Origin of the sequence: Caballeronia sp. GACF4 (genome assembly GCF_023631025.1) — a bacterium.
In the GTDB taxonomy this organism is placed as follows: domain Bacteria; phylum Pseudomonadota; class Gammaproteobacteria; order Burkholderiales; family Burkholderiaceae; genus Caballeronia.
The window spans coordinates 573103-628406 of sequence record NZ_JALQDW010000002.1; the positions used below are offsets into that span (position 1 = coordinate 573103).

Below are 55304 nucleotides of genomic sequence, written 5' to 3' on the forward strand. Positions count from 1 at the left end.
ACAAAAACGAATCGCAACCCGGTTGCGACTTGCCCGGAAAATCGTCAAAAAAAACGGGTTGCAATGCTGGAAAACCCCGCCACACAAGAATATTGCTTGTCTCATATTTAGCGTTACAATGCGCCCGTCTTGGGCTCGGAGGGGTCTCTCGGCAACGGTTTTGAAAGGCGCAGGAGACCTATTTGATGCGATTCAAGTTTGCTTACGCCGTGTCCATCGCGGCTGCGGTTGCAATGGCAACCGCATGCGGCAAAAAGGGCGAGGGCGAAGCGAGCGCACCGGCATCGGCGGCAAGCGCGGTGTCCGCACCTGCCGCAGCGTCGGCCGCGGCAGCCCCCGCCGCGAGCGAAGCAATGGTCGTCAAAATTGGTCACGCCGCGCCGCTTACCGGATTGCAGGCACATCTCGGCCGGGACAATGAAAATGGCGCGCGACTCGCACTCGAAGAGATCAGCGCGCAGGGTTTGACGATCGACGGGCGCTCCATTCGCCTCGAACTCGACAGCCAGGACGATGCAGCCGATCCGCGCGTGGGCACCGAAGCCGCGCAGCGTCTAGTCGACGACCATGTGGTCGCGGTGATCGGCCACATGAACTCCGGCGTGTCGATTCCGGCTTCGAAGATTTACAGCGATGCGGGCATCGCGCAAATTTCGCCGTCGACGACCAATCCCGAATACACGAAGCAAGGCTACAAGACGACGTTTCGCGTCGTGGCGACCGACGCGCTGCAAGGCCCCGTGCTGGCCAATTACGCGATCAAGACGCTGCACGCGAAGAGAATCGTGGTGGTCGACGACGCCAGCGCCTACGGCCGCGGCCTTGCCGATGAATTCTCGAAGACGGCGCAGGCCGGCGGCGCGAAGCTTGCCGCCCGGGAAGCCACGAGCGAAAAGGCGCGCAACTTCAAGGCGATCCTCACGAAAATCAAACGCATCCAGCCGGATGTCGTGATGTACGGCGGCATGGACGTAACGGGCGGGCCATTCGCGAAGGAAGCGGCGGCGCTCGGCATCAAGGCGAAGATTCTGGCGGGCGACGGACTCTGCACCAGCAAGCTCGTGGAACTTGCGGGCGACGCCGTACAGAACATCGTCTGCTCGGAAGCGGGGCTCGCGCTTTCGAAGATGGATAAGGGCGCCGACTTCGCGCAGAAGTACGAAGCGCGCTTTCATGCGCCGGTCCAGATTTATGCGCCGTTCACGTACGACGCGATGTACGTGATCATCGATGCCATGAAGCGCGCCAATTCAATCGAAGCGCCCAAGGTGCTCGCGGCGATCGCCACGACGGACTTCAACGGTCTGACCGGGCATATCGCATTCGACGACAAGGGCGACCTCAAGGCGGGCGCCATCACGCTCTACGAGTTCAAGGACAAAAGGAAGGACGTGCTGGACGTAGTCAAGCAGTAAGCGAGATGTGTGAAAGCGGCGTCGCGCGTTGAGCGCCGTTCTCATGGCTTCGTGGCAGTGGATGGGAGTAAGACTTCCGTGAAAACCGTTCGGAGACGTTTGCAGCCAGATCCGGCAGCAGGCGGGACCCGGGCGATTAACCTTACCGGTTTTTTTAATCAGTACGCGCAGTGCTGCTCCAGATTTCGCTTCACATCGGTTTATCGGCCGGTGATAAAGACGTAATCCGGTCGCACGGGGCTAAGGAGCGTTATATGGATATTTTCATCCAGCAGGTCCTCAACGGTCTGGTGCTTGGCAGCATTTACGCCATCATCGCACTGGGCTATACGATGGTGTACGGGATTCTCGGCATCATCAACTTCGCGCACGGCGACGTGCTGATGGTGGGTGCCATGGTCGCGCTGTCGGCCATCGGCGTGATGCAGAATCACGCTCCGGGCATTCCCGGGCCGATCATGCTGACCATCGCGCTTGTCATTGCCGCCGTGGTCTGCGCGGTGGTGGGCTACACGATCGAAAAGGTCGCGTACCGTCCGCTTCGTAAAGCGCCACGTCTTGCGCCGCTGATCACCGCGATCGGCGTGTCCATTCTCTTGCAGACGCTCGCGATGATGATCTGGGGCCGCAATCCCCTCGCGTTTCCGCAGTTGCTGCCGACCGATCCGATCAACGTCATCGCCGCCGACGAAACCCGTCCGGGCGCGGTGATCTCGATGACCGAAATCGTCATCATCGTGGTCGCGTTCCTCGTGATGGGCGGCTTGCTCCTTCTCGTGCACAAGACCAAGCTCGGCCGCGCCATGCGCGCAATCGCCGAGAACCCAGGCGTTGCATCGCTGATGGGCGTGAACCCGAACTTCGTGATTTCCGCGACCTTCATGATCGGCTCGGCGCTTGCCGCACTCGCCGGCGTGATGATCGCCTCCGAATACGGCAACGCGCACTTCTACATGGGCTTCATCCCCGGTCTCAAGGCGTTCACGGCGGCGGTGCTGGGCGGCATCGGCAACCTGGGCGGCGCGATGGTCGGGGGCGTGTTGCTGGGTCTCATCGAACAGTTGGGCGCCGGTTATATCGGCAACCTGACAGGCGGCGTCTTCGGCAGTAACTATCAAGACGTGTTCGCCTTCATCGTGCTGATCATCGTGCTCGTGTTCCGTCCGTCGGGTCTGCTCGGCGAACGTGTCGCGGATCGCGCTTAACCCTCGCGTGAGGAGCTAAAAAATATGACTTCGATTCAACCGATTGAGCCGTCCACGACGCTCATTCCCGAGAAAAACGCGACCCGCAAGCTGGTGGTCGGCGTCATCACCACGGTGCTCGTGATCGCGGCGCCGATGATCATCGGCGCGGCAGGCGGCAACTACTGGGTGCGCGTGCTCGACTTCGCGATGCTCTACGTGATGCTCGCGCTGGGCCTGAACGTAGTGGTCGGTTTCGCCGGCCTGCTCGATTTGGGCTACATCGCGTTCTACGCGGTCGGCGCTTACGTCGCAGCGCTGCTGTCGTCGCCGCAACTGACCTCGCAGTTCGAGTGGATCGCGCATCTCGCGCCGGGCGGTCTGCACGTGCCGTTCCTCATCATCGCGCCGTGCGCGATGGCGCTGGCCGCGACCTTCGGTGTGCTGCTCGGTGCGCCGACGCTTCGTCTGCGCGGCGACTACCTCGCCATCGTGACCTTGGGCTTCGGGGAGATCATCCGGATCTTCATGAACAACCTCGATCGTCCGATCAACATCACGAACGGGCCGAAGGGCATCACCGGTATCGACCCCGTGACCGTCGCGGGCTTCAACCTCTCGCAGACGCACACGTTCTTCGGCATGAAGTTTCCGTCCGTGTACATGTATTACTACCTCTTCGTGCTCGGCGCGTTGCTGGTGATCTGGGTGTGTACGCGCTTGCAGCACTCGCGTATCGGCCGCGCGTGGGCCGCTATCCGCGAAGACGAAATCGCCGCCAAGGCAATGGGCATCAACACGCGTAACGTAAAGCTGCTGGCCTTCGCGATGGGCGCGTCCTTCGGCGGTCTGTCGGGCTCGATGTTCGGCGCGTTCCAGGGCTTCGTGTCGCCAGAATCGTTCACGTTCTGGGAATCGATCGTCGTGCTGGCGTGCGTGGTGCTCGGCGGCATGGGCCATATCCCGGGCGTGATTCTCGGCGCGGTGCTGCTTGCCGTGTTCCCCGAATTCCTGCGCTCGACCATGGGTCCGCTGCAGAACGCGATCTTCGGTCATCAGATCGTCGATACCGAAGTCATCCGCCAGTTGCTCTACGGTCTCGCGATGGTGCTGATCATGCTGTATCGCTCGGAAGGCCTGTGGCCGGCCCCGAAACACGAAGACAAGATCGCGAAGATCGCGAAGCGCGGCAGCAAGAAGCCAGTGCGCGCCTAAACGGGGAACTCAAAGATGAGCGAAAAGCAAACGCGACTGTCCGTGAAGGGCGTCAACAAGCGCTTCGGCGGGCTGCAGGCTTTGTCGGATGTCGGCCTCGAAATCAAGGCGGGCGAAATCTACGGTCTGATCGGTCCGAACGGCGCGGGCAAGACCACGTTCTTCAACGTGATCACGGGTCTTTACACGCCGGATTCGGGCGTGTTCAAGCTCGATGGCGAAGCCTATACGCCGACGGCGGTGTATCAGGTGGCGAAGGCTGGCATTGCGCGCACGTTCCAGAACATCCGGCTCTTCGGCGGCATGACCGCGCTCGAAAACGTGATGGTCGGACGCCATGTGCGCACGAAGCACGGTCTCATCGGCGCGGTGTTTCAGACGCCGTCCGAGCGGCGCGAAGAGCGCGAGATCAAGGAGCGCGCGCTCGAGCTGCTCGAATACGTGGGCGTGCTGCAATACGCCGATTACACGTCGCGCAATCTGTCGTACGGCCACCAGCGGCGTCTGGAAATCGCGCGCGCACTGGCGACCGATCCGAAGCTGCTTGCGCTCGACGAACCGGCCGCCGGCATGAACGCGACGGAGAAAGTGGAGCTTACGCGTCTGCTCGACAAGATCCGTAGCGACGGCAAGACGATTCTGTTGATCGAACACGACGTGAAACTCGTGATGGGATTGTGCAACCGCATGACGGTGCTCGATTACGGCAAGGTGATCGCCGAGGGTCTGCCGCAGGACGTGCAGAAGGACCCGAAGGTGATCGAGGCATATCTGGGTGCGGGGGTGCATTAATGGCGACGCCAAGCGCAATGTTGAAGGTCAAGGGTTTGCAGGTGAACTACGGCGGCATCCAGGCGGTTAAGGGTGTCGATCTGGAAGTCGGACAGGGCGAACTCGTCACGCTGATCGGCGCGAACGGCGCCGGCAAGACCACGACGATGAAGGCCATCACCGGTCTCAAGCCGTATTCGGGCGGCGACATCGAATACATGGGTCAGTCGATCCGTGGCGTGCCGACGCACGAGTTGCTCAAGCGCGGTCTTGCCATGGTGCCGGAAGGCCGCGGCATCTTCGCGCGCATGTCGATTCTGGAAAACATGCAGATGGGCGCCTATCTGCGCAACGACGCCGACCAGATTCAGAAGGACACCGACCGCATGTTCGGCTTCTTCCCGCGTCTGAAGGAGCGCGCATCGCAATATGCGGGCACGCTGTCGGGCGGCGAACAGCAGATGCTCGCCATGGCGCGCGCGTTGTTGTCGCGTCCGAAACTGCTTCTGCTCGATGAGCCGTCGATGGGTCTTTCACCCATCATGGTCGAGAAGATTTTCGAGGTGGTGCGCGAGATTTCGTCGGAAGGGCTGACGGTGTTGCTCGTCGAACAAAACGCGCGTTTGGCGTTGCAGGCGGCGAATCGCGGCTACGTGATGGACTCGGGCGTGGTCACCATGTCCGGCGACGCCAAGATCATGCTCGACGATCCGAAGGTGCGTGCCGCGTATCTCGGCGAGTGAATAGTGCTTGAGTCGTTCGAAAGCCCTTCCACGGAAGGGCTTTTTTTATAGTCGCGTTATAGAGACGTTTAAAGCCGCTTGCCGAGGCTCACGACTTCATCCATCCGATACCCGAGCTTTTCATAGAAGCCGCGCAGTTCGGTTTTGACCGCGAGTATCTGCAGATTCACTTTCGGGCATCCGCGTGCCGCGAGCGCTTCTTCGGCATGGCGCATGAGCGTTGCGCCATAGCCGCGCCGGCGTAACGCGGGCGCCACGGCCAGCGAATAAACCCAGCCGCGATGACCGTCATAGCCGGACATCACCGTGCCGACCACGCGGTCCTCGACCGTTCCGACGAAGAACAACTCCGGCTGCGTGCTCATCTTGTTGGCGATCGACAATGCCGGATCGCGCTGCGGCCGCGATGCATCCGCGTATTCGGGGAAGACATCGCGCCACAGGGCGATCACGGCTTCGCGATCGCTTGCATCGAACGTACGGATGATCACAGCGCATCCAGCACGGTGCGCAGCATTTTCAGCATTTGGTCGATCTCGTCCTTCGTCACGTTCAGCGCGGGCATGAAGCGCAACAGATTCGGACGCGCGGCGTTGAGCAGCAGGCCGTCGGGTTGCAACAGACGCGCCTTTTCGACGATCTGCGGACCCTTGTCGCTATCGAGCAGAAGCGCGCGCAACAAACCTTCGCCGCGCTCGCCCTTGAAGCCGCGCTCGGCGGACAGCTTCAACAACTCGGACTTCAGATATTCGCCACGCTCGCGCACGCCTTCGAGAAAGCCGGGCGCGACGAGTTGCGAGATCACCGAGTAACCCACTGCCGTCATCAACGGATTGCCGTTGTAGGTGCCACCCTGATCGCCCGGTTCGAAACATTCGATTGCCGCCGTCGAAAGGAGCGCTGCCAGCGGCACGCCACCGCCAATACCCTTGCCGAGCGTCATGATGTCCGGCTCGATGCCCGACAGTTCGTAGGCGAAGAGCGTTCCCGCGCGGCCGCATCCGCTTTGCACTTCATCGACGATCAAGAGCAGGTTGTGTTGCTTCGTCAGATCGCGCAATTGCTGCATGAATTCGCGCGTGGCCGGAATCACGCCGCCTTCGCCCTGAATCGGTTCGAGCATCACGGCGACGGTCTTTTCCGTGATGAGCTTTTCCACCGATGCGATGTCGTTCAGATCGGCCTTCGGAAAGCCCGGCACTTGCGGTGCGTAGATGGTGTCCCAGCCCGGCTTGCCGCTTGCCGACATGGTCGCGAGCGTGCGGCCATGGAAACTGTGGTCGAACGTGATGATTTCATACGCGCCGTTTTTGAACTTGCGTCCCCACTTGCGCGCGAGCTTGATCGCGCCTTCGTTGGCTTCCGCGCCGCTGTTGGCGAAGAACACCTTGTCGAAGCAACTGTTGGCGGTGAGCAGACCCGCGAGCTGCGCCATAGGCGCGTTGTAGAACGCGGGCGACGGGTTGATGAGCGTGCGCGCCTGCTTTTCCAGTGCTTCGATCATGCCTTCGTTGCAATGGCCGAGCGAATTGACAGCCCAGCCCTGAATGAAGTCGAGATATCGCTTGCCGGTGTTGTCGTAAATCCAGGAGCCTTTGCCGTGCGTGAACACGATCTCGGGGCGGTTCGTGATGTACATCAGCGAATCGACGGGGTACTCATTGAAATTCATGACAGCAGGCTCCACGAAAGCAGTGACGAAGGAAAGGAAGCGAGAAGAACGGCGAGCCGAAAAAAACAAAAGCCACGGATATCCGTGGCTTCATTTCTTGCGCGTTGAACAAACCGAACCTTTGCGCGCAAATGCGTGACGAGCCAGCGGCATCCCTAGGGAAGCGGCGAGCGGCGACGTCGAAGTGCGCGAAGGTGAATCAGGATCGAGTTCATTCGCGAAGGATACGTTATCAAGTTCCCGCCTGTAAACCGTGCGCGCGAATTTTTATCCGCGCGCAGGTTCGCAGGCTGGCACCTTTGGCGATTCAGACCGGATGCGCGAGATCCGCCGCGCTCGTGAACGAATCCGCATAGAACTCGTCTTCCGGCAAGCGATGATGCAACGTGAAGTCGCGCTGCGCCGATTCCACCATCACCGGCGCGCCGCACGCGTACACCTGATGAGCGCTCAAGTCTGGCAGATCTTCGATGACAGCACGATGAACGAAGCCCGTGCGGCCGGTCCATGCGTCGTCGGCGTCGGGTTCGGAGAGCACCGGCACGAACTTGAAGTTCGGCACTTCGCGCGCCCATTGCTCGGCAAGCGCCATCATGTAGAGGTCTTTCTTGCGACGGCCGCCCCAGTAGAGCGTCATCGGGCGATTGAGGTTCTTGAACACCGCATGCTCGATGATCGCCTTGATCGGCGCGAAGCCCGTGCCCGACGCGAGCAGCACGATGGGCTTGTCGGATTCGTCGCGCAGAAAGAACGTGCCGAGCGGACCTTCGAAGCGCAGGATGTCGCGTTCCTTCATCGCGCCGAAGACGTGGTCCGTGAACGTGCCGCCGGGCATGTGACGCACGTGCAGTTCGAGCGGGCCTTCGTGATGCGGCGGGCTCGCCATCGAATAGCTGCGACGTTTGCCGTCCTTCAGAATGAATTCGATGTACTGCCCCGCGAGATATTGCAGACGTTCGTTGGCGGGCAGTTGCAGCTTCAGTTCGATGACGTCGTCGGCCTTGCGTTCGAGCGCGTTCACGCGGCAGGGCAGCTTCTTCACCTGCACGTCGCCGACACCCGCGACTTCGCGCACGTCGATGGTGAGATCGGTCTGCGCGGTCGCGCAGCAGAAGAGCGCCATGCCGCGCGTTTTTTCGTCGTTCGAGAGCGCGGACGAGGAATGCGGCGCCTGCTCGATTTCGCCCTGGACCACGGACCCCTTGCAGGAGCCGCACGCGCCGTTCTTGCACCCGTAAGGCAGACCGATACCCTGGCGCAAAGCGGCCGTCAGGACCGGTTCATCGGGTTCCACCTGAAACTGCCGGCCGCTTTGCCGGAGCGTTACATTGAAAGCCATAGATCGAATTCTTGCTGTCTCGTGAAGGAGTGTTCCGTGCGATGCCGCGAGCCATGAAGCCGTCGACAATGACTGCCGCGGATACAATGCTCGGCATGATCGCCACTCGAACTTTGCGCCGCTCGCGCGTGCTTGTCGTCGGATGCGGCGATGTCGGCATGCGCGCGTTGCCGCTTCTGCAAAACCGCGCCGCCGCGCCGCGCGTGATCGCGCTTACGCATCATCCTGAACGCGCGGGCGAGTTGCGTGCCGCGGGCGCGCTGCCCATTGGCGGCGACCTCGACGCGCGCCGGTCGCTGCGGCGCCTGGCCGGTATTGCGAAGACCGTCTTGCATCTCGCGCCGCCGCAACGCGATGGCGCCGCCGATACCCGCACGCGTGCGCTCATCGCCGCGTTGCGCGCACCGCGCCGCTCCGTCGCGCGTGGCCCTATGCAACCGGGTTCGCGCATTGTCCGAAGGTCGTTCATTGTACCCGACGCCCCTTTCGCGACGGGCACGCGCTTCGTGTACGCAAGCACGACGGGCGTCTACGGCGATTGCGCCGGCGCGCACATCGATGAAACACGGCCCGCGCGTCCGGAGAACGAGCGCGCCCGGCGCCGCGTATCGGCGGAACGGCAACTGCGGCGTGCAGGCGCGACGAGCGGCTGGCACGTGTCGATCGTGCGGATTCCGGGAATTTATGCGGCGAATCGTTTGCCCGTGGCGCGCATCGAGAAGCGCATGCCGGCGCTTCTGGCGAGCGAGGACGTCTACACGAATCACATTCACGCCGACGATCTCGCGGCCATCCTCGTGCGCGCGCTCGAACGCATGCGGCCGCAAAGAGTCATCAACGCATCCGACGATACGGACCTGCGCATGGCCGACTATTTCGATCTCGTCGCCGATGCCTACGGACTGCCGCGCGTGCCGCGCATCTCGCGCGAGGAAGCCGCGACGCAGCTCGAACCGGTCACGCTTTCGTTCATGCGCGAATCGCGACGACTCGCCAACGCGCGCCTGAAGCGCGAGCTCGGTTACGCGCTGCGTTATCCGACCGTGGCCGACTTCCTGCGCGCGACGGCAAGCGAGCGCGCGGCCCGCTAGATAAGCGCGGGCAAGGTTTCGAGCAGGATGAAGCACATCAGCGCGCCGATCAACGCGCCGATCAGATTCGGCGAATACTTGTGCCGCATGTGCATGGCGACGGCCAATGCCCCGATAAGAACAACGCTCAGTGCGGCGAACGCGATCAGCGCAACGGTGGTGTGGGCGAACATGATGCCCTCCTGCTTTTTTGATAGTCATTCTGGTGTCCGTGCTTTGAGTATATGAATACGGACGCCGGAAAGCATGCTGCGGTGCAACGCCTCGCGTTCAGGGCTTACACCGATTTGCAGGATCAATGCGCGCCGATAAACGCGGCGACATCGGCCAGAACCGGGGAATTTGCGTGTGCCGACGCGGTGAAGGCATCGACGATGCGCCCGTGGTCGTAGCCCGGATAGCGCTTGAGCTCGACGCTATCGTCGTGTGCGCGCAACGCCGCGGCGAAGCGCTCGCTGTTGCGCGGATCGACGACGTTATCGGCGGTGCCGGTGGCGAGAAGCATCGGCGGCTCGTTGCCGGAAATGAAGTCGATCGGCAGCGTTTCGGCGCGCTCCGCTGCCGGAAAGATGTCGCCCATGTGCGGCTCGGACGGAATGGCGACATACGGCCCGGCGAGCCCGATCATGCCGCGCAACGATTCCTTCGCCATGCCTTGCGCTTGCAGATAGCGGCCGTCGGTGGCGAGCATCGCCGCGATATGCGCGCCCGCCGAATGTCCCATCACGAAGATGCGCTCCGGGTCGCCGCCGAACTCATGCGCGTGATCGCGCGCCCAGCGCACCGAAGCGGCGGCATCGGCAAGGAAGCCAGGGAAGACGGTTTCCGGATACACGCGGTAATCCGGCGTCACCGCGACGAAGCCGCGTTGCGCGAGCGCGTCCGCCACGCCGCGCGAATCGGCGCGCTGGCCGGCTTGCCAGCTTCCACCGTAAAAATACACGATCACCGGACGCGCATGTTGCGAGGCCTCTTCGGGCGCGTAGACGTCGAGCCGTTGCCGCGAAGTCGGGCCGTAGGGCAGGCCGTCGGCGAGTTCTTCGTCATCGGACGCGGCCGTGACTGCCGTTGCCCACGCGCGCGACGGACCGAAGCCCGCAGCGCACGCCGCCAGTGCCAGAGTGATGAAGCGCCGTCTCGCCGCGAGTTGCATGATGTCGTCGACCCTGAAAGTGATCGGCGCGCAGCCGATGCTATGACGTGCGTGAGTCCCGCAGCGCGGCGAGATCGGTCTCGTCGAGCCAGCGCCACGCGCCTTCGGCCAGGGACTCAGGCAAAGCATAACCGCCCACGCGCTCGCGATGCAGTTTCTCCACCCGGTTGCCGGCCGCCGCGACCATGCGCTTCACCTGATGGTATTTGCCTTCCTGCACGGTGAGTTCGAGCAGATGTTCGTCGCGTCGCGTGGCCGCGAGCGCGGCGCTCGGCTTCGTCTCGCCGTGCAACAGGACGCCTTCGACGAGGCGCGCGAGTTGTGCATCGTCGATGGGGTGACGCGTCGTCGCCAGATACAGCTTCGGCACCTTGCGCTTGGGCGACGTGAAGGCATGCACGAAGGCGCCGTCATCGGAGAGCAGAAGCAGGCCGGTGGTGTCCTGATCGAGCCTGCCGACGGGCTGCACGCCGCGCTCGATCAACTGCGGCGGCAACAGGTGAAAGATGCTCAGGTGATGTTGCGGATCGCGCGAACATTCGTAGCCGGGCGGCTTGTTCAGCGCGATGTAGGCTTTCTCGCGATACGTCCAGGCGTGCCCGTCCACTTCGAATTCGGGCGATGGCGTGAGGGAAATGCTCGCGTGGGGATCGGCGCAAACATCGCCACCGATACATACGCGGCCTTCGGCGACGAGTCCGCGGCATTGGCGGCGCGACCCGAAGCCTTGGGAGAAGAGGAGGGTTTCGAGGTCCATCGGATAGGCGGAGTTGAAGCGGCGATTCTAGCAAGCGGCGGGGGCTTGCGAGCGATTGTCTCCGCCGTTGCTCAATGCGCGTCGCCGCGACCCTTCGCCACCGTCGGCACGCCCCAGCCGAAGAGCGTCGCGTTGGAACGGTCTTCCGCGAGGCTCGTCACGGGCGCGTGGTGCGATCCCACGCTCCAGCGGCCATCGAAGGTCATCGCGGGCACCGCGGGCGCCGGGATGGCCGCGCCTTGACTGAAGTAGGCGATGTTCGCTTCGTATTGCGCGGCCGTCGCGTGGCGCAGGACTGCTTGCGTTTGCGCGTTGCGCGGATCGAGCGCCACGGCGCGCCGGGCATTGCGGACCGCGCAGGACGGGTCCTTGTTCAACGGGCACGAGCGGGCGCTTGCCACGGCGCTGTCGCGGGCGCGTTCCTGGCGGGCGACATCGGCTGCGAGTTGTTGAACTTCCGGGTTGCGCGATTGGCTCGAAGCGAGGACGCGCAGGTTGCGGCGGGCGGCAGCCAGGTCGCGATTGGCGAGCGCCTGCTGGACGGCGGCGATGTTGCGGGCCACGGCGGGTGATTCTTGCGGCGGATGGGTATCGGCGGGTTTGGCGGCGATCGATGCTGTCTTCGGTGATGGAGCGGCGGATGCGTTCGCGGCCGACGTGGTCGCGTGGTTGCGGGAAGCGTCCTGCGCGATGACGGTCGCGGCAACTTGTGTCGATGCGAGAGGGGTCGGGGCGGGATGCGCTGCGTTTCCGGCTGCCGGGCTGTGTTGGGAGGCTTCGGGCGCGTTGGCGACTGCGATCTGCACAGCCGGCTTCGCGCTTGGCGATGCGGTCTTTGAAGCTGCCAATGTCGTCGCGTTGCTTCGCGACGTATCGGGCGTGTTGGCGCTAGCGGCCGCGGTCTGCATCACCGGCTTTGCAGTCGTCGATGCAATGCCGTTCGATGCCGCCGCGTTGCCCCGCGAAGCATCCGCCGAGGTGGCGCCGCCCGCTACGGTCTGCGTCGCCGGTTTCGATGACGTCGAGCCATTCTCAGGCTTCGAGTTCGCCGCCGTCTGCGTCGCAGGCGACGCGACCGTTCCAGGCGCGCTGTGAGCGGCGAGCGAAGGCGCTGCCGGTTGTGCTGCGTTCACATTCTTCTTGCCATCGGTACCGGCCGCGACTGCTTCCCGTGTGCCGATCGCATTGTTCGCGGGGGCCTTGTTCGATGAGCCGCTCGCCATCGTGGCATTGCCGGGCGATGCCGGTTTCACCGTCGATGCACCGGCGTCACCAGCACCAGCCGCATTCGACGCCAAAGCCTTGTTCTGCGATGCGCCAAGCGCGGAAGCTGCCGGCGTTTGCGCAGAAACAGTGCCGCCACCCGCCGACGGCTTGCTTTGCGATACCACTGGGCCCGTCGACACACCCGCATCGGCGATCGATGCGGTTTTCACCACCGGCGTAGTCGCGGACTGCGGAGCCTGACTCGTCGACGCCAGGGCCAGAGCAGCGGATTTCGGCTCCGTTCCCATTGCGGGCTTCGCAACCGTCGAATTCCCAAGCCCGGCGTTCGTCGCACGATGATCGGCCATTGCGGTCGCCGTAGGCCGATTGCCCGACGGTGTCGCCGACGCTCTCGCTGTCACGCCGGCAATCGCCACGGAACCGCCCGCAGAGGATGCATCGGGTGCCCGACGCGAACTCGCATCGGCCGGATTCGCGCGACTAGCAAGCCTTTGCGCGTCATCTGCACGAACACGTTTCGCATCGTCGTCAGCCGATGCCAGCGTGCGCGCCTGTTCCGCGACCGCTCTCGATTGGTCGAGTCCGGCACGCTTCTCGTCGCCCACGCCGCGCGCCGCCGACGCACCATTTCCAATCGATCCAGCCGCGCTGATCACCGGCCGGTTCGCCGTGACGACGCCTCCGTCCGATTGCACGTAAAGGTATCCGCCCGCGGCGAGTCCCGCGACCACGCCGCCAATGAGCACCGCCAGTCCCTTCCTCGCCGGTTTGCGCTCGGCCTCGGGCGGCAGGTCGCCCGGCTCGGCAAGACTCGGGTAGGACGTCACCATCCTGCGACGAACGAGACGCGTCAGCCAGCCCGTATCGCGCAGATCGGTGATGTCGAGTTGCCCCGGCATCGGCGCGGCGGCAGCGGCGGCCGCGGGCGCCGCGGATGCAATGGGCGCGACAGGATCGGATCGCGTCGTGAAGATCGCGCCCTGCCGATCGGACCCGCAAGAAGGGCACGTTTCTTCCTCTGCGCGCGAAACGGCGTTACAGCGGCGGCAAATCACCGAATCGAGCGTGAGCGAATATTCTGGTCGGTTCATGTCGCACCCTATTGGAGTTGTGGCCCGACACATGGCGCGGGCGGGTCACGACATCGGAACTCCTAAGGAAGCCGAAAGCGGTCGCCTGCGCAGGCACGCATCCTCGCGATGCACCCTGCGCCGGAGTCCTGAATGCCGAGCGGGAGCCTATTTTTGCGACTCCTGGTGAAACGCGTCTACGCGATTGCGCACATAGGCGTAATGATCGTGTAGGGGAAAACGCGGAGTTTGAAGGCTGAATATGTGCGTTGCGCCGCATAAAACAGGTAATTAGCGATCTTGTCCTGGCCGATTGGCCGACTACCCGATGCACGCGGCATCGGCGAAATTGGCGGTCAATGCAAACGAGCGGGCACGACGATGAAATCCAGCGGTTTCGAATCGACGACGCGGCAGTTGGTTATTCTTCTGCCGATCTTCATGGGCGTGATCGAATACTTGTTACGTGTCGCGATGAGGCAGTCGGATCAGAGCGAGTTCTTTCCAATCTCGCTTGTCGCGTCGGGGATCAGTTTGAATCTTGCGGTGACTGCGTTGCCACACGACTTGCTTGAAGTGACTGCGGGACGGCAGCTATATAGGCATTTTCGGCAGGCGATATTTATTGCGAATCTGGGAATTTTCGCCTCGCTAGGCGGGGTTCTTCTGTGGATATACTTGCTACTGGCTTCATTCAGTGAGGATGTCAAAGGGTTGATCGTGCTTCATCCTTTGCTGGACGCTTTGTCCTACTACCTAATTTCAATGTCTTTGACATATCACAAGGCAGAGGTGGAAAAATGCTGGACCTCGTAATTGGATTCTTCAAGGAGTACGGAATCGTAGTCGTGATGTGCGGCGGCGCGTATTTCGCCTTGCCGCAATATCTCAAATGGCTCAACCGGAGGCTAATGGCAGAACGCGCGCAAGCGAAACTCGAGGACAGTCTCAGGCTGTAGACGCTATGCCTCGGTCGCCTCAAACGCAAAAAAGCCGCTCTAAAAAGAGCGGCTTTTTCATGAATTTCTGGTGCCCAGGGCCGGAATCGAACCGGCACGCCTTGCGGCGGGGGATTTTGAGTCCCCTGCGTCTACCAATTTCACCACCTGGGCCTTCGAAATTGCCACTCGCGAGGAGCAGCAAATCGAGTCCGCGATTATGGCGCAAAAATCCGCCGTGGGCAAGCCGGTTCGACAAGCCGCCCGCAAGCACGCCTTCACTGACTCAAATAAGTGAACTGTCCGTCCTTGATCACGCCCATCACGCTTGCGCGCTGATCCAGCCCGACGTGATCCGTCGCGCTCGTGTTCACGACGCCATTCGGCACGACGAGCTCATGCGCGTGCTCCAGTTCCGACCGCAAAGCCACGCGGAATTCTTTCGTACCCGGTTTCGCGGTCTTGAGCGCGCGCGCCACGGCATCCTGCAAACGCGGGTACACGCCCGCCGCATCGCCGGCAAATTGCGTCACGGTGCCCTTGCCGTACTTTTCCTCATAAGCGCTCACGAACGCCAGCGCCGCTTTCTTCGAAGGATGATCGGCCGGCAGCGTGCGCGCGACGACCACGGGCTGCGTCGGGAAGAGCGTGCCTTCCACATCCTTGCCGCCCAGCTTGATGAACTCCGGCGTCGCAATGCCGTGCGTCTGATAGATCGCGCCCTTGTAGCCGCGCTCGACCAGCGTGCGCTGCGGCAAAACGGTCGGTGTGCCCGCGCCCGCGATCAGCACCGCATCGGGCTTCGCGGACATCAGCTTGAGAATTTGCCCCGTCACGCTCGCGTCGGTCCGGTTGAAGCGCTCGCTCGCGACGATCTTGATGTGACGCAACTCCGCGAACTTGTTGAACTCGTTGAACCAGCTGTCGCCGTAGCTATCCGCGAAGCCGATGAAACCGACCGTCTTCACGCCATGATTCGCCATGTAGCGCGTCATCACGTCGGCCATGGCGCGGTCGGTCTGCGCCATCTTGAAGGCCCAGACCTTCTTGCCTTCCTGCGGCTCGACCACCGAAGCCGAACCGATCAGCGTGATCATCGGTGTCTGGTATTCCGCCACGGGATCGAGCGCCGCGAGCGCGGCCGGCGTGATGTTCGGGCCGACGATCACATCGACACGATCCTCGGTGATGAGCTTGCGGATGTTGCGCACGGCCACGCCCGGGTCCGAACCGTCATCGAGGATGATGTACTCCGCGTTCTGCCCGGCGATGATTTTCGGCCACATCAACATCGCGTTCTTGCTGGTGATGCCGATGGTCGCGGCGGGGCCCGTGCTCGACAGGTCCACGCCTACTTTCAGTTGCGCGTGCGCGGCAGCGGCCAGCGCGGACAAGGCAACGCCGGCCATGAGCCGGCGCGTGAACATCGACAACTTCATCGAAAAGCTCTCCAGGAGGGTGATGGGTTCTTCTGCGTCTCTATTACTCAAGACTAGTGGCGATCAGAGTTCGTAGCTTTCGTGGTCGCCCGAAAGCGCCTGCTCGATCAGCTTGCGATTCATCGACGGCGACAGCAGTTCGACGAGCGTATAAACATAGCTGCGCAAGTACGCGCCCTGTTTGAGCGCAAGCCGCGTCACGTTCGTGCCGAACAAGTGGCCAACCGGCATCGCGCGCAAATGCTTGTCGCGCTCCGGATTGAACGCGATGTCCGCCATGATTCCCACGCCGAGCCCGAGTTCGACATAAGTCTTGATGACATCGGCGTCGATGGCTTCGAGCACAATATCCGGCGTGAGATTGCGCAACGCAAACGCCTGATTGATCTTGCTGCGGCCGGCAAACGCCGCTTCATAAGTGATGAGCGGGTACTGCACCAGATCGTCGAGCGTGAGAAGCTTGCGTTCCAGCAGCGGATGATCGGCCGGCATGACGGCCAGATGCTGCCACTGGAAGCAGGGCAGCGAAATCAGTTCTTTATAGTTGGCGATGGCTTCCGTCGCGATAGCCACATCCGCCTGATCGTGGATGACCATTTCCGCGACTTGCGTCGGGCTGCCTTGCAGAATCGAAAGATGCACCTTGGGAAAGCGCTTCTTGAATTCCGCGATAGCCGAGGGCAGCGAGTAGCGCGCCTGAGTGTGCGTGGCGGCAATGACGAGATTGCCTTGATCCTGCGCCGCGTAGTCCTTGCCGACGCGTTTCAGGCTTTCCACTTCCTGCAGAATCTTTTCGACCGATGCGAGAATGATGCGCCCCGGCTCGGTCAGCGATCTGACACGCTTTCCGTGGCGTGTGAAAATCTCGACGCCGAGTTCATCCTCGAGCTCGATGATCGCTTTCGACACGCCCGGCTGCGAGGTAAATAAAGCCTTTGCGGCCTCGGTCAGGTTGAAGTTCTGCCGCACGGCCTCGCGGACGAAGCGGAACTGGTGCAGATTCATGTGGTGCCTTCGTTTTTTGCCCTTTCGTTATTACCTGAGGGCATATCAAAGTAAGTTTTAAGTCGTTTGCAATATATAGCAGGTTTATTACTATCAGTCCAATTTTTCCAATATCCATATCTGTTTTTGTCATTAGCTAATGAATTAAGCGTCGGAACGGCGCTTGCGGTGACGAATCAATATGGAATGGCTGAATTCTCAACGCGCCGCGTAACCTAGGACGCAGGCGTTCGAACTAAAACTTGGGGCCCCGAATGTACCAATACGATCAGATCGACAAGCGCATCGTCGACGAACGTGTCGCGCAATACGCCGACCAGGTTCGCCGTCGCTTGTCGGGCGAGTTGAGCGAAGAGGAATTCCGTCCGCTGCGTCTGCAGAACGGCCTGTACATGCAGCGTCACGCCTACATGCACCGCATCGCGATTCCGTACGGCAATCTGCGCAGCGACCAGATGCGCATGCTCGCCACCATCGCGCGCGAGCACGATCGTGGGTACGGCCACTTTTCCACGCGCACCAACATCCAGTTCAACTGGGTCGAGCTGGAAGAGACGCCCGAGATTCTGCGCAAGCTGGCATCGGTGCAAATGCACGCCATTCAGACGTCGGGTAATTGCATCCGCAACATCACGGCGGATCAGTTTGCGGGCGTGGCGCCGGATGAACTCGTCGATCCGCGTCCGTGGGCCGAGATTCTGCGTCAATGGTCGACGTTCCACCCCGAGTTCGCATGGCTGCCGCGCAAGTTCAAGATCGCGGTGTGCGGCTCGGAAGAAGATCGCGCGGCCACGCAGGTGCACGATCTGGGCGTCTATCTGAAGAAGAACGAAGCGGGCGAAGTCGTCGCGAGCATTCTCGCGGGCGGCGGGCTCGGCCGCACGCCGATCGTCGGAGCGGTCATCAAGGAAGACTTGCCCTGGCAGCATCTCATTACGTATTGCGAAGCCGTGCTGCGCGTGTACAACCGCTATGGCCGCCGCGACAATATGTATAAGGCGCGTATCAAGATTCTCGTGAAGGCGCTGTCGCCGGAGAAGTTCGCGAAGCAGGTCGAGGAAGAGTGGCAGCATCTGAAGGACGGCCCTTCGACCATCACGGCGGAAGAAGTCGCACGCGTATCGCAGTACTTCGCGCCGCCTGCCTACGAAAAGCTGCCGGATACCGACGCCTCGTATGAAAAGCATCTGATCGACAGCAAGCCGTTCGCGCGCTGGGTCGAGCGCAATGTGCGTCCGCATAAGGTGTCGGGCTACGCGTCCGTCACGCTGTCGCTCAAGCCCACCGGCATTGCGCCGGGCGACGCCACCGACCAGCAGATGGACGATGTCGCCGCTATAGCCGATGAATTCTCCTTCGGTGAGATTCGCGTATCGCACGAGCAAAATCTCATTCTCGCCAACGTCAGGAAGCACGATCTGTACGCCGTGTGGGAACGCGCCAAGGCGGTGGGTTTCGCGACCTCGAACGTCGGTTTGCTGACCGATATCATCGCGTGCCCGGGCGGCGATTTCTGCTCGCTCGCGAATGCGAAGTCCATTCCCATCGCGCAAGCCATTCAAGAGCGCTTCAGCAACGCCGACTACGTGTACGACCTGGGCGACCTGTCGCTCAACATCTCGGGCTGCATCAACGCGTGCGGTCACCACCACGTCGGCAACATCGGCGTGCTGGGCGTCGATAAGGACGGCTCGGAGTGGTATCAGGTGACGCTCGGCGGCGAGCAAAGCTCGGGCGCGACCGGCGCGCATCTCGGCAAGGTCATCGGCCCGTCTTTCTCGGCGCATGAAATGCCGGATGTCGTGTCGAGCGTGATCGACACCTTCGTCGACAACCGCATGGAAGGCGAGCGTTTCATCGAGACGTATAACCGCATCGGCATGACGCCGTTCAAGGAGCGCGTGTACGCATCGCGCCAGGCGCACGCTTAAACGTCGACGAGACCGAGGACTTTGCAGATGGCTTTGATTATCAAGAACCGCTCCGTCGTCAATGACGATTTCACCGTGGTCCGTGCCGCCGAAGACGGCGCGCTGCCCGCAGTCGATGCGCTGCCCGCCGGCAAGTTGCTCGTGCCGTTCGCGTTGTGGAAGGAGCATCGTGCGGCGCTCGTTGCGGCGCATTCGAAGGACGAACTCGGCGTGTGGCTCGCGCCCGACGACGAACCCGCCGATCTCGTCGCCGATTTCGGCGACATCGCCGTGATCGCCGTCGATTTTCCCGTGTTCCGCGATGGCCGCGGCTTCTCCATCGGCCGCTTGCTGCGCGAGCGCTATCAGTGGACGGGTGAGTTGCGCGCAATTGGCGACGTGCTGCGCGATCAGTTGCTGTTCCACGCGCGCTGCGGCTTCGACGCATTCGCTGTGCGCGAAGACAAGGACATCAACGACGCGCTCAACGCGTTCAACGAGTTCACGGAGCGCTATCAAGGCGCGACCGACGATCTCGAACCGCTGTTTCGCCGTCGCAGCGCGGTTCTCGCGACGCTTGGAGCCTGAGGCATGACTCCCGAATTGCAAGCCAAGGTTGAACGCCTCGACGCGCTGCTCGATTCGATCGCAGCGCGCCATGAGCGCGTCAAGCTAGCCAGCAGCCTCGCCGCCGAAGACATGGTGCTCACGCACGCCATTCTGTCGCGCGGGGTGAATATCGGCATCTTCTCGCTGAACACGGGCCGTCTGCACGAGGAAACGCTCGGCATGCTGGACACGGTCAAGGCGCGTTATGGCTACGACATCGAGCAGTTTCATCCTCGCCAAGATGCCGTCGATGCCTACGTCCGCGATCACGGCCTCAACGCGTTCTACGAGAGCATTGATTTACGCAAGAGCTGCTGCCATATCCGCAAGGTGGAGCCGCTCAATCGCGCGCTTTCGGATGTGTCGGCGTGGGTAACGGGGCAGCGCCGCGAGCAGTCGGTGACGCGCACCGAACTCCACGAGGAAGAGCACGACGCGCCGCGCGGCATCGCCAAGTTCAACCCGCTCGCGGACTGGACCGAAAGCGATGTCTGGGACTACTTGAAGGCCTTCGACGTGCCGGTGAATCCGCTGCATGCGCGCGGTTATCCGAGCATAGGCTGCGAGCCATGCACGCGCGCCGTGCGCCCCGGCGAAGATAGCCGCGCCGGCCGCTGGTGGTGGGAATCGCGCGATACGAAAGAATGCGGCCTGCACATCACGAACATCAAGATCGTCGAAGAAGCACCGAGTTCGGCTATCTGAATCATCGAGGTGCTCAAAGAGAAGCGCCCGGTACGAACACTGTCACTGAACGCGGCGTCAAAGCGCCACAAACGCATGACGCAGCCAATAAAAGGATCGACGCATATGAGCACCACGCTCGACTCTACCGTCACCGCCCCGATTACCAATCAGGCGACCCGGATGGACCATCTCGACTGGCTCGAAGCCGAGTCGATCCACATCCTGCGCGAACTCGTCGCGGAGTGCAGCAAGCCCGCGCTTCTGTTCTCGGGCGGCAAGGACTCGGTCGTCGTGCTGCATCTGGCGCTGAAGGCATTCGGTCTCGGCGCGGGCCGCAAGACCGTGCTGCCGTTTCCGCTCGTCCATATCGACACCGGCCATAACTTCGGCGAAGTGATCGAGTTTCGCGACCGGCGCGCGGCTGAAATCGGCGCGGAACTGGTCGTCGGCCACGTCGAGGATTCGATCAAGAAGGGCACCGTGCGTCTGCGTCGCGAAACCGATTCGCGCAACGCCGCGCAAGCGGTGACACTGCTCGAAACCATCGAGCAATACGGCTATACGGCGCTGATCGGCGGCGCGCGCCGCGACGAAGAGAAGGCGCGTGCGAAGGAACGTATTTTTTCGTTCCGCGACGAATTCGGCCAGTGGGACCCGAAGGCGCAGCGTCCGGAACTCTGGAGCATCTATAACGCGCGTCTGCATCCGGGCGAACACTTGCGCGTGTTCCCCATCTCCAACTGGACCGAACTCGACGTGTGGCAATACATTGCGCGCGAGAAACTCGATCTGCCGTCCATCTATTACGCGCATGAGCGCGAGATCGTGCGCCGCAACGGCCTGCTCGTGCCCGTGACGCCGCTCACTCCGGTGCGCGACGGCGAAACCGCCGAGATGGCGCAAGTGCGCTTTCGGACGGTCGGCGACATCAGCTGCACGTGCCCGGTTTCGAGCGATGCCGACGACGTCGAAAAGATCATCGCCGAAACGGCCGTGACGGAAATCACCGAACGCGGCGCCACGCGCATGGACGATCAGGCTTCCGAAGCCGCGATGGAACAGCGCAAGAAGCAAGGTTATTTCTGAAGCCACGCCCCCAAGGAACGAACGAAATGAGCATCTATCAAGCTGAAGACCTGGGCGTGTTGCGCTTCATCACGGCGGGCAGTGTCGACGACGGCAAGAGCACGCTGATCGGCCGCCTGCTGTACGACAGCAAAGCCGTGCTGTCGGACCAGTTGTCCGCCATCTCGCGCGCCAAGAACAAGCGCACCGTGGGCGATGAGATCGACTTGTCGCTGCTGACCGACGGCCTCGAAGCCGAGCGCGAGCAGGGCATTACCATCGACGTCGCGTATCGTTATTTCGCGACCGCGAAGCGCAAGTTCATCATCGCGGATACGCCGGGTCACGAGCAGTACACGCGCAACATGGTGACGGGCGCATCGACGGCGCATGCGGCGATCATTCTCGTCGATGCAACGCGCGTCACCTTCGACAACGGCGACGCTCAACTCCTGCCGCAGACCAAGCGCCATAGCGCGATCGTCAAGTTGCTCGACTTGCAGCACGTGATCGTCGCGATCAACAAGATGGATTTGGTCGAGTACAGCGAAGCGCGCTTCAACGAAATTCGCGATGCGTATGTCGTGCTCGCGCGTCAGCTTGGAATCGCGGATGTGCGCTTCGTGCCGGTGTCGGCGTTGAAGGGCGACAACATTGTGTCCGCGAGCGAGCGCATGCCGTGGTATGCGGGCGAGCCGCTGCTCGACTTGCTCGAATCGCTGCCGGTCGCGCAGCCCGTCGATCAGGCGCTGCGTTTCCCGGTGCAATGGGTCGCGCGTCAGGACGGCTCTCAAGCCGACGATTTCCGCGGCTACATGGGCCGCGTCGAAGCGGGCGAAGTGCGTCTTGGTGACGCCATCACCGTGCTGCCGGCGAATCGCCAGGCGACGGTCGCCGAGATCATCGCGCCGGTGCCGGGCGGCGTTGCGCCGGTGGATCGCGCGTTTGCCGGCCAGACGGTGACCATTCGTCTCGCCGAGGATGTCGATGTCTCGCGTGGCGATACCTTCGTGCCGCGCGCGGAGAGCGAAGCGCAGACGGTCGAACCCGCGAAGAAGCTCGAAGCGGATCTGTGCTGGTTCGACGAAGAGCCGCTTTCGCAGCAGCGCAAGTATTTGTTGAAGCAGACGACAAACACCGTGTTCGCGCGGATCGGCGCGGTGAAGGAAGTGCTGGATGTGCATACGCTGTCGCATTCGGTCGATCGCAATACGCTCGCCATGAACGATATCGGCCGCGTGGCGTTGACCTTGCAGAAGCCGCTCGTCGCGGACTTGTACGAGACGCATCAGGGCACGGGCGCGTTCGTCTTGATCGACGAGGCGACGCATCACACGGTCGCAGCCGGTATGATTCGCGCAATCTCAGCCTGAGTGCATGCAAATGGGTAAGGTCTATCTGATCGGAGCAGGGCCGGGCGCGGTGGATCTCATCACCGTGCGCGGCATGCGTTTGCTCGAACAGGCCGACGTGGTGCTGCACGACGCGCTCGTCGAACCTGCGATGCTCGACTACGCGCCGAACGCACGCAAGATCGCGGTCGGCAAGCGTTGCGGGCAGCGTTCCACGGCGCAGCATTTCATCAGCAAGCAGATCGTCGATGCCGCTTTGGAACACGGTCTCGTCGTGCGTCTAAAGGGCGGCGATCCGATGCTTTTCGGCCGCGCGGATGAAGAGATGCGCGCGCTGGAGGCGGCGGGTATCGACTATGAAGTGGTACCGGGAATCACGGCGGCGCTCGCCAGCGCAGCGACGCTCAAGCGCTCGCTGACCTTGCGAGGCGTCGCGCGCAGTGTCGCGCTGGCGACGCATAGTCGCGCCGCCGACAGCGACGATATCCGCGAGCAGGCGCAGGCGGATTCGCTCGTGTTCTACATGGGCCGAGACAGCGCGCCGGACATTGCCCAACAGTTGATCGATGCGGGACGGCCGGGTTCGACGCCGGTGGCGATCGTCGAGGCGTGCAGCACGCCGCGCGAGCGCACGCTTACGCTTACGCTGGCGCGCATGGCGCTAGGCGAGGCGCAGGAATGGCTCGATGCATCGCAGCCGAGTTTGCTGATGATAGGCGAGGCGTTTCGGGATCGCGACGCGGTGGTGAAGCCGAAGGTGCATTTGAAGGGGATGCAGGCGGCGGCTTGAGGCGGACGGCTGAACTCTGGAACGAGCCTGGTTGCGGGCCAATCGCGTTGCCTGGAGCGGACGATTGCGATGTGCTTATCAGGCAGCGCGGCCACGCTTATGCCGCAACTCGCCGACATAAACGCTTGATGACGAACTTGCAGAACTCGATCTGGCGTTAGAGAGAACCGAAGCCGCTAACGATTTTCCGCCGGCTTGCCGGCGTGCCGCCTTCGATAAATCTAACTGCAATTCCGCAAGCAATTCCCTTCGAAGTTCCTTGTGAAGTCCATTCAACCGATCTTCTTGCTGTCGAACCAGTTGCTCGACTTGACGCCGAAGCTCCTCGGCCGACACCGGCTCCGCAACTGCCTGTTCTTCACTCAACTTGGCGACGTGTTCGCGATAAAAGTAGGCAAGCGTCTGCACTACAGCGAACGCGATCGCTGCAATGACGAGCGTGCCGTAATTCCCTTGAAGCGCAGTCAGAATATTTATCATGTCGTCAGGCGTTTGAGCTCGGACAGCGATACTGCAAAAAAATAATACACCACTGAAATCGATTTGGTCGAGCTCCAGCCAAACAGAGTGAGTCCCAGCCAACCTTTATAAATCCCGGAAAGCGACGCGCCGAGTATCTGATGCCACAAAGGCATGCCGATGAGAGCCAAGGCAGCCGCCATGGCCACGAGCGTAACGTCGCACCGATATCGAAACTTTTCGGCGGCTCCTGCCGTAACTGCTGGCTCCTTGCGTGCAAGGCACAGTGAGGTGAGCAGGGCGATTGCGCTTAGCATAAGCCCGGGCGCCAAAAACGCCTCTGGATCTTTCTCTTCGAACGCCTGGTGAACGGTCAGCTCGAAGCTTCCCAGCCAAAACGGCAGTGCATAAATAAAGACACGAACGAAAAAGTTATAAACGTAACGCGCCATGCAAGGAGTTGATGCGGGTTATCTCGATGTTTCGCTGAAAGCCAGAGTTGCAGGCAGCAGTCTCGTGAAGCTGACGTTGACCGTTGCCCTGAGTGGCGGAGTTGGCTGGCCAGCATTCCTGAAATCGTAGAGATCGTAGCATCGTCAGTAATGCTAGGCATTGAGTAAAAGACGAAAGCGATATGCAGCGCTTCAACTTTTCGGCAAGCCAACGATACGTGAGCCTTGAGTCTGACCGGCCCTCAAACCTGCCGCAAACAATACTCCGCGACCGCATCCAGCACCGCATCATCCTCGCCGACCGCCGTCGCGCAATGAATCGCGACAGAGGGATGCGCCGCGCGACACGTCTCGATTACCGCCGGCAAGTCACGCCTCACATGACCGCCTTGCCCGAAGAACACGGGCACCACGGTAACGGCATCGCAACCTTCTTCAGCCAACTGCGTCACCGCCGAAGGCAGATCCGGCGTCATCAACTCCAGAAACGCAAGCGCAACCGGCTCGTCGCGCCCGGCACGCAGGCGCGACGCAAGCCGTTCGAACGGCTCCGCCCAACGTGGATCGCGTGCGCCGTGTCCGAACAGTACGATGCCGTGCTTGCCCATCATCTTCTCCCGAAGAAACTCAGTGCCGCTCGACCCACTTGAGCCCCAGCAAGCCAATCGCGAGATAGGCGAGGGCAGGCGCGGCCGCAGTAATCGGAGCCGGCCACGTATTCAAGGTCCCGATGTGCGAGAAGAGCGTATTGAATAGCTGAAAACTCATCCCGATCATGATGCCGCCGAACACCTTCACGCCGACCACGCCAGCCCGCGTGTGCAAATATGCGAACGGCAGCGACAGCACCAGCATGACGAACACCGCGAACGGATAAAGAATCTTGCGCCAAAACGCAATCTCGTAACGCTGCGTGTCCTGATGATTTTCCGTCAAGTGCTGGATATAGCGAAACAGGTTGAACATCGACATGCGATCCGGTGACACCAGCAGCACCGACAGAATCTGCGGCGTAAGCTCGGAACGCAGCGAGTACTCCGGCAGCGTGGTTTGCTTCGCGTTGTAGATAGGATTGAGCGCATCGTTGGGGTTGATGGCCGCGAGCGGCGCATCGACCAGTTGAGTGTCCGTTACGCCCGTCAGCTTCCAGTGGCCCGGCGGCTCGAAGACGCCACTCTGCGCTATACGCACATTGGTGAGACGGAACTTCGAATCGAATTCATAGATACGCACGTTGGCGATCGTCGTATCCGGGTTCAACGTGCCCACGTTGACGAAGCGCGTGACTTGCTCGCCGTTCTCCTTCGCGGTCAGCGTGTCCTTTACCCACACGCCCGACTGGAAATTCGACGAGACCGACGACCCCAGCGCCTCCAGACGGACGCGCTCCGACAACTGATCCGCGTAAGGCCCAACCACTTCGCCGATGATATACGTCACCAGCACGAGCGGAATCCCGATCTTCAAGAGCGAACGCAATGCCGTGCCCGTCGAGAGTCCCGACACGCGGAAGATGGTGAATTCGGACGCCGCCGCCATCTGCGCGAAGACATAAATGGCCGAGATGAGCGCAGCAACCGGAATGATTTCGTAGAAGCGCGAAGGCGTCTGCAAGGCCACGCGCAATATCGCGAGCGTGAACTTGTAGTTGCCATGCCCCACGGTGTTCAGTTCGTTGATCAGGTCGAAGAAAAAGAACAGGCCCGAGAACGCGAACAAAATGAAGATGAACGCCAGATAGATCTGGCGCGCGAAGTATCGTTCGTAGATGCGCATTGCGTCAGGCTCCCTTCGAACGCGTGAACGTCGAGAGCGTGAAAAGTGGCCGGTTGCGCACGCGCAGCCAGAAGATGAACGCCACGAGCGCCGCCACCAGCAAATGCAGGCCCACGAGTCCCACGCCGAACGACATCTTTCCCTGCTCGATCCATGACTGGACCACGTTCAGCAAATTCGAATAGGTCAGATAGATGAGCACGGCCATCACGAGATTGATGGTCCGGCTGCGGCGCGGGTTCTGATAAGACAGCGGAATGGCGAGCAGCATCAGGTTGATGGCGATGAGCGGCAGACCCAGGCGCCACGCGAATTCCGCGAGGTTGTCCTTGCTCGGATTGGCGAGCAGGTCGGGCGTGGATATGCCGGTGGTGGTCGGCGTGTTGACGACCTGATGACTCATTATCTTCACACCGTAGCGCTCGAACTCCGTGATGCGGAAATTCGGCTGGCCGGGCTCGCCATCGTAACGACGTCCGTTTTCCAGCACGATGAAGCGGTCGCCGTCGGGGCGCGTCTCCGTGTGTCCGTTCTTCGAGACGATGACGTTGACCTTGCCGCCTTCGGTGCTCGTGACGAACACGTTCTCCACTTGCGACTGATCGGGCGACATCTTCTCGATGAAGAACACGCGATGACTCGAAGGCGATTCGCGGAACTGGCCCGGCGCGAGCAGCGATACTTCATCGCGTTGCTGGAAGCGCGCCTTGATGAGTTTGCTCTGCTGATTCGACCACGGCCAGCCGACGAACGCGAAAAAGACGATAAGGATGATGATCGGCGTGGAAAACACCGCGATGGGCTTGATGAGCTGCGTCTGGCTCACGCCCGAGGCAAGCCACACGACCATCTCCGAGTCGCGATACCAACGCGTCAGCACGAAGAGGATGGAAACGAACAGCGTCACGATCAGCATGACCGCGAGATAGCCGATCACGGTGAGCCCGATCAACACGACGACATCGCGCGGGTCAACCTGGCCCGATGCCGCGAAGCCGACGATACGGATCATCATCGTCGTGAGCATGATCGTGAGCAGCACCATGAATACGGCGCCGGCCGTATACGCGAGTTCGCGCTGCAGGGAGCGTTCGAAGATCATTGAATTTAGCTGAATTTAGCTGAAGGCCGGCGGCGATGCGGCATAACGAACATGCCCTGCAACAACAAGAAGTAGATGCAGTAGCAATGCAATCGTTCCCCGAGTCAGTCGGGCTTTGCCTGTGACCGCCGCGGAAAAAATAGCGGATAATTGCGGCTTTCATCCTTCAGCCCAGATTTTATCCGAGGATAAGCGCGATGGACTTTAGCATAAAAGCCTGTGATTGGAGCAAAGGCGAGGCAAATGGTTTCCTCACCGGGAAGTCAGATGTAATCGTGCTCGGCATCTTCGAAGCACAGACGTTGACAGGCGCCGCACGCGACATGGATGTCGCCACCAAAGGGCTCGTTTCGCGCGTCGTGAAGGCCGGCGACATGAACGGCCGCGCAGGCACCACGCTCCTCATTCCCGAAGTCACCGGCATTGGCGCATCGCGCATCTTGCTCGTCGGACTCGGCAAGCAGGACGCCTTCAATCAGAAAGCATATGGCGAGGCAGTACGTGCCGCGTGGCGCGTGATCCTCGGCGCCAAGATCGTCCAGGCTACGTTTACGCTCGCGCAGTTGCCCATTCAGGAACGCAGCGGCGACTGGGGCGTGCGCGCCGCCATCCTCGCATTGCGCGAACTGACCTACAAGTTCACGCAGATGAAGAGCAAGCCCGACAACAGCGCGCGCTCGCTCAAGAAGATCGTCTTCAGTGTCGATCCCGCCGATGAAAAAGCCGCGAAGGCCGCAGCCAGGCAAGGCGTGGCGATCGCCAACGGCATGGACCTCACGCGCGATCTCGGCAACCTGCCGCCGAATGTCTGCACGCCGACTTATCTCGGCCAGACCGCGAAGAAGCTCGGCCGCGACTGGAAGCTGAAAGTCGAAGTGCTCGGCCAGAAGCAAATCGAAGCGCTCAACATGGGCTCGTTCCTGTCGGTGGCGAAGGGTTCGGTGGAACCGCCGCAATTCATCGTCATCCATTATCAGGGCGCAGGCGGGACCGAGTCTGGCAAGGCGAAGGGCAAGAACGCGCCGGTCGTGCTGGTCGGCAAGGGCATCACGTTCGATACGGGCGGCATTTCCATCAAGCCCGGCGATTCCATGGACGAGATGAAGTACGACATGTGCGGCGCGGGCTCGGTATTCGGCACGCTGCGCGCGGTCGCCGAGATGGGGCTCAAGCTGAACGTCGTGGGCGTCATCCCGACTTGCGAGAACATGCCCGCGGGCAACGCGCTCAAGCCGGGCGATATCGTCACCGCCATGAACGGCACGACCATCGAAGTGCTCAACACCGACGCCGAAGGCCGTCTCATTCTGTGCGACGCGCTGACCTACGCGGAGCGCTTCAAGCCCGCCGCCGTCGTCGACATCGCGACACTTACCGGCGCCTGCGTCATCGCGCTCGGCCATCACAACACGGGCCTGTTCTCAAAGGATGACGCGCTCGCCGGCGAATTGCTCGATGCCTCGCGCGAAGCCGTCGATCCGGCGTGGCGTCTGCCGCTCGACGACGAGTATCAGGATCAGCTCAAGTCGAATTTCGCGGATGTCGCGAATATCGGCGGGCGTCCGGGCGGCAGCATCACGGCGGCGTGCTTCCTGTCGCGTTTCGCGCAGAGCTATCCGTGGGCGCATCTGGATATCGCCGGGACCGCGTGGAAGAGCGGCGCGGCGAAGGGCGCCACGGGCCGTCCCGTGCCGCTGCTCTCGCAGTTCCTGATCGATCGCGCGGGCCAGTGAGCGTAAGGCCGTGACGCGCATCGACTTTCATACCAACGTGGGCGATTCGCTCGCCTACGCCTGCCGCCTCGCGCGCAAGGCGTATGCGAGCGGGCGCGCGCTCGTCGTCCTTGCCGAGCCGCGCCGTCTCGCCGAATTCGACGAGCAGTTGTGGACCTTTGCGCCGCTCGAATTCGTGCCGCACTGCATGGCGAAAAGCCCGCTTGCGGCCGAGACGCCGGTCGTGCTCACGTCGAATCTGGATGACGCGCCGCATCATCAGGTGCTCGTCAATCTCGGCGCGCCGGTGTCCGCGCAATTCGCGCGCTTCGAGCGGCTCGTGGAGATCGTCGGCAACGAGGACGACGAACTCGCGTCCGGGCGCGAGCGCTTCCGGTTCTATCGGGATCGCGGTTACGCCATCGAAACGCACAAGCAAGGCGGTTGAGCGAACATAGCGCGCCGTCGCGGGGCATTACGATTGGCGCACAACACAGGCTCATCACGCGACGGACGGAGACACCATGACCAAAACACCTGAATCCTTCGATACGTCCATCCCCGTTCTCACCGATGTCGTCGTGCCCGGCAAGCCGGAATATGCGCGCGCGGCATCGGCGGAAGCGGCATTCGAATACGATGCCGCGCTGGTCGCCGAACGCCTGCGCGCGCGCGTCACGCAGTATCTGGACACCGATGCCCGCGCGCTGATCGCGGCGCGCTGCGAGGAAGTGCTGCGCGAACATACGCAGACGCTCGTCGAGGACATCACGCGCGAAGTGGCGGTGGCGCTGGATGGACGCTTGCGCGAGTGGGTCGGAGCGGCGGTGGAAGAGGAGTTGCGGCGGCAGCGGGAAGAGTGAGCGGGGCTTGCCAACGGCTCCGAACGAAAAAAGCCGCTACGAAGATCATTCGTAGCGGCTTTTTAACGCCGGGCGCTCGCCTTTCCTGGCTGGACCCACTTCAGCCCGTTACCGCCCCGCGATTGGCCGGCAACGCCAACGCCGCATACTTTGCCAGCACGCCGCGCGTGTAACGCGGCGCCGGCTTCATCCACAGCGCGCGGCGGCGCGCGATCTCCGCGTCATCCACGTTCAATTGCAGCAGCAGCTTGTGCGCGTCGATGGTGATCGAATCGCCTTCCTGCACGAGCCCGATGGTCCCGCCCGCGAACGCTTCCGGCGCGACGTGGCCCACGACCATGCCCCACGTGCCACCAGAAAACCGCCCGTCGGTGATGAGGCCGACGGTTTCGCCCAACCCCTTGCCGATGATCGCCGACGTCGGCGCGAGCATTTCCGGCATGCCGGGGCCGCCTTGCGGGCCGAGATAGCGCAGCACGACGACATCGCCGGGTTTGATCTTGTCGGCGAGAATCGCGTCCATCGCGCTTTGCTCGTCTTCGAACACGCGCGCCGGCCCCGTGATGACCGGGTTCTTCAAGCCCGTGATCTTCGCCACCGCGCCGTCTTCCGCGAGATTGCCGCGCAGGATCGCGAGGTGGCCTTCCTTGTACAACGCCTGCTCGATCGGAAAAATCACCTTCTGATCCGCGCGCGGCTTGCTCGGCACGTCCTTCAGTTCCTCGGCGAGCGTGCGGCCCGTGATCGTGATGCAGTCGCCGTGCAGCATGCCCGCATCGAGCAGGATCTTCATCACCTGCGGAATGCCGCCCGCCTTGTGCAAGTCGGTCGCGACATATTGGCCTGACGGCTTCAGGTCGCAGATCACCGGCACTTTCTTGCGCATGCGCTCGAAGTCGTCGATGCTCCATTCGACTTCCGCCGCATGCGCGATAGCCAGATAGTGCAGTACGGCATTGGTGGAACCGCCCGTCGCCATGATGAGCGCCACGGCGTTTTCAATCGACTTCTTGTTGATGATGTCGCGCGGCTTCAGATCTTTCTTCACGGCCTCGACGAGCACGCGCGCCGATTCGCCGGCGGAATCGACCTTCTCCTGATCCGGGTTTGCCATCGTCGAGGAATAGAGCAGCGACATACCGAGCGCCTCGAACGAGGAGCTCATGGTGTTGGCCGTGTACATGCCGCCGCACGAACCGGTGGACGGACACGCGTTCTTCTCGACACCCTTGAAATCTTCCTCCGACATGCGCCCGGCCGTGAACTCGCCGACCGCCTCGAACGACGACACGATGGTCAGGTCCTTGCCCTTCCAGTTGCCCGGCCGAATGGTGCCGCCGTACACGTAGATGCCCGGCACGTTCATGCGCGCAAGGCCGATCATGCCGCCCGGCATATTCTTGTCGCAGCCGCCGATCACGACCACGCCGTCCATCCACTGTCCCTGCACGGCCGTTTCGATACAGTCGGCGATGACTTCGCGCGAGACGAGCGAGTACTTCATGCCTTCGGTGCCCATCGACATGCCGTCCGAAATGGTCGGCGTCCCGAAGATTTGCGGATTCGCGTCGGACTTGCGAATAGATTCGACGGCGGCATCGGCGAGACGCTGCAGACCCGCGTTGCACGGCGTGATGGTGGAGTGACCGTTGGCGATACCGATCATCGGCTTGTCGAAGTCTTCCTCCTTGTAACCGAGAGCGTAGTACATCGAGCGGTTGGGCGAACGTGCGACGCCCTGCGTGATGTGTTTCGAGCGGCGATTGAAGGGCATGGCTGCCTCCTGAGGGGATCGTGGTTCTTGGTGTGGTGCAGGAAGAATGCAGTGTCGTCGATGTATCTGTCCAATATATTATTCAGGGTCTATTGAGTCGCAAAACATATCGATGCCAGTCGAACTCCGCCTGCTGCGCTACTTCGTGACCGTCGCCGAGGAGATGCACTTCGGCCGCGCCGCCGCGCGCCTCGCCATGACGCAGCCGCCGCTCTCGCAGGCCATCCGTGCGCTGGAAGACGCGCTCGGCGTCGTGCTGTTCGAACGCACGCGGCGCACGGTCGAACTGACGCCGGTTGGCCGCGATCTGTTGCCCGAGGTGCGCCGCCTGCTTGCCGCCGCCGACGCCTTGCGTCCGCTCGCGCAGTCGCTTTCGCGCGGCGAGGCGGGCGTGCTCTCGCTCGCGTTCGTCTCCACGGCGGATTACGGCCTTTTGCCAGCGTTACTGCGCGAATTCAATGCGCGTTATCCGGGCGTGCGTCTGCAACTCACGGAAGCCACCAGCGATGTTCAGATAGACGAACTCGTGGCCGGCCGTATCGATGCCGGTCTCGTGATTCCGCCGCTGCCGCCGCGTCACGCCATGACGCTTTCGTATCTGCCGATTGCGCGCGAGCCGCTCGTCATCGCCATGTCGACGGATACCGCGCAGGAACTCGGGCAGGGCGCCGCCGAATGGACCGAGACGCCCGTCGATCTGCACGATTTGGCCAGCGCGCCGCTCGTCGTCTTTCCAAGGCGTCTCGCGCCAGGTTTGTATGACATCATTATGGGCTGCTACGGCGCGGCCGGTTTGACGCCGCGCATCGGACAAGAGGCGATACAGATGCAGACCATCGTGAGCCTCGTGTCCGCCGGCATGGGCGTCGCGCTCGTGCCGCAGTCGGTGCGACATCTGCGGCGCACGGGCGTGGTGTATCGCCCGTTGCGGGAACCGGGGCCCGTGGTCGAAACCGGGCTCGTGTGGCGCGCGGCCGAAGTGAGTCCGGTGTTGAGCCGGCTCATCGAGATCGTGCGCGCGCAGGCTGCTGCCGTCGTTGCCGTATGATTCGCCTTTGAAGTTCGCCTGGCTCTTCCATTACACGATGCTCATACATCCCAATTTCGATCCCGTCGCGATCCATCTCGGACCGCTCGCCGTGCGCTGGTACGGCCTCATGTATCTCGTTGCGTTCATTTCGGCCATTGCCATCGGCAGATTGCGTCTGCGCTTGCCGCATGTCGCCGCGCAAGGCTGGACCGTCAAGGACATCGACGACATGCTGTTTTACGGCGTGCTCGGAACGATTCTCGGCGGCCGCATTGGCTATGTGGTGTTCTACAAGGCGAGTTATTACTTCGCGCATCCGCTCGATATCTTCAAGGTCTGGGAAGGCGGCATGTCGTTTCACGGCGGCTTTCTCGGCGTGACGCTCGCGATGGTCCTGTTCGCGTTTCAGCGCAAGCGCACGTGGCTGCAAGTGACGGATTTTGTCGCGCCGATGGTGCCGCTCGGGCTGGCGGCGGGGCGTCTCGGCAACTTCATCAACGGTGAGTTGTGGGGCCGCGTGACCGACCCGGCCGCGCCCTGGGCCATGCTCTTCCAAAACTCCACCAACGACGACGCCATCTGGCTCGCGAAGCATCCGCAGTTCGATGCGCAATACAATCTCTCGGAGATTTTCTCGCGCTATCACATGCTGCCGCGCCATCCGTCGCAGTTGTATGAAATCGCGCTGGAAGGGCTCGTGCTGTTTGCGGTGATCTACCTCTTCGCGCGCAAACCGCGGCCGGTGGGCGCAGTGTCGGCGTTGTTTCTGATCGGTTATGGACTCGCGCGCTTCACGGTGGAATTCGCGCGCGAGCCGGATGATTATCTCGGACTCCTCGCGCTCGGCTTTTCGATGGGCCAATGGCTCTCGCTGCCAATGATCGTCGCGGGCATCGTCATGATGGTGTGGGCGTACAAACGTCAGAAACGCGTGTCCGGCAACGCGGCGTAAATCACGCCGCGTTCTCCGGTACAGCAGTTATCGCCCCATTTGCACCGAACCCGACACGTCGACGGTCACCGTCGTCGTGCCGGCTTCGAGCGCCATCGGCGCGCCGACCTTCGCGTCCGCGCCAAGCGAGCGGGCCTGCATCATCATCACCGGGCGCGGACCCGCGCCGCTGTGGCCCACGTTCACTTCGCGGATCGTGAAGTTGGCGTAGCCGAACGCCTGACTCGCGGCCTGCGCTTCCTTGCGGAACGACTCGATGGCCTGCGTCGAGAGCTTCTGCTCGGCGGCGCGCTGCGCTTCGGGCGACAGCGAGAACGCGACGCTGCCGACTTGCATGGCGTTACTCATCTTGCCCGCGAGCTTGGACGCCGCCGCGAAGTCGTGCGATTCCAGCACGACCTCCGTGCGGCCGCGCCACGCGGAGATCTTGCCGTCGCGATCCGTGCTCGGATAAACCGTGAACGAGCCGCTTTTCGCAGTAACGTTGTCGACGCCTTTTGCTTCGCGCAATGCGGCTTCGGCGCGCTGATTGAGCGTGGTGGTGAGCGACGATGGATCGGCCGCTTCCTGCTCGTAGAACAGCGTGATGTTGACGACATCTTGCGGCACTTGCGCGCTAGCTTGCGCGGATAGCGAGAGCACGCCGGATGGCTGCGGATTGGTGATTACCGTCTGAGCGGCGGCCGAAAGCGGAAGCGTGAGCGCGGCGCTCGACATCGCGACGAAGGCGAGGGCGGCGGCGGTTTTCTTGTCGATCATCTAAGGACTCCGAGTGCAAGAGCATCGCGTGATTCGCGACCGCACTTAGGCGCTTCGTTCGTTCCCTTAGTTCCCTTGAACGATTCGCGCGCCCTAGACCAGACGCTCGGTTATGAAGCGCCACTGCGCCTCGGTCACGGGCGTGATCGACAGCCGATTACCGCGCGCCAGCACTTGCATGTCGGCGAGTTCCGCGTGTTCGCGCAATGTCGCGAGCGGAATCAACGGCGTCTTCTTGACGAAGCGCACATCGACGAGCATCCAGCGCGGCGTCTCCTGCGTGGACTTGGCGTCGAAGTACGGGCTTTTGGCGTCGAACTGAGTGGGATCGGGATAGGCCGTCGAACAGACTTTGGCGATGCCCGCAATGCCCGGCTCCGGGCAACTCGAATGATAGAAGAGCACGCCGTCGCCGACTTGCATCTGGTCGCGCATGAAGTTGCGCGCCTGATAGTTGCGCACGCCCGTCCACGGGAGGGTTTTCTTCGGCGCGTGCGCGAGATGATCGATGCTCGCTTCGTCCGGTTCGGACTTCATCAGCCAGTAGCGCATGATGGATTCGGCAACGGGGTTTTAAAACGGGCTCGACAAAAGCAAACGGCATCGGTATGAACCGATGCCGCTGGAGTAGGGTCCCCACCTCGGCCGCTAGGCCGGCATCCTGAACCTGGGTTCAAGATTGGTCGCAGTAAGCAACACTTCGGGTACATCAGACAGAGTGACGCGCGCGCCCGTGCTGCAAGTTTCCACAACCGTGCCAATGTAGCATTGGTTCAAGGAATATATGACCTTGGCGAACCAGGCAGGGAGTAGTCACTCTACACCAATCGAATGTCTAATGCAGCCTCTCGACACCAATTGCGCAGTTTCTTTTTTCGATTGACATCGCGCGACCGATTAGCGTTCGCCACGGAGCGGCGTCGCGGCACTTCGGTCACTGCACTTCATACTGCGCGATGACAGCACCAAGCTGTTCGTTCATGGAGTGCATCGTGCGGCGAATTTCCTCGGCGGGGAAGGCCTCGCCATGACGCACGCTTTCTTGCAGCCTCAGCAATTCGGAAGCGAGTGAAAGCGCGGCCATCACCGCGATGCGGTCTTGCCCGCGCACGTTGCTTGCATTGCGCACCTTGTTCATCTCAGCGTCGACGCGTGCCACCGCTTCACGCAGCGCGCCTTCGGTTTCCGGCGAACAGGCGAGGCGATATTGCTGGCCGAGAATGGATACTTCGATCTGCGTGGTCGTCATGCCTTCTCTCCGTGATGATGCTCGCTGTGCTCTCCCGCGTGCGCATGCTCGTGCGCGGCTTGCACATCGTGAGAACGGGCATCGAGAAGATCGAGCTGATTTTCCGTCTCGGCATGATTCGCGGACTTGCCGCGCGGCAACTTTTCGAGGATCGCGTTCAGGCGGACCTGCGCGTCGTCGATCTTGGCCGAGAGGGAATCACGTTCGGCTTGGAGCGTGTCGCGCTCTTCGCGCATTTGCACGAGCTCTGCCTGCACGTTCGCGTAGTCGCTACGCAGTTGTTCGATTTGTGCTTCAAGCGCGAGACGCGCCTGATTGTGCCGCTCGCTGATCTGGATCAGCCGGCCGATATTTCCTGACAGTGATTCGAGTTCGTTGAGCATGTGCTGCATCCTCTAAAGACCTCGCATTCTAGCGCGGTTCAACGGAGCTTCCGATAATTGTCTCGTTTCGAGACGTAACAGCACGCGATCATGCGTGCATCGCGATGCATTCGTGTGTGGAAAGCGCGGGCGCTGCCGATGTGTTGCGACGGCGGGTTCTAGTTGGGTTCGTCGTGAGCCGTGTGTCTTGCGATGATGGGCCAGGGTCGTTTCTTGACGGTCCTGAATCGCGCTCCTACACTTGCCGCACTTTTGGTGCTCGCGTCCGCATTCTTTTGCGGGCGCAGTCAAACGGGAAACAGGAAGCGGCGCCGCCAAGGCCACGCCAACCTGTGCTGCCCCCGCAACGGTAAGCGACCGCAACGCAAGTTGCAAGTCGTCCCTTGCGCGTTTTTCGCCGCGCCGTCGTGTGAGTTTGCTTGCGAGTTTGTCTGATTCGCAAGAATCCGCCGCTCGACGCAGGCAAGGCGAAAAACGTGTCGATGCCACTGCGCTTCATGCGTGGGAAGGCGGGACGGTGTGTCGCCAGCCCGGATACCGGCCAACTGTTCAGCGCGTTCGTCTGTTCGCATTCGAGCGCGCTCGTCGCGCATTGGCCTTGCGGGGAGCGAGGTCGCGCCAGCCTACGCATGGGAACATTTCACGCATGGTATCGCCACTTGCCCGACACGCGGGCAGACGCAAAACGATCGAACGCGCCGCGCTCGTCGCCCTCAACACATGGCTGCTCGCTCATGAAGCGCTCGCGGACGAAGCCTCGCAACCGCCGCTCGCACCCGTCGTCGTGACCGCGACGCGCACCGCGCAACCTCTCGCCGATACGATCGCGCAGACTTCGCTCTTCGACGCCCAGGATATCGCCGATAGCAATGCCTACGACGCGCTCGGCGTCATCGGTCTTGCGCCCGGCGTGCAGGTGACGCGCAACGGCGGCCCGGGAGCGAATGCAAGCGCGTTCATACGCGGCGCGTCCTCGACGCAATCGCTCGTTTTGATCGACGGCGTGCGTGTGGAGTCCGCATCGCTCGGCTCGGCGCAGCTTGCGCAGATCATGCCGGATCAGATCGACCGCATCGAAGTCGTGAACGGCAACGTGTCGGCGCTGTACGGCTCGGGCGCGATCGGCGGCGTCGTGCAGATCTTCACGAAAGACGGCGAGGCGCATCCGCCGCGCTTCTACTTCGAGACGGAATACGGCAGCTATCACACGCAGCGGCAAGCGGCGGGCGTTTCCGGCGCGCTCGATAGCGAAGGCCGCACGACCTTCAGCTTCAACGTATCGCGCGAGAAGACCGATGGTTTCTCGTCGATCGATCCCGCGCTCGCGCCCAACGCCAATCCGAACGCGAACGGTTATCTGAACGAAAGCGTCGCGGCCACGCTGCGCCACAAGTTCGGCGACAAATGGGACGCGGGCGTGCGCTTCTATCAGTCGAACGGCATCGACAGTTTCGACGATGCCTACGGCTTGCCCGGCGATCTCAACGATTCGCACAGTCGCGTGCGGTCGACATCGGTGTTTGCGAACGGCCGTATCACGGACCAGTGGACCACGCATTTCACGGTCGCGCAGGGACAGGACCGCGCGAACATCGAGCAGAACGGCATCTATACGAGCCGCTTCAATTCCGAGGATCGCCAGTATCTGTGGCAGAACGACTTTCGCCTGACGGAGGCGCACAAGCTCCTGTTCGGCTACGAACATCTCGACCAGACGCTCGATTCGGATCAGTTCAGCGCGCCGGATCGTCACGTGAATTCGGTGTACGCGGGCTATGTGGGACGCTTCGGTCCGAGCGAAGTGCAGGCCAATCTGCGCCACGACCAGTATTCCGATTTCGGCGGCGCGAACAGCTACTATCTGGGCTATGCGTACAACATCGACACGCACTGGCGCGCGAGCGCGAGTTACGCGGCGTCGTTCCGCGCGCCGAGCTTCGACGATCTCTACTATCCGTTCAGCGGCAATCCGTCCATTCAGCCCGAGCGCAGTCATTCGGTGGAAGCGGCGCTGCAGTACGCATCGGACCAAGTGGGCGTGCTGCGCGTGACGGCGTTTCAGACGCGCTATTCGAATCTGATCGATTACGTATCGGACGGCAGCGGCTTATATATCGCGCAGAACGTCGGACGCGCGAAGGTGCAGGGCGTCGAGGGATCGTGGGCAGGGCATGTCGGCGCCACTGATTTGCGCGCGGGCGTGACGTTCCAGAATCCCGTCGATGAAACCGGCAATCAGGACCTGACGCGCCGTGCGCGGCGTTTCGCGAGTTTCAGCGCGCATCGCTCGATAGGAAGCTGGCGCGTGGGTGGCGAGTGGATCGTGAGCGGTGCGCGCAGCGATTACGATTCGACGCTCGCGGGCTATGGCGTCGTGAATCTGTCGGCGCGCTATGACATCACGAAGTCGTGGTACGTGAGCGCGCGTGTCGACAACCTCTTCGACCGGAACTATGAACTGGCTTATTCGTACAACACGCCGAGGCGCGGCGCTTATGTCACGCTCGGCTGGCGCCCGTCGTGAGCGACACCGTTGACCTGCGCCGCGCGATGAACGCTAAACGCGCGTTAGGCATCTGGGCTGCGCTCGGGCTTGCCGCGTTGCTTGTGTTTGCGGCGTCGCTCGCGCTCGGCAGCGTCGCGTTGCCCTTGCCGCGCGCCATCGCGGCGTTGCTGCACGCGCATGCGGCCGCGCCCGATATCGCCGATGACATCGTGCTCACCTTGCGTTTGCCGCGCGCGCTTGCGGGTTTCGCTTCGGGCGCCTTGCTCGCGCTTTCCGGCGCGCTGCTGCAAGTGCTGTTGCGCAATCCGCTGGCCGAGCCGTACGTGCTCGGCGTATCCGGCGGCGCGGCGACCTTCGCGCTCACGGCGATGCTCGCGTCGCTGCCGTGGTGGGGCATCGATCTGGCGGCGTGCGCGGGCGCGTTCGCATCCATCGTGCTGGTGCTCGGACTCGCGCGACGCGACCTGTGGCACGGCGATCGCGATGCCTCGCCGCGTCTTCTGCTGACAGGCGTGGTGATAGCGGCGGGCTGGGGCGCGCTCATCACGTTGATCCTCAGCATTGCGCCGGAGAATCGCTTGCGCGGGATGATCTTCTGGCTGACGGGCGACCTGAACGGCGCAGCGACGCCGTGGCCCGCGCTGATCGCGCTCGTCGTCGCGATGATCGTCGTCGTGCCGCTCGCGCCGCAACTCAACGTGCTGTTGCGTGGCGATACGGCCGCGCGTTCGCTCGGCGTGCCTGTCTCGCGCGTGCGGCTGTCGGTGTATCTCGTCGCATCGCTTGCGGCAGCGGCGGCTGTCACGACGGCGGGCACCATCGGCTTCGTTGGGCTCGTCGTGCCGCATCTATTGCGGCTCGCGTTCGGCAACGATCAGCGCATGCTTGTGCCGGCGTCGGCGCTGGCGGGCGGCCTCGCGGTAATGAGCGCCGATCTCGTCGCGCGCACGGCGATCGCGCCCGCGCAATTGCCGGTGGGTGTGGTGACCGCACTCGTCGGCGTGCCGATGTTCCTGTGGATGCTGCTGGCGAGACCGCGATGACCCTGCATATCGAACACGTCAGCTTGCGCGCGGGCGCTCGCACGCTCGTGGAAGACCTCACGCAAAGTATCGGCGCGGGCGAGATGTGGTGCATAGCCGGGCCGAACGGCGCGGGCAAGACCACGCTCATTGGCGTGCTCGCGGGTTTGACAAAGCCGGCCGAAGGCGCGATATCGCTCAATGGCCGCGCGCTCGCATCCTGGCGCGCGGCGGATCTCGCACGCGCGCGCTCGCTGATGCCGCAAAGCTCGCACGATGCCTTCAGCGCGACCGTACTCGACACCGTGCTGCTGAACCGCTTTCCGTATGTCACGGGCTGGGGCTGGGAAAGCGCCGAAGACCGCGCTGCCGCGCATGCCGCGCTCGATGCGCTCGGTCTTCTATCGTTCGCCTCGCGCGATGTCCTGACATTGTCGGGCGGCGAACGGCAACGCGTGACGCTCGCCGCCGTGCTGTGCCAAAACACACCGCTCTTGCTGCTCGACGAACCGCTCGCGCATCTGGACCTGCATCATCAAATCGATTGTCTGCACGTACTGGCCGACGCCGCGCGCAAGTCCGGCCGCACGGTGATTTTCTCGTGTCACGATCTCAATCTCGCGCGGCGCTTCTCGACGCACGCGCTTTTGCTCGATGGCAAGGGCGGCGCGCACGCCGGTCTCGTCGCGGACGTGCTCACGCCTGAACGCGCGAGCGCCGCGTTCGGCTATCCGCTAGCCTTGATTCGCGATGGCGAGCACGAAGCGCTCGTGCCGTCCATTCCCGTTGCACGCACCTGAAGGATTGCCGATGTCAAACGCCCACGACTTGCCCACGCCCCGCGCGCCAGACCGTTCGCGCGAAGCCGAACTGCAACGCATCATCGATACGAAAACGAAGCCGCCGGGCAGCCTCGGTCGGCTCGAAACGCTCGCGCTGCAAATGGGCGTGATTCAGCGCACGACGAAGCCGCGCATCGAGCGCCCGGCGATGATCGTGTTTGCGGGCGATCACGGTATCGCGGCCGAGGGCGTGAGTCCGTATCCGCAAGAAGTGACCGCGCAGATGGTCGCGAATTTTCTGGCGGGCGGCGCGGCGATAAACGCGCTGTCGCGTTCGGTCGGCATGACGCTCGAAGTGGTCGATGCGGGCGTGGCGACACCGATTCCCATCGATAGCGGCTACGAGCGTCTGTCGCTCGGCCTCGGCACGCGCAACTTCGCGAAGGAAGCGGCGATGTCGCGCGAGACCGCGCTTGAAGGCATCGCGCGCGGCGCGGCGCGTGTGCGGCATCATGCGGCGCTCGGTACGAACGTGATCGGCTTCGGCGAGATGGGGATTGCGAACACGTCGGCGGCGGCGTGCCTGATGAGCCGTCTGTGCGGTGTGCCCATTGGCGAATGCGTCGGACGCGGCACGGGTCTCGACGATCGCGGCCTTGCGCACAAGCGCGACGTGCTCGGCCGAGCGCTCGCGTTGCATGCGGCCGAAGGCGATGCAATCGACACGCTCGCGACGTTCGGCGGCTTCGAGATCGCGATGATCGCGGGTGCGTGTCTCGCTGCGGCGGACGCGGGCATGACGATTCTCGTCGATGGCTTCATCGCGACTTCCGGCCTGCTCGTCGCGGCGAAGATCGCACCCGAGGTGCTCGACTACTGCGTGTTCGCGCATGCGTCGAACGAGGCGGGGCATCGGGGCATGCTCGCGCATCTGCATGCGGAGCCGCTGTTGCAACTCGACATGCGGCTTGGCGAAGGCACGGGCGCGGCGCTCGCGTTGCCGATCCTGCGCGCGGCCGTTGCGTTCGTCGATGAGATGGCGAGCTTCGAGGCGGCGGGTGTCACGGATAAGCGAGAGTGACGGCGATGAGCATCATCCGCAAGCGCTGCGCGAGGTCGGGGCGCGTCACTGCGTTCAGGCGCGCGGGCGTCTCGACCCGCTTGCCGCAATGACCCGTCCGCTCGTCGAACTGCGCTACTTCTTCACCGCGCTCGGTTACTTCACGCGCGTGCCGGTGCCGCGTTGGGTTGGCTTCGAGCGCGCTTATCTGAACGCGGCGGCGCGTTATTTTCCGCTCGTCGGCGTGATGGTCGGCGGTGTTGCCGCGCTCGTCCTGCTCGCGGCGTTGCGCGTGCTTCCGTTGGGCGTTGCCGTGTTGCTGTCGATGGCCGCCACGCTCGTGCTGACCGGCGCGTTCCACGAAGACGGTCTTGCCGATTGCGCCGATGCCTTCGGCGGCGGCTATACGCGCGATGACGTGTTGCGCATCATGCATGACTCGCGCATCGGGGCGTTCGGCGCGATTGCGCTCGTCATTGCACTGGCGCTCAAGTGGCAGACGCTTGCGAGCACGCCGCCGCTCATTGCCGCATGGTTGCTGATCGCCGCGCACGCCGCGAGCCGCGTTTTCGCCATCAGCTATCTCGTCACGCTCGACTATGTGCGCGCCGAGGGCAAGGCGAAGCCGGTCGCACAGCGCATGAGCGCGGGCTCGTTTCTGATTGCGATGATCTTCGGCGTGCCGTGGCTCTTTGTCGTCGACTGGAAATTCGCCTGCCTGACGCTCGCGTTGCTCACGGTGCTGCGCTGGGCGATGGGACGTTACTTCGTGAAGCGCATCGGCGGCTATACGGGGGATTGTCTCGGCTTCGCGCAACAGGTGTTCGAACTGGCCATTTATCTCATCGGGCTCGCATGGATCTCGTACTGATCCGGCATCCAGCCGTGCGCGTCGATGCAGGCGTGTGCTACGGCCAGACCGATGTTCCCTTGCTGCGCGATGTGAATGCATCGGCTTGCGCTCTGAAGGCGCGCATGCTGTCGCTGAACGTGCCCGCGTGTGTCGATGGCTGGCATTCGAGCGGACTCGTGCGATGTGCATCGCTGGCCTCGGCGTTGAGCGGTGGCATCGCGCCTCACGTCGATGCGCGCCTCGCCGAGATGAACTTCGGCGCATGGGAAGGGCGCGCGTGGGATGCGATCGATCGCGCGCTGATCGATGCCTGGGCCGCGGATATCGAACACGCGAGGCCGCACGGCGGGGAGAGTCTCGTGCAGTTCGCCGGGCGCGTGGAGGCCTGGTTGCGCGATATCGAGCGTGCCGACCGGCCGGTGCATGTGATCGCGCATGCTGGCGTCATGCGCGTGCTGACAGCGCATATGCTCGGGATGGAGCGCGCGAGCGTGTTGCAATGGCCGATCGAATTCGGCGCGATCGTGCAGTTCAGGCGCGTGAGAGGGAAGTGGCTGCTGGTGCGGTGGAATGCCTGAGGGCAGGGCCGCTTCGGTCACTTTTCGCGACGCCCGCGCGCTTGCTCCAGATCCCTGCAAAGCTCGGCCGCGCCCAGCGCGATGCGCGGCGTCGGCCGATTGATCAGATCGCCATCGATACCGAAGAGGTTGCCGCGCGCCACCGCGGTGAGCGAACCCCAACGCTTCCATCGATCGAGTGCGGGTAATGCGCGATTCGGCGTCGTCGCGCCGGGCGTCGCGGTGACGATGGCTTCCGGGTTCGCCGCGAGCACGGCTTCGGTCGAGATGGTCGGCACGCGCGTGTCGTTCGCGGCGAAGACGTTGACGCCGCCGCACAACGCGATCACTTCGCTGAACACGTTGTCGCGGTTGAGCGTCATGAGCGGGTCGTCCCACACCTGATAAAACACGCCGACCGGCGGACGTTGCGCATAACGCGTCCGCAGACTGCCGATATCGCGCGTGAATGCAGCCGACGCCGCGCGTGCGTTCGCTTCCGTGCCGAGCAACGCGCCGAGCCGGTCGATGTTGCTCGCGATATCGTCGAGATGGCGCGGTTCGCTGAAGAAGATCGGAATGCCGAGCGCTTGCAGCCGATCCATCTGCCGCGCCGCATTGCCATGCCGCCATACGACGATCAAGTCCGGATGCAATGCGACGATGCGCTCCAGATCGAGCGCCTTGTTGTCGCCGACGCGCGGGATAGCCTGCGCTTCCTTCGGATAATCGCTATACGTCACCGCGCCGACGATACGCGACCCGCCGCCCGCCGCGAACAGCAATTCGGTGACATGCGGAGCGAGACTCACGACGCGCGTGGCGGGTGTCGCGAGCGTGATGCTGGAGCCGCTGTCGTCGGTGACGGTGATAGCGGCGACAGAGGGCGATGCGCTCAGCGTCAACGTCGTTGCGAGAAGGACATGCGGAACGGCGTGTCGAAGCGAATGCGCGGCGAACGCGCGCAGACCTCGGTTGCTTGCGCGCCGGAGCAAGCCGATTCGCGCAGCCAAGGTGCGCAAGACGAGTTCTAAGCTCACGCGCAAGCCACCGGGAGCGAGCGTTCAAGCTGCGCCCGATTGACTTCACTGCCAAGCAAGCCGATCCGCGCAGCCAAGGTGCGCCAGAAAGATTTCGACGTCACGCGCAAACCTCCGCCATCGCTCGTTCAAGCCGCACCCATTCTCCTTCGCTGCCTGGCAAGCCGATGCGCAAACTCGGCGTCATCCCAGCCGGATCGAAGAGCCGCGTCCAGATACCGCGCGTGGCAAGCGCATGCTGCAAGCCGCTCGCATCCAATGTCTGGAACGACGTAAAAAGCGGCGTCGCACGCGCGTCGAACCCATGATGCGCGATAAGCGCCGCGAGCCGTGCGCCATCGCGCTGCAAGCGTTCGCGGGTTTCCCGTTGCCACGCGCGATCCTCGAAAGCCGCCCGCACCGCGTGACGCGCGGGGCCGCTGACGGTCCATGAACCCAGCGCATCGGTGAGCATGGCGATCACATCGGGTGCGGCAAGCACGAAGCCCGCGCGAATTCCCGCGAGCCCGAAGAACTTGCCGACCGAGCGCAGGACGACAAGCCCCGCATCCGCGCTGCGACCGGCAAGAGACTCGGCGGGATCGACATCGGCGAATGCTTCATCGACGATCAACGTACCGCCGCGCGATGCCAGCCTCGCATGCCAATGCAGCAAGACGTGGCGCGGGAGACGCTCGGCGGTCGGGTTGTTCGGATTGGCGACGATCACGTGATCGACGGCATTCGGCAACGTGTCGGCATTTACATCGAGCGGTACGACCGAATGGCCCGCGCGCACGAACGCCGGCGCGTACTCGCCATACGTCAACGGTGCGATGGCTACCGTGCCCTTCTTCAAGAGCCACGGCAAGGCACGAATGGCGGCCTGCGAACCCGCGACGGGCAGCGCGAGCGGCGCGCCGTAATGAGTCGCGGCGAGTTCGGCGAGACCATCGGCGTCTTCGGGCAAACGGCGCCAGGCATCGGGCGGAATGGGCGGGACCGGATAGCCTAAGGGGTTGATGCCCGTCGAAAGATCGAGCCAGTCGTCGAGCGCGATGCCGTATCGAAGCGCGGCTTCGCGCAGATTGCCGCCGTGACGGATGGGACGCAGTGGATCAGACATGATGGCGTGTGGAAGGCGCGAAGTGATGGACGCGTCGAATCGAAACAGAAGAATCACCCATGTCCGGACGCGCTCATCAAGGCAAAGACGAGCAGGATGGCAAGCCACAGCAAGATCGAACGCTCGACGAGCCGCAACGCCGCGACCACGTGCCTCGGCGTGGCCTCATGCCCCGCGCCGAGCGTCGGACGCGCTTCGAGCACGCCGTGATAAACCGCCGCGCCGCCAATCAGCACATTGAGGCTGCCCGCGCCCGAGGCCATCACCGGCCCTGCGTTCGGACTGTCCCACGCACGCGCCTGCGTGCGCCAGCAATGCCAGGCCATGCGCGTGTCGCCCGCGAGCGCGTAGCTCGCCGCCGTGAGGCGCGCGGGAATGAAGTTGAGCACATCGTCGATGCGCGCCGCCGCCCAGCCGAAGCGCAGGTAACGCGGCGTGCGATAACCCCACATCGCGTCGAGCGTATTGGCGAGGCGAAACGCGAGCGCGCCCGGCCCGCCCGCGATCACGAACCAGAAGAGCGCCCCGAAGATCGCATCGTTGCCATTTTCGAGCGCGGATTCGACGGCCGCGCGCGAAAGGGCGTTCTCGTCGGCTTGCGAGGTATCGCGCGACACGATCCGCGAGGTGAGCTTGCGCGCGCTTTCGAGGTCGCCGAGCGAGAGGGCGCGGGCAATCGGCGCAATGTGCTGACGCAAGCTCTTGGCGCCGAGCGCGAACCACAGCAAGATCACATGCACGGCCGCGGCATACGCGGGCGGCAGCACGCTCACGAGCGCCCATGCGACCAACACCGGCGGCACGACGGCCGCAAGCCACGCAAGCATGCCCGCCGGCCGCGCCCGATGCCCCGTGTTCATGCGCGCTTCGAGCTTCGTCGCATATCGCCCGAAGGCGACGAGCGGATGCCGCGTGCGCGGCTCGCCGAACATGCGATCGACGATCACGCCGAGCACCGCGAGCAAGGACATCGAGTAAAAGGAAAGCAGGAGCATCGCCGGTCAGCCTTTCAGCGCGATCGGCAGACCCGCGACCATCAGCGTCGTGCGCGTGCTTGCGGCGGCGACGCGTTGATTCAATCGGCCGAGTTCATCGACATAAAGGCGCGTGACGGAACCGAGCGGCACCACGCCCAAGCCGATTTCGTTCGATACCACGATGACCGTGCCGCGCACGGCGGCGAGCGCGCGGTCGAAGGCATCGAAGGCATCGGTGGCCTCGCGCGGCAGTGACGCGTTCTGCGCGTCGGCGTTATCGGTTGTGAAGAGCAGATTGGCGAGCCAGAGCGTCAGGCAGTCGATGAGCACGCACGCGCCCGGCCTGTCCGCGTCGCGCACGGCATCGGCAAGACTGAGCGGCGCTTCGACGAGCGTCCAGTGCGCGGGCCGTCTTTCGCGATGATGCCGCACGCGCTCGGCGAACTCGGCGTCGCTGCCGACGCGCGCAGTCGCGATGTATGTCACGGGCAAACCGCTCTCGTTGGCAAGGCGTTCGGCGTGCGCGCTTTTGCCCGAACGAGCGCCGCCGAGAACGAAGATGAGGTTGCGTGGAGAGTGGGTCGTGGTCATCGCAATATTGTACCGGCGGGCTAAGATGCAGGCTTTCACCCGAGGACCGCATTCCATGTCTTTCACGCCGCGCGGCACGCTGATGATTCAGGGCACGACTTCCGATGCCGGCAAGAGCACGCTCGTCGCGGGCCTGTGCCGGCTCGCGCGGCGCGGCGGCGTGAAGGTCGCGCCGTTCAAGCCGCAGAACATGGCGCTCAACAGCGCGGTCACGGTGGATGGCGGCGAGATCGGCCGGGCGCAGGCGCTGCAGGCAATCGCGGCGGGCGTGCCCGCGCGCATCGACTTCAATCCGGTGCTGCTCAAGCCGACGAGCGATCGAGGCGCGCAAGTGATCATCCACGGTCACGCGCATGCGAATCTGGACGCGCGGGCGTATCACGAATACAAGCGCACCGCGTTCGATGCCGTGCTCGCGTCCTACGCGCGGCTCACGGCCGAATTCGACGCGGTGATCGTCGAAGGCGCGGGCAGTCCCGCCGAAATCAATCTGCGCGATCGCGATATCGCCAACATGGGCTTCGCGGAACGAGTCGATTGCCCGGTCGTGCTGGTGGCGGACATCGATCGCGGCGGCGTGTTCGCGCATCTCGTCGGCACGCTCGCGTGTCTTTCGGAAAGTGAGCGGGCACGAGTGCGCGGCTTCGTCATCAACCGGTTTCGCGGCGATATCGGCTTGCTGACACCGGGGCTCGAATGGCTCGAAACGCAGACCGGCAAGCCGGTTCTCGGCGTCTTGCCGTATCTGCATGGCCTCACGCTCGATGCCGAGGACATGCTGCCGTCGCAGGCGCGGTCGCGCGGCGCGGAATCGACGCTGAAGGTGATCGTGCCGGCGTTGCCGCGCATCAGCAATCACACGGACTTCGATGCGCTGCGGGCGCATCCGCAAGTCGATTTCGAGTACGTTCGGCCGGGCATGGCGCCGCCGCCCGCCGACTTGATCGTGTTGCCTGGGTCGAAAAGCGTGCAGCGCGATCTGGCGTGGCTGCGTTCGAACGGCTGGGAGCGGGCGATCGAGCGGCATCTGCGCTACGGCGGCAAGGTGCTAGGCATCTGCGGCGGCATGCAGATGCTGGGGCGCACGGTCGACGATCCTTCGGGCGTCGAAGGCGCGGCGGGTTGTGTCGATGGCCTGGGGCTGCTCGATCTCGCCACCGTGCTCACGCCCGACAAGCAGCTCGCAAACGTGACGGGGCGGCTTGTCATCGAAGGCAAGGAGGCGCCCGTGCGCGGCTACGAGATTCATATGGGACGCACGAGCGGCGCGGCGCTCGCGCGGCCGGCGGTGGCGCTCGACGACGGCCGCTTCGACGGCGCGGTGTCGCAAGACGGGCAGATCGCGGCGACGTATCTGCATGGCCTCTTCGATACACCCGAAGCCTGTGCCGCGTTGCTCGCGTGGGCCGGCGTGAACGATGCCGCGCCGCTCGACTATCCGGCGTTGCGGGAGGCGTCGCTCGACCGGCTCGCGGATTCGTTCGAGCAGGCGCTGGATCTGAAGGCGGTGCTGGCGGCGTTCGCTTAAGGACGAGCTGCCGCGGGACGTGCTATTCCGCATTCAAGTTTTGCGGCAGCGGTCCGTTATCTGATTGTCGGCACGCCGTGACGAGCGGCGGCCTGTGCTCAATCCGATACCAAGAACACGCTCTCATGAAACTGCGCTCCAAGCTTATGCTGCTCGTATTGCCCGTCCTCGCTGCTTGCAGCGGCGGCGGCGGCGACGACAAGACCTGCACGACCGACCTCGGTAATCTGCAGAAATCGTGCGTAACGAATCCGTCGCATACGCTTCCTGAAGGCTTCTGGTACGGCTCGGTGAATTCCGGGCAGTCGCTCGCGGCGCAGACCATCGTCCTCGAATCGGGTCAGTACTTCAGCATCTATTCGCGAGATGGCTCGTTCGTCTGGCTGATCGAAGGCATCATGACGGCGACCGATGGCGCGTTCAGCGACGCGTCGACGGTAGGTTTCCACGAAGCAGGCGCGATCCGTGCCGGCTCGCTCAGCGGCAACTTCACGCAGAAGAGCACGCTCACCGCGACCACCTCGCTCTATGTTCCGCCCGATACCGCCGCCACCGCGTACAACGGCAACTACAACGCGACGTACGACACGCCGATCGCCATCAACGACGTGGCGCGCACCTGGACGAGCGCATCGGGCGTCTCGCCGATCTCGTCGATCACCTTCGCGGCGGACGGCACGGCCAAGGGCACGCAGAACGCCTGCACGTTCACGGGCAGCTTCAAGCCACGCTCGACCGGCAAGCATCTGCTCGATGGCACCTTGAACTTCGCGGGCGGCGCGTCGTGCACGCTCAATAACGTGTCGATGCCCGTGGAGGCCACGGTCGTCAACGGACAGCTCACCGTCGTCGGCGTCACGACGCAGCGGGATCAGGCGTTCTATTTGTCGGGACAGTGAGCCTGATGCTGGTTTTCTAAAATCCCGGTTCCTTGCTTATGGATCTAGCCCGCCGCGCGCGGGCTTTTTCTCGTCCAGTGTGCCGTCACGCCTCGCACACGTCGCAGCACGACAACAGTTTCTGATACGACAAATACAATTTTTGTACCGTCCGTTTAATAGACACTTTACAATTGTTAACGATTCGCATTTACGCGCTCAGACGGCTCAATCCACCTTTTTTCGAATATCCACGCCTTATGTCACGATCGGTCACCCAGCAAGAAGTCAGTCGCCGCACTGCGGTATCGAAGGCGGTAGAACGTCTTTTCGTGGGACTGGTCGCCGCCGCCGCAATGCAGGCGAGCGCTTACGCGCAAGGCGCGCCGGCGGCGGACGGCACCTCGGCCGATAGCGCCAGTGCTGCTCAATCGACGACCTTGCCAGCCGTGATGGTCAAGGGATCGGCGGCGCCCGGCGATCTGCCCGCGCCCTATGCAGGCGGACAAGTGGCGCGCGGCGGCAGCATCGGCGTGCTTGGAACGGCGAACGTGATGGACCAGCCTTTCAGCACGACGAATTACACCGAGCAGATGATCCAGGACACGCAGGCGCGTACCATTGGCGACCTCGTCGTCAACAACGCGTCGGTGCGCACGGAGCAAAGCGGCGGCGGTTTCGGCGACGTGTTCCAGATTCGCGGCTTCGACGTCCAGCCGACCGATGTCGCGCTCAACGGCCTCTACGGCATGGTCTCGGCGGCGCGCGTGCCGGTCAACCTGCTCGAACGCGTCGAAGTGCTGCAAGGCCCGGGATCGCTCATGTACGGCATGGGACCGGGCGGCAGCGTCGGCGGCGCGATCAACATCGTCACCAAGCGCGCCGACGATACCCCGCTCACGCGTCTCACCGCGCTGTATCAATCGAAGAGCCAGTTCGGATTTGCCGCCGATATCGGCCGCCGCTTCGGCGATGAAGGCCAGTGGGGCGTGCGCTTCAACGGCCAGATCAAGGACGGGCAGACCGGCATTGCGCACGGCAACCAATTGCAGGGCGACAGCGCGATCGGCCTCGACTATCGCGGCAAACAGTTGCGTTGGTCGTTCGACGCCTACAACGTCTCCGAGAACACCGACGAGTACCGCTCGCAGATCGGTTTCGGCACCGCGACCGCCGTGCCCGCCGTGCCTTCGGCATACAACAATCTCTATCCCGGCTCGAAGCTCAAGCTGCGCGATTCGGCCGTCATGACGCGCGCCGAGTACGACATCAACCAGTACGTGACCGTGTACGGCGCGGCGGGAGAGCATTACGGCACGTCGCAGCAGAACTTCCCGTATGCGGCGGGCATGACGGCGGCGGGCGAGTTCAGCGCCTATAACGGCTATTACGACCAGTACACGCGCACCAAGACCGTCGATGCGGGCCTGCGCTTTCACTTCGATACCTTCGGCGTCAAGCACACGCTGGTCACGGGCGTGACGAGCCTGAATCAGGAGATCGGCTACTTCTACGCGCTGGGATCGACCGCGGTGGCGTCCAATCTCTATTCGCCGTCGCCCCTTGCACCCGTCGATACCCCGCGCGGCGACATGCAGCGCAGCAGCCAGACGCGTCTGAACAGTCAACAGGTCATCGATACGATGTCGTTCTTCAACGACCGCGTGCTGCTGACGGGCGGTTTCCGTCGTCAGACGATCGGCCAGGACAATTACGATCCGACCACGGGCGCGCAGCAAAGCTCGCTCGACCAGCAGGCGATCTCGCCGCTCGCGGGCATCGTACTCAAGCCGCTCTCGAATGTTTCCGTGTACGGCAACTTCACGTCGGGTCTTTCGAATGGCGGCACGGCGCCGGCGGGCACCGCGAACGCGGGTCAGGCGTTTGCGCCGTACAAGTCGAACCAATACGAAGCGGGCGTGAAGGCGGATTGGGGCCGCGTGCTGACATCGGTTTCGGTGTTTCAGATCTCGCAGCCCAACGCCGTCACCGATCCCACCACGAATTTCTACGGCTACAACGGCAAGACGCGCGTGCGCGGTCTCGAACTGGCTGCTTACGGCGAAGTGTTCCGCAGTCTGCGCCTGATGGCGAGCGCGACGTTCTACGATCCGAAGGTTTCGGGCACGGCGGGCGGCACGCAGGACGGCAACGATCCGGGCGGCGTGCCCAAGTTCGCCTTCAACCTCGGCGCGGATTACGACTTGCCGTGGGTGCCGGGCCTGAGCGTCAACGGGCGGATCATCCATACGGGCGCGCAGTACTACGATTCCAGCGATACCTTGCGCTTGCCGTCGTGGACGCGTTACGACGTCGGCGTGCGTTACGGAATGCGCATCGCGAAGAAGGACGTCGTGTTTCGCGCCAACGTCGAGAATCTCTTCGGCAGCCGGTACTGGATGCAGCAGGGCACCTACGTGACCAACGCCGCGCCGCGGACCTTGCTGATTTCCGCGCAAGTCGATTTCTGATCGCGACTTGAAAAGCCGGGACAGTCGCGCCGCTGTCCGGCTTTTCCTCAATAAAGAATCATCTGCGTACACCGGAACATGGCGATCAGCTTTCCTTCGCCATTGGTGACGCTTGCATCCCACACCTGCGTGCTTCGCCCGGCATGCACGGCCGTCGCCCGCGCGATGATCTTCCCTTCACGCGCCGTCGACACGTGATTGCTCTTCAATTCGAGCGTCGTGAAATTCTGCGCGTTCTCCGGTAAATGAGCGATGCACGCGTATCCGCAACAGGTATCCGCCAGGCCGACGACCGTTGCCGCATGCAGAAAGCCATTGGGCGCGAGTAACTCCGGCCGGATGACGAGTTCGCCCGTCAACGCGCCTTCTTCGAGTGAAATCAGTTGCACGCCGAGCAACTCGGGCAGACGGCCCTTCTGACGGTTGCGAAGAAAGTCGAGCGTCACATCGGAACGAAGGGGCATGGCGGTCGTTTAGAAGAGAGGGAAGAAAAGGAAAGGGTAGTCCGTTCGGCCAGCGCTTCGCGTGAGCGCCATTTTGCCGATAATATCAACGGCTCGAAATCATGTATCGGTTCCTAAAACGAAACCGCGCGCAGGCGTATCCCGGCGAAGGGCGTCGAAATCAAGCGCGTCGAACAATCTTCTGGACAATTCATGACCGTGATCGTGGTGGCAAATCCGAAGGGCGGCGTCGGGAAAAGCACGCTCGCAACCAATCTGGCCGGGTGTTTCGCGGCAAACGGCGAGTGGGTCGCGCTCGCCGATCTGGACAAGCAGCGCTCCTCGCACGCGTGGCTTTCGCTGCGCCCGGACACTCTGCCAAGAATCGAAGAATGGAATCTCGATGTCGACGCGCCCGCCAAGCCGCCCAAGGGCCTGGAAAAAGCCGTCGTCGATACGCCCGCCGGAGTCCACGGCAACCGGCTCGCGCTCGCGCTGGATATTGCCGACAAGGTGATCGTGCCGCTGCAACCGTCGATGTTCGACATCCTCGCCACGCAAGACTTTCTGTCGAAACTCGCGAAGGAAAAGGCGGTGCGAAAGGGCGCGATTCAGGTCGGCGTCGTCGGCATGCGGGTGGACGCGCGTACGCGCTCGGCGGAACAACTGCATCGTTTCGTGGAAAGTCTCGACTTGCCCGTGCTCGGCTTTTTACGCGACACGCAAAACTACGTGCAACTCGCCGCGCACGGACTCACGATCTGGGACGTCGCCAAAAGCCGCGTGGAGAAGGACCTGGAGCAGTGGCAACCCATTATCGAATGGGTGAGCAAAAAATAAGGCCGGCGGTCCTTGCGGAGCGCCGGCCAAGTCGCGGATGAACCCGGACGATCAGGTCCAGTTCTGCGTCGGCACGTGATCGCGGTTGCCCTTGATGCGGTTCGCTTCATCGACGAAGACGAGGTCCGGCTTCCAGCCCGCCGCGATCTCTTTTTCGTCGACGGCCGCGAAAGCCGCAATGATCACGAGGTCGCCCAACTGCGCGCGCCGCGCCGCCGAGCCGTTCAGCGAGATCATGCCGCTGCCGCGCTCGCCCTTGATGGCATAGGTGGTCAGGCGCTCGCCGTTGTTCACGTTCCAGATGTCGATCTGCTCGTTCTCCAGCAGATTCGCCGCTTCGAGCAGATCCTCGTCGATTGCGCACGAGCCTTCGTAGTGAAGCTCGCAATGCGTGACCGTCGCGCGGTGAATCTTCGATTTGAGCATGGTGCGCTGCATGATGCGTGTGGTTCCTTTACTTCAGATTTCCAGATTGTCGATGAGACGGGTGTTGCCGAGCTTCGCCGCCGCCAGCACGACGAGCGGCGCGCTCGCATCCGCTTCGCCCGGCGCGAGCAGGTCGACGCGCTTGCGCACGCTGATGTAGTCGGGCTTCCAGCCGCGTTCGGCGAGCGCGTTCATGGCCGTGCGTTCGAGCGCGGCCAGATCTTTCTCGCCCGAGAGCACGGCTTCGCGCACGCGATTCAACTGCAGCGCGAGTTGCGGCGCTTCCGCGTGCTCGGCGGCCGACAGAAAGCGATTGCGCGATGACAGCGCGAGACCGTTTTCCTCGCGCACCGTTTCGGCGGCGATGATCTCGGTAGGCAGCGCGAACTGGTGGCACATCTGCCGCACGATCATCAGTTGCTGATAATCCTTCTTGCCGAACACCGCGACGCGCGGCTGCACGCACGACATCAGCTTCATCACGACCGTGCACACGCCGGTGAAGAAGCCGGGACGGAATTCGCCTTCGAGAATGTCGCCGAGGTTATGCGGCGGATGCACGCGATACTGCTGCGGCTCCGGATACATATCCACTTCGGTCGGCGCGAACAGCACGTAGACGTTTTCCGACTGCAGCTTTTCGATGTCGTCCAGCAGCGTGCGCGGATATTTGTCGAAGTCTTCGTTCGGCCCGAATTGCAGCCGGTTCACGAAGATGCTCGCGACCACCGGATCGCCATGCTGGCGCGCAAGCCGCATGAGCGAAAGATGGCCTTCGTGGAGGTTGCCCATCGTCGGGACGAAGGCGGTGCGGTTCTGACCGCGCAACTGATCGCGCAGTTCGTGAATTGAGCTGATGACTTTCATCGAGCGGGTGTCTCCTGGCGGGCGGCAGCAACAGGCCGCACCGAGGCAAGGGTAGAGAAAATGCTTTTAAGCGGGAGAGTACGCGAGTCTCACGTAAATGGGCGCAAAAGGCTCGGCCTGAGTGATTTCGATCAGCGATTCGCGCGACAACTCCAGCATGGCGATGAAGTTCACCACGACCACCGGTACGCCGCGCGTGGGATCGAATAGCTCGGAGAACTCCATGAAGCGCGCATGCTGCAGGCGCCGCAGGATCACGCTCATATGCTCGCGCACCGAGAGTTCTTCCCGCGAAATCCGGTGATGCTGAACGAGCTTCGCGCGCTTGATGACATCGGCCCAGGCGGAGCGCAGGTCGTTCATGTCGACGTCGGGGAAGCGTTGCGTCGACGCCTGCTCGATATAGACGTCCGCGCGCAGGAAGTCGCGGCCGAGTTGCGGCAACTGGTCGATACGTTGCGCGGCGAGCTTCATCTGCTCGTATTCCAGCAAGCGGCGCACGAGTTCGGCGCGCGGGTCTTCGGCGTCCTCGCCGGTGTCGGCCTTCTTGACCGGCAGCAGCATGCGCGACTTGATCTCGATGAGCATGGCCGCCATCAGCAGATATTCGGACGCGAGTTCGAGATTCGACTCGCGAATCTGATCGACATAGCCGAGATATTGCGCGGTGACATCCGCCATCGGAATGTCGAGCACGTTGAAATTTTGCTTGCGGATGAGGTAGAGCAGCAGGTCGAGCGGGCCTTCGAACGCTTCGAGAAAGATTTCGAGCGCGTCCGGCGGAATGTATAGATCCGTCGGCAGCTTCCAGAGCGGCTCGCCGTAGAGATGCGCGAAAGCGACGCCGTCGATGGTGTCGGGCGTCGAGTCGGTCGCAGGCTTGGCGAGCGCGGCGGCCCGTTCATCTCGCGAGTCGTCCGGGGCCTGACGGCGGGGCGACTGCGGCTCGCGGCCGGCTGTACTCACGTTCAGAAGTTCTGGTAGTAGACGTATGGCGTCTGGTTCACGCGCGCCTTTTGCTGGCGTTCGCGTTCGTCGAGGTCGACCGGCTGCTTGTCCCACAGGAGCGCGCGGCCGCGACGCTGTTCGTCTTCGAGCGTCGGCTTCTGGCTTTTCAACTGATTGATGAACTGGGTGATGTCCGACTGGTACATGATCGGTTTTCCGTTGGCTCGATGCGGTGAGTAGGGACGACGCGCCCGGCAGCCTTTGCTGGCGCCGATGCCGCGCGGCACTGGGTTCGATCTCCGGGATTTTACAGCAAGCGTGAAGCGGTAACGCATGGGACTTGGGCTGTCACGTAAGCGATTATTGGAACCCGCGGAACCCCGCGAGCGTCTGACCGTCCAAAGCCGCACGACAGCGCGCCCGGCAGCGGTCCGCGGACGGCGCGCGGCAAACCACACCGCCGCAAG

Annotated in this window: 57 protein-coding genes, 1 tRNA gene, 1 other RNA gene and 1 riboswitch; of the genes, 29 read left to right on the top strand and 30 right to left on the bottom strand. The window is 62.9% G+C overall.

What is annotated here, in order from left to right; all coding sequences use genetic code 11:
• The first annotated feature begins 185 nt into the window (after nt 1–185).
• From NCR40_RS02680 to NCR40_RS02700, 5 genes are all read left to right on the top strand, one after another.
• Complete coding sequence (locus NCR40_RS02680) at nt 186–1415, top strand: branched-chain amino acid ABC transporter substrate-binding protein (RefSeq protein WP_250508651.1); 1230 nt, start codon at nt 186–188, stop codon at nt 1413–1415.
• Between the two features lie 254 nt (nt 1416–1669).
• Nucleotides 1670–2620, top strand: coding sequence for a branched-chain amino acid ABC transporter permease (locus tag NCR40_RS02685; RefSeq protein ID WP_244827231.1), 951 nt, complete (start codon nt 1670–1672; stop codon nt 2618–2620).
• A 24-nt stretch (nt 2621–2644) separates the two neighbouring features.
• Entirely contained in the window at nt 2645–3814 is a 1170-nt protein-coding gene (locus NCR40_RS02690) for an ABC transporter permease subunit (RefSeq protein WP_244827232.1), read from the top strand.
• A gap of 15 nt (nt 3815–3829) precedes the next feature.
• The gene (locus NCR40_RS02695) at nt 3830–4606 is read left to right on the top strand and encodes an ABC transporter ATP-binding protein (protein WP_244827233.1); all 777 of its coding nucleotides are present in this window, start codon (nt 3830–3832) and stop codon (nt 4604–4606) included.
• A gap of 17 nt (nt 4607–4623) precedes the next feature.
• The gene (locus NCR40_RS02700) at nt 4624–5328 is read left to right on the top strand and encodes an ABC transporter ATP-binding protein (RefSeq protein ID WP_370652081.1); all 705 of its coding nucleotides are present in this window, start codon (nt 4624–4626) and stop codon (nt 5326–5328) included.
• A gap of 68 nt (nt 5329–5396) precedes the next feature.
• On the opposite strand, the gene NCR40_RS02705 is transcribed toward NCR40_RS02700, so the two are convergent.
• The 3 genes from NCR40_RS02705 to NCR40_RS02715 all read right to left on the bottom strand — a co-directional run bounded on the left by NCR40_RS02705 (nt 5397) and on the right by NCR40_RS02715 (nt 8339).
• Nucleotides 5397–5819 (bottom strand): GNAT family acetyltransferase, encoded by a 423-nt coding sequence (locus NCR40_RS02705; RefSeq protein ID WP_244827235.1) that lies wholly within the window; start codon nt 5817–5819, stop codon nt 5397–5399.
• Nucleotides 5816–7000, bottom strand: coding sequence for an acetylornithine transaminase (locus tag NCR40_RS02710; RefSeq protein WP_250491899.1), 1185 nt, complete (start codon nt 6998–7000; stop codon nt 5816–5818). The genes NCR40_RS02705 and NCR40_RS02710 overlap by 4 nt, the downstream gene beginning before the upstream one ends.
• Before the next feature lie 307 nt (nt 7001–7307).
• Nucleotides 7308–8339: a CDP-6-deoxy-delta-3,4-glucoseen reductase gene (locus tag NCR40_RS02715; protein ID WP_244827237.1), complete on the bottom strand. Its 1032-nt coding sequence runs from the start codon at nt 8337–8339 to the stop codon at nt 7308–7310.
• 95 nt (nt 8340–8434) lie between these two features.
• Between NCR40_RS02715 and NCR40_RS02720 the strand changes: the two genes are divergently transcribed.
• On the top strand, nt 8435–9430 hold the full coding sequence (locus NCR40_RS02720; RefSeq protein ID WP_250508744.1) for an NAD-dependent epimerase/dehydratase family protein: 996 nt from the start codon (nt 8435–8437) through the stop codon (nt 9428–9430).
• Here NCR40_RS02720 and NCR40_RS02725 read toward each other — a convergent pair.
• The 4 genes from NCR40_RS02725 to NCR40_RS02740 form a co-directional block, all read right to left on the bottom strand.
• Nucleotides 9427–9603 (bottom strand): hypothetical protein, encoded by a 177-nt coding sequence (locus NCR40_RS02725; protein ID WP_244827238.1) that lies wholly within the window; start codon nt 9601–9603, stop codon nt 9427–9429. The two genes, NCR40_RS02720 and NCR40_RS02725, sit on opposite strands and share 4 nt — an antisense overlap.
• A gap of 122 nt (nt 9604–9725) precedes the next feature.
• A complete protein-coding gene (locus NCR40_RS02730) occupies nt 9726–10583 on the bottom strand; it encodes an alpha/beta hydrolase (protein ID WP_250491900.1) in 858 nt (285 codons plus the stop codon).
• Between the two features lie 40 nt (nt 10584–10623).
• Nucleotides 10624–11340 (bottom strand): pseudouridine synthase, encoded by a 717-nt coding sequence (locus tag NCR40_RS02735; RefSeq protein ID WP_244827240.1) that lies wholly within the window; start codon nt 11338–11340, stop codon nt 10624–10626.
• Between the two features lie 71 nt (nt 11341–11411).
• Nucleotides 11412–13658: a hypothetical protein gene (locus NCR40_RS02740; protein ID WP_250508652.1), complete on the bottom strand. Its 2247-nt coding sequence runs from the start codon at nt 13656–13658 to the stop codon at nt 11412–11414.
• A 279-nt stretch (nt 13659–13937) separates the two neighbouring features.
• On the opposite strand from NCR40_RS02740, the gene NCR40_RS02745 reads away from it, so the two are divergent.
• A complete protein-coding gene (locus NCR40_RS02745) occupies nt 13938–14453 on the top strand; it encodes a hypothetical protein (RefSeq protein WP_250508653.1) in 516 nt (171 codons plus the stop codon).
• Nucleotides 14438–14596 carry a hypothetical protein gene (locus tag NCR40_RS02750; RefSeq protein WP_250463495.1) on the top strand — a complete coding sequence of 53 codons (159 nt, stop codon included), beginning with the start codon at nt 14438–14440 and terminating at the stop codon, nt 14594–14596. The genes NCR40_RS02745 and NCR40_RS02750 overlap by 16 nt, the downstream gene beginning before the upstream one ends.
• Before the next feature lie 68 nt (nt 14597–14664).
• On the opposite strand, the gene NCR40_RS02755 is transcribed toward NCR40_RS02750, so the two are convergent.
• The 3 genes from NCR40_RS02755 to NCR40_RS02765 form a co-directional block, all read right to left on the bottom strand.
• Nucleotides 14665–14749, bottom strand: a tRNA-Leu gene (locus tag NCR40_RS02755).
• A 104-nt stretch (nt 14750–14853) separates the two neighbouring features.
• Nucleotides 14854–16014 (bottom strand): ABC transporter substrate-binding protein, encoded by a 1161-nt coding sequence (locus NCR40_RS02760; protein ID WP_250508654.1) that lies wholly within the window; start codon nt 16012–16014, stop codon nt 14854–14856.
• 63 nt (nt 16015–16077) lie between these two features.
• Nucleotides 16078–17019 carry a CysB family HTH-type transcriptional regulator gene (locus tag NCR40_RS02765; RefSeq protein WP_250463500.1) on the bottom strand — a complete coding sequence of 314 codons (942 nt, stop codon included), beginning with the start codon at nt 17017–17019 and terminating at the stop codon, nt 16078–16080.
• A 254-nt stretch (nt 17020–17273) separates the two neighbouring features.
• Here NCR40_RS02765 and NCR40_RS02770 point away from each other — a divergent pair, with 254 nt between their 5' ends.
• From NCR40_RS02770 to cobA, 6 genes are all read left to right on the top strand, one after another.
• Nucleotides 17274–18950 (top strand): nitrite/sulfite reductase, encoded by a 1677-nt coding sequence (locus NCR40_RS02770; protein WP_250508655.1) that lies wholly within the window; start codon nt 17274–17276, stop codon nt 18948–18950.
• A 27-nt stretch (nt 18951–18977) separates the two neighbouring features.
• Nucleotides 18978–19517, top strand: a complete 540-nt coding sequence (locus tag NCR40_RS02775; RefSeq protein WP_244827246.1) for a DUF934 domain-containing protein — start codon at nt 18978–18980, stop codon at nt 19515–19517.
• Nucleotides 19518–19520: 3 nt separating this feature from the next.
• On the top strand, nt 19521–20243 hold the full coding sequence (locus tag NCR40_RS02780) for a phosphoadenylyl-sulfate reductase (protein WP_250508656.1): 723 nt from the start codon (nt 19521–19523) through the stop codon (nt 20241–20243).
• A gap of 105 nt (nt 20244–20348) precedes the next feature.
• Complete coding sequence (gene cysD, locus NCR40_RS02785; RefSeq protein ID WP_244827248.1) at nt 20349–21311, top strand: sulfate adenylyltransferase subunit CysD; 963 nt, start codon at nt 20349–20351, stop codon at nt 21309–21311.
• A 26-nt stretch (nt 21312–21337) separates the two neighbouring features.
• On the top strand, nt 21338–22663 hold the full coding sequence (locus NCR40_RS02790) for a sulfate adenylyltransferase subunit 1 (protein WP_244827249.1): 1326 nt from the start codon (nt 21338–21340) through the stop codon (nt 22661–22663).
• Nucleotides 22664–22673: 10 nt separating this feature from the next.
• A complete protein-coding gene (cobA, locus tag NCR40_RS02795; RefSeq protein WP_250508745.1) occupies nt 22674–23432 on the top strand; it encodes a uroporphyrinogen-III C-methyltransferase in 759 nt (252 codons plus the stop codon).
• 78 nt (nt 23433–23510) lie between these two features.
• On the opposite strand, the gene NCR40_RS02800 is transcribed toward cobA, so the two are convergent.
• From NCR40_RS02800 to lptF, 5 genes are all read right to left on the bottom strand, one after another.
• Nucleotides 23511–23912 (bottom strand): hypothetical protein, encoded by a 402-nt coding sequence (locus tag NCR40_RS02800; RefSeq protein ID WP_244827250.1) that lies wholly within the window; start codon nt 23910–23912, stop codon nt 23511–23513.
• The gene (locus NCR40_RS02805; protein ID WP_250508657.1) at nt 23909–24343 is read right to left on the bottom strand and encodes a hypothetical protein; all 435 of its coding nucleotides are present in this window, start codon (nt 24341–24343) and stop codon (nt 23909–23911) included. The genes NCR40_RS02800 and NCR40_RS02805 overlap by 4 nt, the downstream gene beginning before the upstream one ends.
• A 242-nt stretch (nt 24344–24585) precedes the next feature.
• Nucleotides 24586–24951: a sirohydrochlorin chelatase gene (locus NCR40_RS02810; RefSeq protein WP_244827974.1), complete on the bottom strand. Its 366-nt coding sequence runs from the start codon at nt 24949–24951 to the stop codon at nt 24586–24588.
• Between the two features lie 19 nt (nt 24952–24970).
• A complete protein-coding gene (gene lptG, locus NCR40_RS02815) occupies nt 24971–26119 on the bottom strand; it encodes an LPS export ABC transporter permease LptG (protein ID WP_244827252.1) in 1149 nt (382 codons plus the stop codon).
• A gap of 4 nt (nt 26120–26123) precedes the next feature.
• Nucleotides 26124–27221: an LPS export ABC transporter permease LptF gene (gene lptF, locus NCR40_RS02820; RefSeq protein WP_244827253.1), complete on the bottom strand. Its 1098-nt coding sequence runs from the start codon at nt 27219–27221 to the stop codon at nt 26124–26126.
• Nucleotides 27222–27418: 197 nt separating this feature from the next.
• On the opposite strand from lptF, the gene NCR40_RS02825 reads away from it, so the two are divergent.
• The 3 genes from NCR40_RS02825 to NCR40_RS02835 all read left to right on the top strand — a co-directional run bounded on the left by NCR40_RS02825 (nt 27419) and on the right by NCR40_RS02835 (nt 29796).
• A complete protein-coding gene (locus tag NCR40_RS02825; protein ID WP_244827254.1) occupies nt 27419–28954 on the top strand; it encodes a leucyl aminopeptidase in 1536 nt (511 codons plus the stop codon).
• Nucleotides 28955–28964: 10 nt separating this feature from the next.
• On the top strand, nt 28965–29381 hold the full coding sequence (locus tag NCR40_RS02830) for a DNA polymerase III subunit chi (protein ID WP_244827255.1): 417 nt from the start codon (nt 28965–28967) through the stop codon (nt 29379–29381).
• Nucleotides 29382–29457: 76 nt separating this feature from the next.
• Entirely contained in the window at nt 29458–29796 is a 339-nt protein-coding gene (locus tag NCR40_RS02835; RefSeq protein ID WP_244827256.1) for a DUF2486 family protein, read from the top strand.
• A 100-nt stretch (nt 29797–29896) separates the two neighbouring features.
• On the opposite strand, the gene ilvD is transcribed toward NCR40_RS02835, so the two are convergent.
• A complete protein-coding gene (gene ilvD / locus NCR40_RS02840) occupies nt 29897–31570 on the bottom strand; it encodes a dihydroxy-acid dehydratase (protein ID WP_250508658.1) in 1674 nt (557 codons plus the stop codon).
• Nucleotides 31571–31682: 112 nt separating this feature from the next.
• Between ilvD and NCR40_RS02845 the strand changes: the two genes are divergently transcribed.
• Both NCR40_RS02845 and lgt read left to right on the top strand, forming a co-directional pair.
• Nucleotides 31683–32618, top strand: a complete 936-nt coding sequence (locus NCR40_RS02845) for a LysR family transcriptional regulator (protein ID WP_250508659.1) — start codon at nt 31683–31685, stop codon at nt 32616–32618.
• A 37-nt stretch (nt 32619–32655) separates the two neighbouring features.
• Nucleotides 32656–33552, top strand: coding sequence for a prolipoprotein diacylglyceryl transferase (gene lgt / locus NCR40_RS02850; protein ID WP_244827259.1), 897 nt, complete (start codon nt 32656–32658; stop codon nt 33550–33552).
• Nucleotides 33553–33579: 27 nt separating this feature from the next.
• Here lgt and NCR40_RS02855 read toward each other — a convergent pair whose 3' ends face one another.
• The 5 genes from NCR40_RS02855 to NCR40_RS02875 form a co-directional block, all read right to left on the bottom strand.
• A complete protein-coding gene (locus tag NCR40_RS02855) occupies nt 33580–34311 on the bottom strand; it encodes an SIMPL domain-containing protein (RefSeq protein ID WP_244827260.1) in 732 nt (243 codons plus the stop codon).
• A gap of 93 nt (nt 34312–34404) precedes the next feature.
• Nucleotides 34405–34863, bottom strand: coding sequence for an EVE domain-containing protein (locus tag NCR40_RS02860; protein WP_250491911.1), 459 nt, complete (start codon nt 34861–34863; stop codon nt 34405–34407).
• Between the two features lie 77 nt (nt 34864–34940).
• Nucleotides 34941–35123: non-coding RNA, 6S RNA (gene ssrS, locus NCR40_RS02865), on the bottom strand.
• A gap of 122 nt (nt 35124–35245) precedes the next feature.
• On the bottom strand, nt 35246–35560 hold the full coding sequence (locus NCR40_RS02870; RefSeq protein WP_244827262.1) for a cell division protein ZapA: 315 nt from the start codon (nt 35558–35560) through the stop codon (nt 35246–35248).
• Nucleotides 35557–35943, bottom strand: coding sequence for an ATPase (locus tag NCR40_RS02875; protein WP_244827263.1), 387 nt, complete (start codon nt 35941–35943; stop codon nt 35557–35559). Before NCR40_RS02875 ends, NCR40_RS02870 begins: the two co-directional genes overlap by 4 nt.
• Before the next feature lie 236 nt (nt 35944–36179).
• Nucleotides 36180–36503: riboswitch (cobalamin riboswitch) on the top strand.
• 86 nt (nt 36504–36589) lie between these two features.
• On the opposite strand from NCR40_RS02875, the gene NCR40_RS02880 reads away from it, so the two are divergent.
• The 6 genes from NCR40_RS02880 to cobC all read left to right on the top strand — a co-directional run bounded on the left by NCR40_RS02880 (nt 36590) and on the right by cobC (nt 42744).
• Entirely contained in the window at nt 36590–38467 is a 1878-nt protein-coding gene (locus tag NCR40_RS02880; RefSeq protein WP_250508660.1) for a TonB-dependent receptor domain-containing protein, read from the top strand.
• Between the two features lie 26 nt (nt 38468–38493).
• Nucleotides 38494–39492, top strand: coding sequence for a FecCD family ABC transporter permease (locus NCR40_RS02885; RefSeq protein WP_250508746.1), 999 nt, complete (start codon nt 38494–38496; stop codon nt 39490–39492).
• Nucleotides 39489–40271 (top strand): ABC transporter ATP-binding protein, encoded by a 783-nt coding sequence (locus NCR40_RS02890; protein ID WP_250508661.1) that lies wholly within the window; start codon nt 39489–39491, stop codon nt 40269–40271. Before NCR40_RS02885 ends, NCR40_RS02890 begins: the two co-directional genes overlap by 4 nt.
• A 10-nt stretch (nt 40272–40281) precedes the next feature.
• Complete coding sequence (cobT, locus tag NCR40_RS02895; protein ID WP_250508662.1) at nt 40282–41334, top strand: nicotinate-nucleotide--dimethylbenzimidazole phosphoribosyltransferase; 1053 nt, start codon at nt 40282–40284, stop codon at nt 41332–41334.
• An 88-nt stretch (nt 41335–41422) separates the two neighbouring features.
• Nucleotides 41423–42184: an adenosylcobinamide-GDP ribazoletransferase gene (locus NCR40_RS02900; RefSeq protein WP_250508747.1), complete on the top strand. Its 762-nt coding sequence runs from the start codon at nt 41423–41425 to the stop codon at nt 42182–42184.
• The gene (gene cobC, locus NCR40_RS02905) at nt 42169–42744 is read left to right on the top strand and encodes an alpha-ribazole phosphatase family protein (protein ID WP_250491915.1); all 576 of its coding nucleotides are present in this window, start codon (nt 42169–42171) and stop codon (nt 42742–42744) included. The genes NCR40_RS02900 and cobC overlap by 16 nt, the downstream gene beginning before the upstream one ends.
• Nucleotides 42745–42761: 17 nt before the next feature.
• On the opposite strand, the gene NCR40_RS02910 is transcribed toward cobC, so the two are convergent.
• From NCR40_RS02910 to cobU, 4 genes are all read right to left on the bottom strand, one after another.
• Nucleotides 42762–43628 (bottom strand): cobalamin-binding protein, encoded by an 867-nt coding sequence (locus NCR40_RS02910; protein ID WP_250508748.1) that lies wholly within the window; start codon nt 43626–43628, stop codon nt 42762–42764.
• A 235-nt stretch (nt 43629–43863) separates the two neighbouring features.
• A complete protein-coding gene (cobD, locus tag NCR40_RS02915) occupies nt 43864–44868 on the bottom strand; it encodes a threonine-phosphate decarboxylase CobD (RefSeq protein WP_250508663.1) in 1005 nt (334 codons plus the stop codon).
• Between the two features lie 53 nt (nt 44869–44921).
• Nucleotides 44922–45863 (bottom strand): adenosylcobinamide-phosphate synthase CbiB, encoded by a 942-nt coding sequence (gene cbiB / locus NCR40_RS02920; RefSeq protein ID WP_250463543.1) that lies wholly within the window; start codon nt 45861–45863, stop codon nt 44922–44924.
• Between the two features lie 6 nt (nt 45864–45869).
• Nucleotides 45870–46436: a bifunctional adenosylcobinamide kinase/adenosylcobinamide-phosphate guanylyltransferase gene (gene cobU, locus NCR40_RS02925; protein ID WP_250463546.1), complete on the bottom strand. Its 567-nt coding sequence runs from the start codon at nt 46434–46436 to the stop codon at nt 45870–45872.
• 55 nt (nt 46437–46491) lie between these two features.
• Here cobU and NCR40_RS02930 point away from each other — a divergent pair, with 55 nt between their 5' ends.
• The 3 genes from NCR40_RS02930 to NCR40_RS02940 all read left to right on the top strand — a co-directional run bounded on the left by NCR40_RS02930 (nt 46492) and on the right by NCR40_RS02940 (nt 51313).
• Nucleotides 46492–47964, top strand: a complete 1473-nt coding sequence (locus tag NCR40_RS02930) for a cobyric acid synthase (RefSeq protein ID WP_250508664.1) — start codon at nt 46492–46494, stop codon at nt 47962–47964.
• Between the two features lie 125 nt (nt 47965–48089).
• Nucleotides 48090–48863: a hypothetical protein gene (locus tag NCR40_RS02935; RefSeq protein ID WP_250508665.1), complete on the top strand. Its 774-nt coding sequence runs from the start codon at nt 48090–48092 to the stop codon at nt 48861–48863.
• Between the two features lie 239 nt (nt 48864–49102).
• On the top strand, nt 49103–51313 hold the full coding sequence (locus NCR40_RS02940) for a TonB-dependent receptor (protein WP_250508666.1): 2211 nt from the start codon (nt 49103–49105) through the stop codon (nt 51311–51313).
• A gap of 47 nt (nt 51314–51360) precedes the next feature.
• Here the strand turns inward: NCR40_RS02940 and NCR40_RS02945 are convergent, their stop codons facing one another.
• On the bottom strand, nt 51361–51777 hold the full coding sequence (locus NCR40_RS02945; RefSeq protein ID WP_244827275.1) for a PaaI family thioesterase: 417 nt from the start codon (nt 51775–51777) through the stop codon (nt 51361–51363).
• Nucleotides 51778–51969: 192 nt separating this feature from the next.
• Between NCR40_RS02945 and NCR40_RS02950 the strand changes: the two genes are divergently transcribed.
• The gene (locus NCR40_RS02950) at nt 51970–52596 is read left to right on the top strand and encodes a nucleotide-binding protein (protein ID WP_244827276.1); all 627 of its coding nucleotides are present in this window, start codon (nt 51970–51972) and stop codon (nt 52594–52596) included.
• Nucleotides 52597–52647: 51 nt separating this feature from the next.
• Here the strand turns inward: NCR40_RS02950 and panD are convergent, their stop codons facing one another.
• From panD to NCR40_RS02970, 4 genes are all read right to left on the bottom strand, one after another.
• A complete protein-coding gene (gene panD / locus NCR40_RS02955; protein ID WP_244827277.1) occupies nt 52648–53034 on the bottom strand; it encodes an aspartate 1-decarboxylase in 387 nt (128 codons plus the stop codon).
• Between the two features lie 21 nt (nt 53035–53055).
• Nucleotides 53056–53889: a pantoate--beta-alanine ligase gene (gene panC, locus NCR40_RS02960; RefSeq protein WP_244827278.1), complete on the bottom strand. Its 834-nt coding sequence runs from the start codon at nt 53887–53889 to the stop codon at nt 53056–53058.
• 66 nt (nt 53890–53955) lie between these two features.
• Nucleotides 53956–54741 (bottom strand): segregation and condensation protein A, encoded by a 786-nt coding sequence (locus tag NCR40_RS02965; protein ID WP_244827977.1) that lies wholly within the window; start codon nt 54739–54741, stop codon nt 53956–53958.
• A 116-nt stretch (nt 54742–54857) separates the two neighbouring features.
• Nucleotides 54858–55046 carry a DUF3460 family protein gene (locus NCR40_RS02970; RefSeq protein ID WP_244827978.1) on the bottom strand — a complete coding sequence of 63 codons (189 nt, stop codon included), beginning with the start codon at nt 55044–55046 and terminating at the stop codon, nt 54858–54860.
• Nucleotides 55047–55304 lie beyond the last annotated feature (258 nt).

Coding starts and splice junctions, on each gene's coding strand:
- NCR40_RS02945 (WP_244827275.1), bottom strand. CDS start 51,777: ATGCCCCTTCGTTCCGATGTGACGCTCGACTTTCTTCGCAACCGTCAG.
- NCR40_RS02690 (WP_244827232.1), top strand. CDS start 2,645: ATGACTTCGATTCAACCGATTGAGCCGTCCACGACGCTCATTCCCGAG.
- NCR40_RS02680 (WP_250508651.1), top strand. CDS start 186: ATGCGATTCAAGTTTGCTTACGCCGTGTCCATCGCGGCTGCGGTTGCA.
- cobC (WP_250491915.1), top strand. CDS start 42,169: ATGGATCTCGTACTGATCCGGCATCCAGCCGTGCGCGTCGATGCAGGC.
- lgt (WP_244827259.1), top strand. CDS start 32,656: ATGCTCATACATCCCAATTTCGATCCCGTCGCGATCCATCTCGGACCG.
- NCR40_RS02900 (WP_250508747.1), top strand. CDS start 41,423: ATGACCCGTCCGCTCGTCGAACTGCGCTACTTCTTCACCGCGCTCGGT.
- NCR40_RS02800 (WP_244827250.1), bottom strand. CDS start 23,912: ATGATAAATATTCTGACTGCGCTTCAAGGGAATTACGGCACGCTCGTC.
- NCR40_RS02805 (WP_250508657.1), bottom strand. CDS start 24,343: ATGGCGCGTTACGTTTATAACTTTTTCGTTCGTGTCTTTATTTATGCA.
- NCR40_RS02725 (WP_244827238.1), bottom strand. CDS start 9,603: ATGTTCGCCCACACCACCGTTGCGCTGATCGCGTTCGCCGCACTGAGC.
- NCR40_RS02695 (WP_244827233.1), top strand. CDS start 3,830: ATGAGCGAAAAGCAAACGCGACTGTCCGTGAAGGGCGTCAACAAGCGC.
- NCR40_RS02855 (WP_244827260.1), bottom strand. CDS start 34,311: ATGATCGACAAGAAAACCGCCGCCGCCCTCGCCTTCGTCGCGATGTCG.
- NCR40_RS02735 (WP_244827240.1), bottom strand. CDS start 11,340: ATGGACCTCGAAACCCTCCTCTTCTCCCAAGGCTTCGGGTCGCGCCGC.
- NCR40_RS02685 (WP_244827231.1), top strand. CDS start 1,670: ATGGATATTTTCATCCAGCAGGTCCTCAACGGTCTGGTGCTTGGCAGC.
- NCR40_RS02845 (WP_250508659.1), top strand. CDS start 31,683: ATGCCAGTCGAACTCCGCCTGCTGCGCTACTTCGTGACCGTCGCCGAG.
- NCR40_RS02750 (WP_250463495.1), top strand. CDS start 14,438: ATGCTGGACCTCGTAATTGGATTCTTCAAGGAGTACGGAATCGTAGTC.
- NCR40_RS02720 (WP_250508744.1), top strand. CDS start 8,435: ATGATCGCCACTCGAACTTTGCGCCGCTCGCGCGTGCTTGTCGTCGGA.
- cysD (WP_244827248.1), top strand. CDS start 20,349: ATGAGCACCACGCTCGACTCTACCGTCACCGCCCCGATTACCAATCAG.
- NCR40_RS02710 (WP_250491899.1), bottom strand. CDS start 7,000: ATGAATTTCAATGAGTACCCCGTCGATTCGCTGATGTACATCACGAAC.
- NCR40_RS02935 (WP_250508665.1), top strand. CDS start 48,090: ATGAAACTGCGCTCCAAGCTTATGCTGCTCGTATTGCCCGTCCTCGCT.
- cobA (WP_250508745.1), top strand. CDS start 22,674: ATGGGTAAGGTCTATCTGATCGGAGCAGGGCCGGGCGCGGTGGATCTC.
- NCR40_RS02940 (WP_250508666.1), top strand. CDS start 49,103: ATGTCACGATCGGTCACCCAGCAAGAAGTCAGTCGCCGCACTGCGGTA.
- NCR40_RS02825 (WP_244827254.1), top strand. CDS start 27,419: ATGGACTTTAGCATAAAAGCCTGTGATTGGAGCAAAGGCGAGGCAAAT.
- cobD (WP_250508663.1), bottom strand. CDS start 44,868: ATGTCTGATCCACTGCGTCCCATCCGTCACGGCGGCAATCTGCGCGAA.
- NCR40_RS02860 (WP_250491911.1), bottom strand. CDS start 34,863: ATGCGCTACTGGCTGATGAAGTCCGAACCGGACGAAGCGAGCATCGAT.
- lptG (WP_244827252.1), bottom strand. CDS start 26,119: ATGCGCATCTACGAACGATACTTCGCGCGCCAGATCTATCTGGCGTTC.
- NCR40_RS02930 (WP_250508664.1), top strand. CDS start 46,492: ATGTCTTTCACGCCGCGCGGCACGCTGATGATTCAGGGCACGACTTCC.
- NCR40_RS02835 (WP_244827256.1), top strand. CDS start 29,458: ATGACCAAAACACCTGAATCCTTCGATACGTCCATCCCCGTTCTCACC.
- NCR40_RS02810 (WP_244827974.1), bottom strand. CDS start 24,951: ATGGGCAAGCACGGCATCGTACTGTTCGGACACGGCGCACGCGATCCA.
- NCR40_RS02950 (WP_244827276.1), top strand. CDS start 51,970: ATGACCGTGATCGTGGTGGCAAATCCGAAGGGCGGCGTCGGGAAAAGC.
- NCR40_RS02770 (WP_250508655.1), top strand. CDS start 17,274: ATGTACCAATACGATCAGATCGACAAGCGCATCGTCGACGAACGTGTC.
- panD (WP_244827277.1), bottom strand. CDS start 53,034: ATGCAGCGCACCATGCTCAAATCGAAGATTCACCGCGCGACGGTCACG.
- NCR40_RS02700 (WP_370652081.1), top strand. CDS start 4,624: ATGTTGAAGGTCAAGGGTTTGCAGGTGAACTACGGCGGCATCCAGGCG.
- NCR40_RS02760 (WP_250508654.1), bottom strand. CDS start 16,014: ATGAAGTTGTCGATGTTCACGCGCCGGCTCATGGCCGGCGTTGCCTTG.
- NCR40_RS02875 (WP_244827263.1), bottom strand. CDS start 35,943: ATGCTCAACGAACTCGAATCACTGTCAGGAAATATCGGCCGGCTGATC.
- NCR40_RS02740 (WP_250508652.1), bottom strand. CDS start 13,658: ATGAACCGACCAGAATATTCGCTCACGCTCGATTCGGTGATTTGCCGC.
- NCR40_RS02880 (WP_250508660.1), top strand. CDS start 36,590: ATGGTATCGCCACTTGCCCGACACGCGGGCAGACGCAAAACGATCGAA.
- NCR40_RS02730 (WP_250491900.1), bottom strand. CDS start 10,583: ATGCAACTCGCGGCGAGACGGCGCTTCATCACTCTGGCACTGGCGGCG.
- cbiB (WP_250463543.1), bottom strand. CDS start 45,863: ATGCTCCTGCTTTCCTTTTACTCGATGTCCTTGCTCGCGGTGCTCGGC.
- NCR40_RS02775 (WP_244827246.1), top strand. CDS start 18,978: ATGGCTTTGATTATCAAGAACCGCTCCGTCGTCAATGACGATTTCACC.
- ilvD (WP_250508658.1), bottom strand. CDS start 31,570: ATGCCCTTCAATCGCCGCTCGAAACACATCACGCAGGGCGTCGCACGT.
- NCR40_RS02715 (WP_244827237.1), bottom strand. CDS start 8,339: ATGGCTTTCAATGTAACGCTCCGGCAAAGCGGCCGGCAGTTTCAGGTG.
- cobT (WP_250508662.1), top strand. CDS start 40,282: ATGTCAAACGCCCACGACTTGCCCACGCCCCGCGCGCCAGACCGTTCG.
- lptF (WP_244827253.1), bottom strand. CDS start 27,221: ATGATCTTCGAACGCTCCCTGCAGCGCGAACTCGCGTATACGGCCGGC.
- NCR40_RS02890 (WP_250508661.1), top strand. CDS start 39,489: ATGACCCTGCATATCGAACACGTCAGCTTGCGCGCGGGCGCTCGCACG.
- NCR40_RS02765 (WP_250463500.1), bottom strand. CDS start 17,019: ATGAATCTGCACCAGTTCCGCTTCGTCCGCGAGGCCGTGCGGCAGAAC.
- cobU (WP_250463546.1), bottom strand. CDS start 46,436: ATGACCACGACCCACTCTCCACGCAACCTCATCTTCGTTCTCGGCGGC.
- NCR40_RS02885 (WP_250508746.1), top strand. CDS start 38,494: ATGAACGCTAAACGCGCGTTAGGCATCTGGGCTGCGCTCGGGCTTGCC.
- panC (WP_244827278.1), bottom strand. CDS start 53,889: ATGAAAGTCATCAGCTCAATTCACGAACTGCGCGATCAGTTGCGCGGT.
- NCR40_RS02780 (WP_250508656.1), top strand. CDS start 19,521: ATGACTCCCGAATTGCAAGCCAAGGTTGAACGCCTCGACGCGCTGCTC.
- NCR40_RS02870 (WP_244827262.1), bottom strand. CDS start 35,560: ATGACGACCACGCAGATCGAAGTATCCATTCTCGGCCAGCAATATCGC.
- NCR40_RS02790 (WP_244827249.1), top strand. CDS start 21,338: ATGAGCATCTATCAAGCTGAAGACCTGGGCGTGTTGCGCTTCATCACG.